Annotated in this window: 50 protein-coding genes (2 of these 50 running past the window's edge); 22 read left to right on the forward strand and 28 right to left on the reverse strand. The window is 45.7% G+C overall.

Annotated features, from left to right (window positions below; all coding sequences use genetic code 11):
- From ACWYVB_RS16285 to bolA, 5 genes are all read right to left on the reverse strand, one after another.
- A protein-coding gene (locus ACWYVB_RS16285) for an NADH:ubiquinone reductase (Na(+)-transporting) subunit D (RefSeq protein ID WP_005380269.1) crosses the window boundary here: on the reverse strand, positions 1-442 show its 5' portion. The gene continues 191 nt to the left of window position 1, outside the view; the window shows 442 of its 633 coding nt (coding positions 1-442); it begins with the start codon at positions 440-442; the stop codon falls past the left edge of the window.
- Complete coding sequence (locus ACWYVB_RS16290) at positions 442-1,212, reverse strand: Na(+)-translocating NADH-quinone reductase subunit C (protein ID WP_006742550.1); 771 nt, start codon at positions 1,210-1,212, stop codon at positions 442-444. Before ACWYVB_RS16290 ends, ACWYVB_RS16285 begins: the two co-directional genes overlap by 1 nt.
- Entirely contained in the window at positions 1,202-2,446 is a 1,245-nt protein-coding gene (locus ACWYVB_RS16295; protein WP_006742551.1) for an NADH:ubiquinone reductase (Na(+)-transporting) subunit B, read from the reverse strand. The genes ACWYVB_RS16290 and ACWYVB_RS16295 overlap by 11 nt, the downstream gene beginning before the upstream one ends.
- Positions 2,447-2,451: 5 nt before the next feature.
- Entirely contained in the window at positions 2,452-3,792 is a 1,341-nt protein-coding gene (locus ACWYVB_RS16300) for a Na(+)-translocating NADH-quinone reductase subunit A (RefSeq protein WP_041853022.1), read from the reverse strand.
- 473 nt (positions 3,793-4,265) lie between these two features.
- Positions 4,266-4,574, reverse strand: coding sequence for a transcriptional regulator BolA (gene bolA / locus ACWYVB_RS16305; protein ID WP_005380262.1), 309 nt, complete (start codon positions 4,572-4,574; stop codon positions 4,266-4,268).
- A gap of 243 nt (positions 4,575-4,817) precedes the next feature.
- Between bolA and ACWYVB_RS16310 the strand changes: the two genes are divergently transcribed.
- The 4 genes from ACWYVB_RS16310 (at position 4,818) to ACWYVB_RS16325 (ending at position 8,543) form a co-directional block, all read left to right on the forward strand.
- A complete protein-coding gene (locus tag ACWYVB_RS16310) occupies positions 4,818-5,972 on the forward strand; it encodes a methyltransferase (protein ID WP_395222214.1) in 1,155 nt (384 codons plus the stop codon).
- A gap of 32 nt (positions 5,973-6,004) precedes the next feature.
- Complete coding sequence (locus ACWYVB_RS16315) at positions 6,005-6,574, forward strand: YajG family lipoprotein (RefSeq protein ID WP_012841484.1); 570 nt, start codon at positions 6,005-6,007, stop codon at positions 6,572-6,574.
- Entirely contained in the window at positions 6,574-7,119 is a 546-nt protein-coding gene (locus ACWYVB_RS16320) for a peptidylprolyl isomerase (RefSeq protein WP_395222215.1), read from the forward strand. The genes ACWYVB_RS16315 and ACWYVB_RS16320 overlap by 1 nt, the downstream gene beginning before the upstream one ends.
- 71 nt (positions 7,120-7,190) lie before the next feature.
- Positions 7,191-8,543, forward strand: a complete 1,353-nt coding sequence (locus ACWYVB_RS16325) for an AmpG family muropeptide MFS transporter (protein WP_006742554.1) — start codon at positions 7,191-7,193, stop codon at positions 8,541-8,543.
- Positions 8,544-8,606: 63 nt separating this feature from the next.
- Here the strand turns inward: ACWYVB_RS16325 and ACWYVB_RS16330 are convergent, their stop codons facing one another.
- Genes ACWYVB_RS16330 through ACWYVB_RS16345 form a run of 4 tightly spaced genes read right to left on the reverse strand, consistent with a single transcriptional unit; the run spans position 8,607 to position 11,843 of the window.
- On the reverse strand, positions 8,607-9,266 hold the full coding sequence (locus ACWYVB_RS16330) for a ChrR family anti-sigma-E factor (protein WP_104970869.1): 660 nt from the start codon (positions 9,264-9,266) through the stop codon (positions 8,607-8,609).
- Positions 9,263-9,847 carry an RNA polymerase sigma factor gene (locus ACWYVB_RS16335; protein WP_005380255.1) on the reverse strand — a complete coding sequence of 195 codons (585 nt, stop codon included), beginning with the start codon at positions 9,845-9,847 and terminating at the stop codon, positions 9,263-9,265. The genes ACWYVB_RS16330 and ACWYVB_RS16335 overlap by 4 nt, the downstream gene beginning before the upstream one ends.
- Positions 9,848-9,891: 44 nt before the next feature.
- Positions 9,892-11,250 (reverse strand): DUF4397 domain-containing protein, encoded by a 1,359-nt coding sequence (locus ACWYVB_RS16340; RefSeq protein ID WP_395222216.1) that lies wholly within the window; start codon positions 11,248-11,250, stop codon positions 9,892-9,894.
- Positions 11,247-11,843 (reverse strand): LON peptidase substrate-binding domain-containing protein, encoded by a 597-nt coding sequence (locus ACWYVB_RS16345; protein WP_005380253.1) that lies wholly within the window; start codon positions 11,841-11,843, stop codon positions 11,247-11,249. The genes ACWYVB_RS16340 and ACWYVB_RS16345 overlap by 4 nt, the downstream gene beginning before the upstream one ends.
- 323 nt (positions 11,844-12,166) lie before the next feature.
- On the opposite strand from ACWYVB_RS16345, the gene ACWYVB_RS16350 reads away from it, so the two are divergent.
- The 4 genes from ACWYVB_RS16350 (at position 12,167) to csdA (ending at position 15,770) form a co-directional block, all read left to right on the forward strand.
- Positions 12,167-12,964 (forward strand): nucleoside-specific channel-forming Tsx family protein, encoded by a 798-nt coding sequence (locus ACWYVB_RS16350; RefSeq protein WP_005385292.1) that lies wholly within the window; start codon positions 12,167-12,169, stop codon positions 12,962-12,964.
- 108 nt (positions 12,965-13,072) lie between these two features.
- Complete coding sequence (gene panE, locus ACWYVB_RS16355) at positions 13,073-13,963, forward strand: 2-dehydropantoate 2-reductase (protein ID WP_237284015.1); 891 nt, start codon at positions 13,073-13,075, stop codon at positions 13,961-13,963.
- Positions 13,960-14,559 carry a DJ-1 family glyoxalase III gene (locus ACWYVB_RS16360; protein ID WP_006742560.1) on the forward strand — a complete coding sequence of 200 codons (600 nt, stop codon included), beginning with the start codon at positions 13,960-13,962 and terminating at the stop codon, positions 14,557-14,559. Before panE ends, ACWYVB_RS16360 begins: the two co-directional genes overlap by 4 nt.
- On the forward strand, positions 14,559-15,770 hold the full coding sequence (csdA, locus tag ACWYVB_RS16365; RefSeq protein WP_237312491.1) for a cysteine desulfurase CsdA: 1,212 nt from the start codon (positions 14,559-14,561) through the stop codon (positions 15,768-15,770). The genes ACWYVB_RS16360 and csdA overlap by 1 nt, the downstream gene beginning before the upstream one ends.
- Before the next feature lie 33 nt (positions 15,771-15,803).
- Here the strand turns inward: csdA and ACWYVB_RS16370 are convergent, their stop codons facing one another.
- From ACWYVB_RS16370 to ACWYVB_RS16390, 5 genes are all read right to left on the reverse strand, one after another.
- The gene (locus tag ACWYVB_RS16370; protein WP_395222217.1) at positions 15,804-16,724 is read right to left on the reverse strand and encodes a GGDEF domain-containing protein; all 921 of its coding nucleotides are present in this window, start codon (positions 16,722-16,724) and stop codon (positions 15,804-15,806) included.
- Positions 16,725-17,033: 309 nt separating this feature from the next.
- Positions 17,034-17,462, reverse strand: coding sequence for a cysteine desulfurase sulfur acceptor subunit CsdE (gene csdE / locus ACWYVB_RS16375; RefSeq protein WP_046874993.1), 429 nt, complete (start codon positions 17,460-17,462; stop codon positions 17,034-17,036).
- Positions 17,463-17,481: 19 nt separating this feature from the next.
- Positions 17,482-18,291, reverse strand: a complete 810-nt coding sequence (tcdA, locus tag ACWYVB_RS16380) for a tRNA cyclic N6-threonylcarbamoyladenosine(37) synthase TcdA (RefSeq protein ID WP_005380241.1) — start codon at positions 18,289-18,291, stop codon at positions 17,482-17,484.
- A 99-nt stretch (positions 18,292-18,390) separates the two neighbouring features.
- Positions 18,391-19,494, reverse strand: a complete 1,104-nt coding sequence (gene mltA / locus ACWYVB_RS16385; protein ID WP_012841480.1) for a murein transglycosylase A — start codon at positions 19,492-19,494, stop codon at positions 18,391-18,393.
- 273 nt (positions 19,495-19,767) lie between these two features.
- Positions 19,768-20,223 (reverse strand): DUF2850 domain-containing protein, encoded by a 456-nt coding sequence (locus tag ACWYVB_RS16390; protein WP_225461934.1) that lies wholly within the window; start codon positions 20,221-20,223, stop codon positions 19,768-19,770.
- Positions 20,224-20,385: 162 nt separating this feature from the next.
- On the opposite strand from ACWYVB_RS16390, the gene argA reads away from it, so the two are divergent.
- Positions 20,386-21,723, forward strand: a complete 1,338-nt coding sequence (gene argA / locus ACWYVB_RS16395; RefSeq protein WP_012841478.1) for an amino-acid N-acetyltransferase — start codon at positions 20,386-20,388, stop codon at positions 21,721-21,723.
- Between the two features lie 415 nt (positions 21,724-22,138).
- Positions 22,139-22,327, forward strand: a complete 189-nt coding sequence (locus ACWYVB_RS16400; RefSeq protein ID WP_074191720.1) for a hypothetical protein — start codon at positions 22,139-22,141, stop codon at positions 22,325-22,327.
- A gap of 48 nt (positions 22,328-22,375) precedes the next feature.
- Here ACWYVB_RS16400 and ACWYVB_RS16405 read toward each other — a convergent pair whose 3' ends face one another.
- From ACWYVB_RS16405 to recC, 5 genes are all read right to left on the reverse strand, one after another.
- Entirely contained in the window at positions 22,376-22,747 is a 372-nt protein-coding gene (locus ACWYVB_RS16405) for a hypothetical protein (protein WP_046874995.1), read from the reverse strand.
- A gap of 26 nt (positions 22,748-22,773) precedes the next feature.
- Positions 22,774-23,148, reverse strand: coding sequence for a hypothetical protein (locus ACWYVB_RS16410; RefSeq protein WP_182032723.1), 375 nt, complete (start codon positions 23,146-23,148; stop codon positions 22,774-22,776).
- Positions 23,149-23,304: 156 nt separating this feature from the next.
- Positions 23,305-25,452 carry an exodeoxyribonuclease V subunit alpha gene (recD, locus tag ACWYVB_RS16415; protein WP_395222219.1) on the reverse strand — a complete coding sequence of 716 codons (2,148 nt, stop codon included), beginning with the start codon at positions 25,450-25,452 and terminating at the stop codon, positions 23,305-23,307.
- The gene (recB, locus tag ACWYVB_RS16420) at positions 25,452-29,126 is read right to left on the reverse strand and encodes an exodeoxyribonuclease V subunit beta (protein ID WP_395222270.1); all 3,675 of its coding nucleotides are present in this window, start codon (positions 29,124-29,126) and stop codon (positions 25,452-25,454) included. The genes recD and recB overlap by 1 nt, the downstream gene beginning before the upstream one ends.
- A 327-nt stretch (positions 29,127-29,453) precedes the next feature.
- Entirely contained in the window at positions 29,454-32,945 is a 3,492-nt protein-coding gene (gene recC, locus ACWYVB_RS16425) for an exodeoxyribonuclease V subunit gamma (protein ID WP_395222220.1), read from the reverse strand.
- A 252-nt stretch (positions 32,946-33,197) separates the two neighbouring features.
- On the opposite strand from recC, the gene ACWYVB_RS16430 reads away from it, so the two are divergent.
- Positions 33,198-35,021, forward strand: a complete 1,824-nt coding sequence (locus ACWYVB_RS16430; RefSeq protein ID WP_395222221.1) for a DUF3413 domain-containing protein — start codon at positions 33,198-33,200, stop codon at positions 35,019-35,021.
- Between the two features lie 75 nt (positions 35,022-35,096).
- Here the strand turns inward: ACWYVB_RS16430 and ACWYVB_RS16435 are convergent, their stop codons facing one another.
- Positions 35,097-36,071, reverse strand: a complete 975-nt coding sequence (locus tag ACWYVB_RS16435; protein ID WP_065645487.1) for a TDT family transporter — start codon at positions 36,069-36,071, stop codon at positions 35,097-35,099.
- Positions 36,072-36,180: 109 nt separating this feature from the next.
- Here ACWYVB_RS16435 and ACWYVB_RS16440 point away from each other — a divergent pair, with 109 nt between their 5' ends.
- The 3 genes from ACWYVB_RS16440 (at position 36,181) to dapD (ending at position 38,893) form a co-directional block, all read left to right on the forward strand.
- The gene (locus ACWYVB_RS16440) at positions 36,181-37,107 is read left to right on the forward strand and encodes a LysR substrate-binding domain-containing protein (RefSeq protein ID WP_124008453.1); all 927 of its coding nucleotides are present in this window, start codon (positions 36,181-36,183) and stop codon (positions 37,105-37,107) included.
- Between the two features lie 128 nt (positions 37,108-37,235).
- Positions 37,236-37,532: a YebG family protein gene (locus tag ACWYVB_RS16445; protein WP_041852896.1), complete on the forward strand. Its 297-nt coding sequence runs from the start codon at positions 37,236-37,238 to the stop codon at positions 37,530-37,532.
- A 329-nt stretch (positions 37,533-37,861) separates the two neighbouring features.
- Positions 37,862-38,893 (forward strand): 2,3,4,5-tetrahydropyridine-2,6-dicarboxylate N-succinyltransferase, encoded by a 1,032-nt coding sequence (dapD, locus tag ACWYVB_RS16450; RefSeq protein ID WP_457529462.1) that lies wholly within the window; start codon positions 37,862-37,864, stop codon positions 38,891-38,893.
- 77 nt (positions 38,894-38,970) lie between these two features.
- On the opposite strand, the gene glpQ is transcribed toward dapD, so the two are convergent.
- Together glpQ and glpT are read right to left on the reverse strand one after the other, a co-directional pair.
- Entirely contained in the window at positions 38,971-40,026 is a 1,056-nt protein-coding gene (gene glpQ / locus ACWYVB_RS16455) for a glycerophosphodiester phosphodiesterase (RefSeq protein ID WP_150919325.1), read from the reverse strand.
- Between the two features lie 56 nt (positions 40,027-40,082).
- Positions 40,083-41,447: a glycerol-3-phosphate transporter gene (glpT, locus tag ACWYVB_RS16460; RefSeq protein ID WP_006742417.1), complete on the reverse strand. Its 1,365-nt coding sequence runs from the start codon at positions 41,445-41,447 to the stop codon at positions 40,083-40,085.
- Positions 41,448-42,344: 897 nt separating this feature from the next.
- Here glpT and ACWYVB_RS16465 point away from each other — a divergent pair.
- From ACWYVB_RS16465 to ACWYVB_RS16485, 5 genes are all read left to right on the forward strand, one after another.
- Complete coding sequence (locus tag ACWYVB_RS16465) at positions 42,345-43,199, forward strand: MIP/aquaporin family protein (protein WP_046875005.1); 855 nt, start codon at positions 42,345-42,347, stop codon at positions 43,197-43,199.
- Positions 43,200-43,258: 59 nt separating this feature from the next.
- Positions 43,259-44,776, forward strand: coding sequence for a glycerol kinase GlpK (gene glpK / locus ACWYVB_RS16470; protein WP_006742415.1), 1,518 nt, complete (start codon positions 43,259-43,261; stop codon positions 44,774-44,776).
- A 159-nt stretch (positions 44,777-44,935) separates the two neighbouring features.
- A complete protein-coding gene (locus ACWYVB_RS16475; protein WP_006742414.1) occupies positions 44,936-45,727 on the forward strand; it encodes a DeoR/GlpR family transcriptional regulator in 792 nt (263 codons plus the stop codon).
- 176 nt (positions 45,728-45,903) lie between these two features.
- Positions 45,904-47,463 (forward strand): glycerol-3-phosphate dehydrogenase, encoded by a 1,560-nt coding sequence (gene glpD, locus ACWYVB_RS16480; RefSeq protein WP_167426288.1) that lies wholly within the window; start codon positions 45,904-45,906, stop codon positions 47,461-47,463.
- A 283-nt stretch (positions 47,464-47,746) separates the two neighbouring features.
- A complete protein-coding gene (locus ACWYVB_RS16485; protein WP_012841472.1) occupies positions 47,747-48,700 on the forward strand; it encodes a CorA family divalent cation transporter in 954 nt (317 codons plus the stop codon).
- A 72-nt stretch (positions 48,701-48,772) separates the two neighbouring features.
- Here ACWYVB_RS16485 and ACWYVB_RS16490 read toward each other — a convergent pair whose 3' ends face one another.
- Positions 48,773-49,957, reverse strand: a complete 1,185-nt coding sequence (locus tag ACWYVB_RS16490; RefSeq protein WP_395222223.1) for an NnrS family protein — start codon at positions 49,955-49,957, stop codon at positions 48,773-48,775.
- 184 nt (positions 49,958-50,141) lie between these two features.
- Between ACWYVB_RS16490 and ACWYVB_RS16495 the strand changes: the two genes are divergently transcribed.
- Entirely contained in the window at positions 50,142-50,693 is a 552-nt protein-coding gene (locus ACWYVB_RS16495) for a gamma-glutamylcyclotransferase family protein (protein WP_145532632.1), read from the forward strand.
- Positions 50,694-50,762: 69 nt separating this feature from the next.
- Here the strand turns inward: ACWYVB_RS16495 and ACWYVB_RS16500 are convergent, their stop codons facing one another.
- Entirely contained in the window at positions 50,763-51,095 is a 333-nt protein-coding gene (locus tag ACWYVB_RS16500) for a tRNA-binding protein (RefSeq protein WP_005494151.1), read from the reverse strand.
- A gap of 177 nt (positions 51,096-51,272) precedes the next feature.
- Between ACWYVB_RS16500 and ACWYVB_RS16505 the strand changes: the two genes are divergently transcribed.
- Complete coding sequence (locus ACWYVB_RS16505; protein ID WP_395222224.1) at positions 51,273-52,271, forward strand: substrate-binding domain-containing protein; 999 nt, start codon at positions 51,273-51,275, stop codon at positions 52,269-52,271.
- Positions 52,272-52,360: 89 nt separating this feature from the next.
- Here the strand turns inward: ACWYVB_RS16505 and ACWYVB_RS16510 are convergent, their stop codons facing one another.
- Both ACWYVB_RS16510 and ACWYVB_RS16515 read right to left on the reverse strand, forming a co-directional pair.
- Positions 52,361-53,749: an MFS transporter gene (locus ACWYVB_RS16510; RefSeq protein WP_005456609.1), complete on the reverse strand. Its 1,389-nt coding sequence runs from the start codon at positions 53,747-53,749 to the stop codon at positions 52,361-52,363.
- Between the two features lie 70 nt (positions 53,750-53,819).
- The gene (locus ACWYVB_RS16515; protein ID WP_025637719.1) at positions 53,820-54,890 is read right to left on the reverse strand and encodes a cellulase family glycosylhydrolase; all 1,071 of its coding nucleotides are present in this window, start codon (positions 54,888-54,890) and stop codon (positions 53,820-53,822) included.
- Positions 54,891-55,102: 212 nt separating this feature from the next.
- Here ACWYVB_RS16515 and ACWYVB_RS16520 point away from each other — a divergent pair, with 212 nt between their 5' ends.
- Positions 55,103-56,128, forward strand: coding sequence for a LacI family DNA-binding transcriptional regulator (locus tag ACWYVB_RS16520; RefSeq protein ID WP_395222225.1), 1,026 nt, complete (start codon positions 55,103-55,105; stop codon positions 56,126-56,128).
- A gap of 76 nt (positions 56,129-56,204) precedes the next feature.
- On the opposite strand, the gene galM is transcribed toward ACWYVB_RS16520, so the two are convergent.
- Both galM and galK read right to left on the reverse strand, forming a co-directional pair.
- On the reverse strand, positions 56,205-57,269 hold the full coding sequence (gene galM, locus ACWYVB_RS16525) for a galactose-1-epimerase (RefSeq protein ID WP_301658271.1): 1,065 nt from the start codon (positions 57,267-57,269) through the stop codon (positions 56,205-56,207).
- Between the two features lie 9 nt (positions 57,270-57,278).
- A protein-coding gene (gene galK / locus ACWYVB_RS16530; protein ID WP_089203056.1) for a galactokinase crosses the window boundary here: on the reverse strand, positions 57,279-57,671 show its end. It continues 768 nt past the right edge of the window; only the last 393 of its 1,161 coding nucleotides appear in the window; its start codon lies beyond the right edge, outside the window; it ends in the stop codon at positions 57,279-57,281.

Raw genomic sequence — 57,671 nt, forward strand, 5'->3', positions numbered from 1 at the left:
CAGTGATAAGAACGAAGCCGTAACCTAGACCGTTACCAATACCGTCAATAAGAGATGGTACTGGCGCAGACTTCATTGCGAATGCTTCAGCACGACCCATTACGATACAGTTAGTGATAATCAGACCAACGAATACAGATAGCTGTTTAGAGATATCGTATAGGTAAGCTTTTAGCACCTGGTCTACCACGATTACTAGCGATGCGATAATTGCCATCTGAACGATGATACGCACACTGTTAGGAATGTGGTTACGGATCAATGAAACAGAGAAGTTAGACAACGCAGTTACAAATGTTACCGCTAGCGTCATTACAAAAGCTGTTTCTAGTTTAGTTGTTACTGCAAGAGCAGAACATACACCAAGAACTTGTAGCGCGATTGGGTTGTTATCCAATACTGGCGCTAGAATGCTCTTTTTAACGTTTTGTGCACTAGACATTAGTTAAGTTCTCCGTCACGAACTTTTGCTAGGAAAGGACCAAAGCCCTTGTCACCTAACCAGAAGTCAAATGTGTGTTGAACACCATTACTAGTGAGCGTTGCTCCTGATAGGCCATCAACACCGTGCTCAGAACCTTGCGGTGCGCCGCCTTTCACGACCTTAATCGCTGGCTGATGATCTTCATTGTACAATTTCTTGCCAATGAATTGATCGCGCCATGAAGGGTTCTCTACTTCACCACCAAGTCCAGGAGTTTCACCTTGCTCGTAGTAAGTAATAGCAGACACAGTGTTACCATCAGTTTCAACGGCTACAAAGGCATACATCATCGACCATAGTCCTTTACCGTGCATAGGCAAGATAACTTTTTGGACTTCATCTTGGTCTTTTACTAAGTACACCACTGCTGTATTCGCACGACGACGGATATCAGCGACGTCTTCTTCTGGTGTCAATGCGATTGAACGTTCTGCATCTTTTGATGCTTCACGCTGATCGTACGTAGATGCATTACCCTCAGTAAAGTTACCTGTTTCAAGGTCTACCAGACGAGGTTCGATGTACTCAGCAAATAGCTCTGGTACTTTCTTACCGTTCGCGTCAATGCCTGCAACTTCAACGATCTTTGATTGCTTATCTAGGACAGCGTTAGCTTTTTGCTTATCACGCAGACCTACTGCTGCTGTTGATACGATGATTGAACAAACAAGGCTCAACCCGATAACAACACCCAGCGTCTTTTTAATGCTGTCGTTATTACTTGCCATAGCGTGCTAGTCTCCGCTTGATGTTCTTCTCAATCACTACATGGTCGAACAGAGGTGCGAATAGGTTCGCGAATAGAATCGCCAGCATCATACCTTCTGGGTACGCCGGGTTAACTACACGGATCATCACACACATTGCACCAATCAGGATGCCGTACCACCATTTACCTTTGTTAGTAAATGACGCTGATACTGGGTCCGTTGCCATGAAGAACATACCGAATGCAAAACCACCTAGAACTAGGTGCCAGTGCCATGGCATGTTGAACATTGGGTTAGTGTCAGAACCGATCACGTTAAACAGAGTCGATACTGCAATCATACCGATCATTACGCCCGCAATGATGCGCCATGAAGCGATTCGCATGTAAACGATCATCGCTGCACCGATCATTAGAGCTAGAGTCGATACTTCACCAATAGAGCCAGGGATGTTACCGATGAAAGCGTCCATCCAAGTGATAGGAGAACCAGTTACTGTGTTAACTAGAGCACCGTTACCACCTTGAGCCCATTGGCTAAGAGCAGTTGCACCAGAGAAGCCGTCAGCTGCAGTCCATACTACGTCACCCGAGATTTGCGCTGGGTAAGCGAAGAATAGGAATGCACGACCTGCAAGTGCAGGGTTAAGGAAGTTACGACCTGTACCACCGAAGATCTCTTTCGCAACAACAACACCAAATGTGATACCTAGTGCCGCTTGCCATAGAGGTAGCGTTGGTGGAACGATAAGTGCGAACAAGATAGAAGTAACAAAGAAGCCTTCGTTTACTTCGTGCTTACGCACCATACAGAAAAGCACTTCCCAGAAACCACCAACAAGGAATACTGTTGCGTAGATAGGTAGGAAGTAGGTCGCACCTAGTAGCATCTTACTGCCAACCCCTGCATCAGCGGCAATCGTTCCGCCCAGCATTTCAGTTAGCCAGTAGTGCCAGTTACCAGAGATAACTGTCGCTAGTTGATCACCAGCGTACATGTGGTTAAGCGCTGCAATAGCTTGGCCACCTGCGTTGTACATACCCCAGAACATTGCTGGGAATACCGCAAACCAAACCATGATCATGATACGTTTTAGGTCAACGCTATCACGAACGTGCGAGCTTTTATTTGTTACGATACCTGGAGTGTAAAAAACTGTTGCTACAGCTTCGTACAGGGCAAACCATTTTTCGTGTTTACCACCAGGCTCAAAATGATGCTCGATGTCTTCAAGAAACTTTTTAAGAGCCATGAAAATTACCCTTCCTTCTCGATAGTATCTAGGCATTCACGAAGTAACGTACCGTACTCGTACTTACCTGGACATACAAAGGTACACAATGCTAGATCTTCTTCATCCAGTTCAAGCGCACCCAGTGCTTGAGCACTGTCTGTATCACCTGCACATAGATCACGAAGCAGCAGAGTAGGCTCCATATCTAGAGGCATTACGCGTTCGTAGTTGCCAATTGGAACCATTGAACGATCACTACCATTGGTCGTCGTTGTCATATTGAACAACTGACCTTTGAATACGTGACCAAGGAAAGAGCGAGTTACCGAGAACTTATTCTTACCAGGCATTGCCCAACCAAATAGTTCTTTCTCACGGCCTTCACGTAATACAGAAACCTGTTGATGGTAACGGCCAAGATATGCGTGTGGACCAGTTGCATGTGTACCTGTCAGTACAGAACCAGAAATCACACGAACTTCGCCAGGCATCAGCTCATTATCTGTTAGGTCATCCAAGCTTGCACCGATTACGGTACGAACTAGACGAGGGTTATTCACAACTGGACCAGCTAGAGACACAACACGATCTGTGTATAGCTCACCAGTTAGGAACAGCTTACCGAACGCGATAACGTCTTGGTAGTTGATGCTCCATGCCACATTTTCTGCATTCACTGGGTATAGGAAATGCATGTGGGTGCCAGCAAGACCTGCTGGGTGAGGGCCATCGAAGACGTGTTCTTCTACGTTAGACTGTGAAGAGCGTGGCAAACTAGTGCCAGATTTACATACGTAAACCTTGCCTTCTGTCAGGGCTGAAAGAATGTCTAGACCAGCAATGAATGCTTCTTGTTGCTCATTAATGATCAACTCAGGCTTAGCTGCTAGTGGATTAGTATCCATTGCAGTTACGAAAATAGCCTTAGTAGAAGACTCGATTGCAGGAACCTTGCTAAACGGACGAGTACGTAAAGCGGTCCATAGGCCAGAGTCAACCAACTGAGTCTTGATCACTTCACGATCTAGACCTGAAAGTTGAGCGGCTTCGAACTTATCAAATGTCACCTGCTCTTCACCTGCCACTTCAATCACTACAGATTGAAGGACACGTTTAGCGCCACGGTTAACTTCGATCACTTTACCGGCTGCTGGTGCAGTAAATTTCACGCCAGGGTTCTTTTTATCTTCAAAAAGAACTTGCGCTTTTTTCACTTCATCACCAACGCGGACATGCATGGTAGGACGCATGCCAACGTACTCTTCGCCAAGCAAGGCGACTTTTTTGATGGTCTTACCATCATTAATCACCTGGGATGGAGTTCCTGCGATAGGAAGATCCAAGCCCTTCTTTATTGTAATCATACGCACTTGCACTACTTTTATCGGGAAAAAGATTCTTTTGATTGCGTAACTTTTAGACACGACATCAGTGTCCGGTTTTGATGTTGTTTTAAACATCAAAATCGCAACATCCTATTAAAAACCTCGTCACAAGGAATACGCGAGATTTATCAGGTGCCGTAGTCTAGCATTTTTTAGGAACTTGATGCCATGACCAATCATTAGAATAGAGGGGTTATTTCGGTAGAATCAGGTCTAAAAGGTCAAAGAATAGTCATAACTTTGACCGAACGCACAAATGCCATATTCCATACATATCTTATGGAAAAGTCATATTCATCGCCTGAAATATCCTGCAATTTTCATTCATTTGTTGAAACACTGTTAACACATTTTTTAACCAGAATTTGTGCCACATCAATGCCCCTAAAGAATGTAAAACGAAAAAAGATGGCCTTAGCCACCTTTTCTCTGCACCTTTATATTTTGCGTCTTTAGTGACCGCCACCCATACACATAGGGCTATCAGGAGCGCCATCTTGTTCTCGCTTCCACTCTTCATCAGTGTATGTATGGATAGCTAGTGCATGAATGTGGTTATCTAGCTCATCTGCCAAAATTTGATGAACTTGGCGATGGCGTCCAATCAAACGCTGTCCCGCGAACGAATCACTCACAACAATCACTTTGAAGTGACTCTCCGAGCCTGGTGGCACATTATGCATGTAGCTCTCATTAATCACTTTGAGATAGCTTGGTTGCAGCTCACTGTGTAGTTTCTTCTCTATGATTTCTTGGATCATATTCGTTCCTCATTGATGCGAATTCCATAAGTATATACCTAAGTAAAGCAGACGTGTATCACTCAAACATCACTCTCATTATTGATGCATTTTACGTTCAACTGATTTCAAAGCGCTTGACGCTACGAACATGCCTAGAGAGCGACCACCACTGAACACGTAAAATTTGACAGCTTTTTGTATCTCGACACGTCATCATTTGCGACAATAACACTTAATTTCTAAATCAACTTACATTTAGCTATGAAAACCGAACTGAATATTCACGAGCGAAGCTTAACACTTCATCGTTTCCCAAAACGCAGCAATGAAACTCTACAAGCGTGGGATGCCGGTGATGAGTATCTTATTAATCATGTTGAAGAACTTGCTTTGCCAGACAATCAAAACATCCTCGTGATTAATGACAGCTTTGGTGCCCTCTCCTGCTGGTTTTCAGAAAAGCACCATGTGACGCTAATGAGTGATTCTTTCATTTCTCATAAAGGTGTGCAGCAGAACCTTGAGCAAAACCAGTGCAATAAGGTAGCGTTTGCAACCACGATGGATCCCGTACCTTCCAATACTGATCTCGTATTGCTGCAACTGCCAAAAAGTAACCGTCACCTCGTTTGGATACTCAGTCAGTTAAGAAAAGCACTGCCTGCATCCTGCCCCATCATTGCAGTTAATAAAGCGAAAGACATTCATACTTCAACGCTAAAACTGTTTGAAAAATACTTGGGTGAGACAAAAACATCTCTGGCATGGAAAAAGCACCGATTGGTATTTGCTCAAGCAACGGTTGAACCAACAATTGAAGTGAGCCCTTTCACTACTTGGCGCGTTGATGGCGAAGATATCGAACTCAAGAACATGCCAAATGTCTATTCAGGAGAAAGCTTAGATTTAGGAGCGCGTTTTATGCTGCAGCACCTACCTCAAGACCCATTGGTAGATAATGTTATCGATCTCGGTTGCGGTAATGGTGTTTTGTCTGTGAAGTTTGGTCAGCTGAATCCGAATGCTCGATTAACATGTGTTGATGAAAGCTTTATGGCGCTTGAGTCCGCGAAGCAGAACCTGCTAGATAACCTTGGTGAAGATAGAGACATACAGTGTGTTGCAAACAATTGTTTGGACGGTTTTAAACACAACAGCTGCTCTATGATTATGTGTAACCCACCCTTTCACCAACAGCAGGCCATCACCGATCATATTGCTTGGCAAATGTTCTGTGATGCAAAGCAAGTATTGAGTGAAGGTGGTAAGTTACTGGTGATTGGAAATCGTCATCTTGGTTATGACGCAAAACTAAAACGGCTGTTTGGCGATAAGAATGTGAAACTTATCGCTTCCAACAATAAGTTTGTGATTTTACAGGCCACAAAAAATCCTGCTAAATTAAGCGCAAAATAAGCTTTAGCAAAATAGTTAAAAGGAATAATAAAATGAGAAAATTGGTACTTGCGGCTTCGGTTGCGTTGCTTGCTGCGTGTTCAGCTCCTCAACAGCCTCAGCTGAATTTGATGCCAGAAAGCACACTGAGCACCAATCCAATTGTTCAAGGCAAGACTTACAGCTTGACCAGCAAAGATGTACGTGCAGCGCAGTACGTGGCGTTGGTGGATAACGGCCGTTCGAACATTCTTCCTCTTCATGCTAAACAGAATTTACGTATTGCGTTAGAAGAAGCATTAGAGAAGCAGTTTTCATCTCAAGGCTTCCATGCCGATCTAAACAGCAACAATGCAATTGAATTAAACGTTCAAGAAGCATTAGTTAACGTAAAACATTCGGTGATGGAAAATGAGATGGATGCGAAAGTCGTGCTTGAAATCACCGCAGAAACACCAGAAGGTAAACTGGTCAAAACTTACACAGGCACTGCGAAGCGTTCTGGCACATTGAGTGCGTCTGATGCCGACATTGAGCAAACACTGAATGATGTAGTGACATTAACACTTAAAGAAATTGCCAATGATCCTGAGCTTCGTCAGTACATGCAGGAGCGTTTCTAATGTTACGCAAGGCAATTCTTTCTCTCGCGCTACTCAGCTGCAGCGTTTGGGCTGGACCAAAAGTGGCGTTTGAAACAACGTTAGGTTCATTTACTGTCGAACTGAATGAAGAGAAAGCGCCGATTACGGTAGCGAACTTCCTGAAATATGTAGAAGACGGTAGCTATGAAGGCACTATTTTTCACCGCGTTATTCCAGGTTTTATGGCGCAAGGTGGTGGCTTTAACCAAGATATGCAAATGGTGAAGACTTACGCTCCAATCAAAAACGAGGGTAATAACGGTTTAAATAACGACCGTGCGACGATTGCAATGGCACGCACCAACGCGCCTGACTCGGCTACTCGTCAGTTTTTTATCAATTTAGTCGACAATGATTTTCTAAACTACGGCGCTCGTCCACCGGGTTATGCGGTATTTGGCGAGGTCACGGAAGGATTCGACATTATCCAAAAAATGGCAAAACATCCAACTACGACGACTCGCGGTATGCGTGATGTTCCCGAGACTCAAATCGTCATCACTAAAGCAACACTACTTAAATAGCCAAAACGATAAGCCCTTTGAACAATCGAAGGGCTTTCTCTTTCAACGGCTTCATTTTATTGGATTGATTTATGTCTTCATTACCTTCCATCACTTGGTTGGAAACGGTAAAAAGTTACCTCGATAAACGACTCATGTGGGTTTTCATGTTGGGCTGCTCTAGCGGCTTTCCGTGGGTACTTATCGGTTCAAATATGTCTGGCTGGCTAAAAGACGCTGGTTTGACCCTATCCGCAATAGGCTACTTTGGTAGTGTCTTTGCGGTTTATGCAATTAACTTTCTCTGGGCGCCACTCGTAGACCGGGTGAAGCTACCAGTGCTCTATCGACTACTTGGACAAAGGCGTAGCTGGATTTTCTTCTGTCAAAGTATTGTACTAGTCGCGACGGTATTTATTGCGGGCGTGAATCCAGCAGAGAACTTGGTGTTTGCGTCTCTACTCGCCTTGTGTATTGCAACCGCATCAGCCACACAAGACATTGCGATTGATGCTTTTCGTATTGATACTTTCCCAAAATCAGAAGAATCTAAGCTGCCACAAGCTTCTGCAATGGCAGTTATTGGCTGGTGGACAGGTTATTCATTACCAGGTTATTTAGCGTTTGTTAATGCTGATAGTGTCGGTTGGAATGGCGTGTATTACGGGATGGCGGTGATAGTCGGTATTCTAATGGTCTTTACGATTTTAGTCGGAGAGCCTAAGACTCAACGCGAACAACTTCAGTCTGCCGCTGAACAACGCCACAAAGAAGTGGTTGGTTCAAAAGTCGTGGCTTGGTTTACTGTGACTGTTGTAGAACCTTTCCTTGACTTCTTTAATCGCAATGGCGTCCGTGTCGCGATTACTCTGTTGCTGTTCGTTTTCCTATTCAAAATTGGCGAAGCGTTTTTAGGCAGGATGTCGATCGCGTTCTATAAAGATATTGGTTTTAGTAACGAACAAATTGGTTATTACTCCAAACTGATCGGATGGGGAGCCACTATCTTCTTTACCTTTGTCGGAAGCATGTTCAACGTCAGGTTTGGTATTGTACGTGGATTAATGATCGGTGGTATTGCTATGTCTGCCAGCAACTTGATGTTTGCTTGGATTGCATCGGTAGGCCCAAATGAGCACCTATACTTAGCAACCATAATTGTCGATAACTTTACGACTGCTTTCTCAACTGTCGCTTTTGTTTCATTTTTGACGATTCTAACCGGACAAGCATTCTCGGCAACTCAGTATGCGTTGCTTGCCTCTTTGGGCAACTTCGGACGAACGACTCTTGCTTCTTTCAGTGGAGAACTGGTGGACTACCTCAATGACTGGAGCACGTTCTTTGTGCTTACCGCTGTAATGGTCGTGCCAAGCTTGATTATGTTGTACTCGCTACGACATTACTTTGATGCTCTATTGGAAAAGGCACGTCACAAGCACTAAGAAGCGCATCAAAAAACCACCGAATTCGGTGGTTTTTGTTTTGCGAGATATAAGATAAGAGGTCTATGGGTATAGCCCTTTGCCAAACATATTAAATATACGTGCCACACCTTGAGTAAAGATCATCGGCTCAGTCAGTACGGTTAAACACAAGCAATCTTCTCCGGCCTTAGTGTAAGGGCTGTGCTTCACTGACGCGTCTCTAATCATCAAATCTCCCTCTTCATATTGGCCATCCTCATCACTAAACCCACCATGTAGGATCAATGTAGATTCTAAGCCTTTGTGCGTATGTTGAGGGATTTGCACATCTTCTCCGATGTACATTAAGCTAACACGAGCATCTTCCCCTAGATCAATCTGAGCACTGAAAACCTTGCCTCCGTAACTTCTCCATGACCCTACAAGGTCAGAGAAACGCGCTAAGGTTTTGGGAAGTTCAAAGCTCTTTCCTGCAACATTCACTGCGGCAGGATCTCGGATAACGATGTTATCTGTCGCTGGCTCCGCATTGATAATATCATTGAACATATCGTCGAATTCAGGGACATATTCAGAGGGGATGTCGCTCACGATATTCGCTTGGCTGGCTTCGACATGGTTCACATAAGCTCGGCACTTGGTGCATGTTTCTAAATGGGTTGCGACCACAAGACCAGAAACTGCATCAATGCTTCCCGAAGCGTATGCTTCTAACAAGCTGTTATCTGGGTGTTTGTTCATAGTTGCTCCGTATGCATTGAATGCCTTAGCTTTTCTACTGCAAGCCTCAGCCTGGATTTTACGGTACCGAGGGGTATATCAAATAATTCAGCGACCTGCTGATGAGGTAGCTCTTCAAGATACACCGCTTGTAAAACGTCTCTCTGATTTTTCGGTAAAATATCTAAAAATTTAACCACCTGTTCTTTCAACATGTCTTGCTCTGGTGAATAGTGATCAACAAGATCTGGTGGATAATATTCTGACGGCCAAATGTCATCAGAATGAATGTGTAACTCCTTACCTTTCTGCTTTCTCAACAGATCAAAGCATAGGTTTCGGATTATGGTGTATATCCAAGTCGATAACGCGCTCTTTTCCCCATCATAGAGGTGCGCTTTCTGCCAAACTGTCGCCATGGTCTCTTGCACCATCTCCATAGCAACTTGCTCATTACCAACATGTTTGTAAGCGAATTGCTTCAGCTTGGGTGCGTAAAAACGGAATACAAAAGCGAACGCGTCTTTATCTCGAGCTTTCACTTTGTCCATGTAATCGTTCCAATCACTGCGCCCCAGTTTTTTTGGGCTATCACTCATCATAATCGGCCTTAATTTTAGGGAGGAGTCATCTCCTCCCACTCGTCCTAATCGGTAACGTCATCAACCAACAAGTTGAAGCCACCGTTGTTCCCATCATCAATGGCAACCACTTGATACACAACACCATTCATCACATTGACTGGTGCTGAATCAATAGCAACCGTACTTGGATCGCCTGCCACTGTCACGGTTACATAATAGGTACCTTCAGCGACATATAATCCCTGAACGCTATCTTTGTACGCAAAATTAGCAATAGTTGGATCACTTCCATCTATTCCAGCACTTGTAGTGAGATAAATATCCACCATTTCCGCTACGGGATTCGCCGCCGCATGTGTCACATTCAGCGTCGCGCTAGTTGCCACTGCACGTCTCATGTCTTCAACAACTAGAGGTTCGATATCAATCGCTGGGCTAACAACACCGACTGCGTAAACACTGTAATCCATTCCGCCCGCAACCATTAATCCGCCAACATCGATAATAGGATTGGTTGTTGTGCCATCCACGTAAACGTCAATATCGTAAGCGCCAGCATCGAGATCCAAATAACCACGAATCTCTTTGAACGCTAAGTCGGCAAGAGGACCGAAGGCCGCCCCGTTAACGTTGACATCGACGATTGGCGCTCCATCGACAAGATGTCCAACTCTTACTTCAGCTTGGCTGCCCATATCCTCGATTATAGAAGATCCTGAACCATCCAATACCAACAACTTAACTGGTGACGTGCTATTTGAATCTCCGGTACTGATAGCGGCAATCGTCAAGTTTGAATTAGCAGCAAGAGATATTGTGCCCGAGTCAAAAGCAACGCTATCCCCAACAGCAAGTCGAACTTGGTACTCACCAGCGGGGATGTTCAATACGTCTGTAGATGCTTTATATGCAAGATTCATAAGCGGTGTCGCGCTAGCAAGATCAGCCCCGGGATCAGTGACGTAGAGATCAACGGCAGGAACGCCAGACGCTGCATGGACAACTTGAACATCTAAACTATTGGCATCAGCCATTGAATCGGCGCTGCGAGTCACAACTAAAGGTTCTACTGGGTTTGGCGAACCATCGGCATCACCAACAACGAACACGTTGTAATTGAGGTCTGAATCGAGATCTAATTCTGTTTTAGGTATTACAGTCGCGGTTTCATCGCCTGGAAGTTGAACATCAACTTGAATTGAGTTCATGCCCTCACGTAACTTCATGTAACCAGAACCCATACCATAATCAACACCTGTCAATGATGATTTATCGTTTATCCACACATTTGCAAGCGGCGCATCCGAAGACGCATGTACTGCTTGCAAATTGGAATACTCGATGGTGTCGCTGTCGGAGCCACACGCCGCCAGTCCTAATGCCGCCACCATAGTTAGCGCAGCTCTGCTAAATCCTTTCATATCCTTGCCTCTTTGTTAGTCGGGGCTTCTATGGCTTCTGTCAGAAATTGCAACGCAGGAATGCAGTTCTCTGCGCCAACGAGCTGTTCGAACAGATTGCAGTCTAAAGGAAGTAATTCAAGCCAGCGCTGGGTCACCCAAGCTGAGTCATCGTAAAAACGATGCTGGTAGAGGTTTCCAAGTTGAGGAAACTCTTCATAAACATGGGATAACTGCTGGCTTAAATAGAAGAAATCTGGTGAGTTGTCTGGATGTTGCCAATTGTCTAACCATTCGACCTCTGCATGGCGTAAGCCGTCCGCATCTGCACGAACTCGTTTGACAACAAAGCGTTTCTCACCAGCGACTGTAATACCAAGAAGACCATCACTAAGTGTTTCAAAATCAACGATCCTGACCAAAGTTCCGATAGATGAAACATTTCCCACGTCTTTAGGGTCACCTTCACTACCTACTAGGCAAACTCCAAAACCCACATTTTGTAGGCTGCATTCCTTTACCATTCGCTTATATCGTGGCTCAAAAATGCGCAGATTCATTTTACCTTCAGGGAGTACAACTGAAGTGAGTGGGAATAACATGACTTCTTTCATTCAAACGTCCTCTTTGATTCACCGATACATACGAATCCCTTATCACTCCGATCACTAACGATTTATGTTGGTTAATCGACTGGCTTAAAAAGTCATAAAATCGCTCACGCAAACGATCTAAATCACACATTTATTGCAATCAAATGCAACAAACAAAAAGTTCCGTAAATAAAGATAATTTCGTGATGCAACTCACCAAAAACGTTCAATTTTGCACCCTTTATCACTTTCATTTGGGATTTTTATCGCTATTATTCCCGCCAATTGGAAAGCGCAGCACAGATTGCGTGTTCTGAATCATTACAAACATAGAGAGTCCCCTTATGCGTAAATCACTTTTAGCTCTTAGCCTTCTAGCGGCTACTTCAGCTCCAGTTATGGCGGCAGATTACTCTGACGGCGATATCCACAAAAACGATTACAAGTGGATGCAATTTAACCTAATGGGTGCATTTGACGAACTTCCAGGTGAGTCTTCACACGACTACCTAGAAATGGAATTCGGCGGCCGCTCTGGTATCTTCGACCTTTACGGCTACGTTGATGTATTCAACCTAACTTCTGATCCAGGTAGCGACAAAGCTGGCGCAGAGAAGATCTTTATGAAATTCGCTCCACGTATGTCTCTAGATGCGGTAACTGGTAAAGACCTATCTTTCGGTCCTGTTCAAGAACTATACGTTGCAACTCTAATCGAGTGGGGTGGTAACTCTGGTGTTAACTCTCAAAAAATCGGTCTAGGTTCTGACGTAATGGTTCCTTGGTTTGGTAAAGTTGGTGTTAACCTATACGGCACTTACGACGGCAACAAAAAGGATTGGAACGGTTTCCAAATCTCGACTAACTGGTTCAAACCATTCTACTTCTTCGAGAACGGTTCATTCATTTCTTACCAAGGCTACATCGATTACCAATTCGGTATGGATGATGATGCAGGTAACAAATTTGGTTCAACCGCGTCAAACGGTGGTGCAATGTTCAACGGTATCTACTGGCACTCAGACCGCTTCGCAGTGGGTTACGGTCTAAAAGGCTACAAAGACGTGTACGGTATCAAAGATACTGATGGGTTTAAGTCAACTGGCTTTGGCCACTACCTAGCTGTAACTTACAAGTTCTAATTGAACCACTAAGTTTGCTCAAAAATGGCGCCTTTTGGCGCCATTTTTATTTGCTTTCCTTTTTTCCCTCATTATCCTTGCAGCAAACCTTTTTAATGAGAGCGTTTGGTGAATATCCTTATCCTCGGTCCAGGTGCGGTTGGCTCACTCTGGGCAACAAAATTTAAGCTTGCCGGGCACAATGTTTCATTGTGGGGAAGAAGCTCTGAAAGCCAACAATCACTTCAGTTGGATGATACACCCGCAATCGTATTCAGTAATCAAGATATTTCCTCCGTAAATCAAGCGGATCTCATTTTGATCACGGTAAAAGTTTGGCAAGTGGAAGACGCCATTCAGCCTTTACTGCCTCATATCAACGCTGACACGATTATCATGCTGATGCACAATGGTATGGGTACCGCCTCTGGCGTGGAGAAGGCTCTGCCAAACAATCCGATAGTGCTCGCCACAACGACGCACGGCGCATACAAACCAGATAACCAACACGTACTGCATACCGGTCACGGAACAACGCAAGTGGGTGGTTATAATGACAAAGGAATGCAGTGCGCTTTTCTGCAAGATGTTATGCATCATGCCCTTCCAGAGGCCATTTGGAATCCACACATCCAATCTGCGTTATGGACTAAGTTAGCAATTAACTGCGCGATTAACCCACTGACTGCGATTCACCAGTGTAAGAATGGTGAGCTTGCGCAGCCCGAGTTTAAGATACAACTCGAAAGCATCACTCAAGAATTGGTTGAAGTAATGAGTAAAGAAGGTATTGCTATCGAGTATCGCTCTCTTTTCGATACGGTAATGCAAGTGGTGAACGCCACAGCTGAGAACTATTCTTCAATGAGACAAGACGTATTCCATCAGCGTCGAACGGAAATTGATTTTATAACCGGATACTTGTTAAAGGCTGCCGAGAAACATCGCATCAATACGCCTGAGAATTTAAAACTTTACCAACGCATCAAACAAATAGAACAAAGCTGGACAGAACAATGAGTAAGAAAATCTTAGTGCCAATCGCTCCGGGCACCGAAGAAATGGAAGCCGTCACCGTTATCGACATGATGGTTCGCGCGGGTTATGACGTTACGGTAGCGAGTGCTGCTTTTGATGGCTCATTGACGATGAAAGCTTCTCGCGGAGTCACATTAACAGCCGATTGTAAGCTGGTCGATATCGCTGATGATGAGTTTGACGCCATAGCGCTTTCTGGTGGTGTTGGTGGTGCAGAAATTTTTCGTGATAGCACGGTGATGATAGAAATCCTTAAGCAGCACATCTATGAGGGAAAATTGGTCGCTGCTATCTGCGCAGCACCGGCGTTGGTATTGCAACACCATGATCTTTTCCCACAATCACTGATGACCTGTCACCCGAGCTTTCAGTCACATATCCCGGAAGAGAAGTGGCGCAGCAAACGCGTGACCTTTGATATCAACCACAACCTGATCACCAGTCAAGGTCCGGGTACAGCTTTAGAGTTCGCGATGGAAGTAATCATTCAACTCTCAGGTAAAAAACACGCATGGTCAGTTGCTGAACCAATGATCCCTCTGCCTACTCTGCACTACCACAAGCTTGGTGAAGAATAATGTTTGACGTAAATGCTGTACGTGAGCAATTTCCTGCTCTAAACCAATCCGTCAACGATACGCCCTTAGTGTATCTAGATAGCGCAGCGACAACGCAAAAACCGCAATGTGTGATTGATGTCATCAGTCATTACTACAGTGCGCAAAATGCCAATGTTCACCGTGGCAGTCATAGTTTAACGGCTAATGCCACCAGCCAATTTGAAGCGGCACGAGAACGAGTGGCAAACTTTATTGGTGCAAACAGCTCTAAAGAGATCATTTGGACACGGGGCGCAACCGAAGCACTGAACTTAATTGCTCAGACTTACGCCCGCAGCACGTTACAACCGGGTGATGAGATCTTGATTAGCGAGATGGAGCACCACGCTAACATCGTGCCTTGGCAAATCGTGGCAGAGCAAACGGGCGCCAAAGTCATAAAAGTTCCATTGACATCAGATTGCCAGTTCGACATCAGCGCATTTAAGGCGCTTCTGTCTGACCGCTGTAAAATTGTTGCTTGCGCACAAATCACTAACGTAACGGGCACACGCCAACCTATCGAACAAATCACTGAACTAGCGCACAGCGTTGGCGCGGTTGTTGTAATTGATGGCGCGCAAGGCATCGTACATGAGCAACTAGATTTATCGGCATCAGATATCGATTTTTACGTATTCTCAGGTCACAAACTTTATGCGCCAGCAGGTATTGGCGTTTTATACGGCAAGCTTGAACTTTTGGAAGCCATGCCACCATGGCACGGCGGTGGTAAAATGGTTGAACGCGTTTCGTTCGAGAAAACGACGTTTTCTGCACTTCCTGGTAAATTTGAAGCGGGCACACCAAACGTTGCAGGCGCGATTGCTCTAGCGAAAGCCATTGAGTGGTACCAAGGTTTTGACCATCACGAAGTAGAGGATCATCTCCATGCGCTTCAGGATAAGGCCTACCAAGCACTAAGCGCGTTGGATGACATCCATATTCTAGGCTATCAACCGAATGCCTCTATACTGACGTTCGTCATGGACGGCGTTCATCACCAAGACATGGCGACGCTGCTCGATCAACAAGGCATTGCGGTACGAGCAGGACACCACTGCGCTCACCCATTGATGGATGCGCTAAACGTTAAAGGCACGGTACGCGTTTCTTTTGGTATTTATAACACGGCTGAAGATGTGGATAGACTCATCGCCGCCGTAGAAAAAGCCGTCGACATGCTATAACCCCAACGGTTTGATTTGGAGTAACCAACAAGGTTACTCCATCTGCCTATCCAGAGTCGCCACGCAATTTCTGCCATTTCTTTTCGCAGCATAAAGCGCTTTATCTGCATGCGCATACAAACGTTTGGTGGTTTCATTTCTGCCTATTTCCACCACGCCTACACTCACCGTGACCGGAATTTCAACCTTTTCAAATTCGAACTGACAATTTTGAATGTGGGAACGAACTTCCTCTCCTACCTCTTTCGCCGCCGATAGAGAGGTTTCTGGCAAAATAATCGCAAACTCCTCCCCTCCGACTCTTGCAAAAATTTCGTCTTTGACGAGTAAGTGAGAAACCAAATCAGCTAACGTCTCTAAGACATAATCTCCCGCATCATGACCACGTTTATCATTGATGACTTTAAAAAAATCCAAATCAAATAATAACAACGCGGAGTGATAATCCGGAGCTTGGGATTTAATAACTTCTTCTGTGAGCTTTTCGAAAAAGACACGTCGATTGTAGATGTTGGTAAGAGCATCAATTTGGCTTTGATGGCGAAGAAGGGTTTCAACTCGGTGGCGATTGGAGATGTTGCGTGTAAGAATAAGGACAACGCGACGACCTCGGTATTTTATAGCGAGTGGGCAGATCTTGCCTTCGTAGTATAGGTCGCCTCTTGGCCCACTGTTAACATCTATTCCCTGAATGCTGTCGGCGCACATCTTGTACTCGATCGTCACAATACTGTCTTGTTTCAGTGACCGATTTATCTGTTCGATAAACCAGTCAGCTTTATCTTTCTCACGTACGCTGTGCAGCGTCTCACCTATCAAATTACTTCCATCGTGATAGGCTTTTTTATCTGTTCCTCCAAAAACATCAATATAGATACCATCTTCACTCAGAATAAAAGTGGGGTCTGGCATTCCGGATAACACGTCTTGCGCATGTTCCAAGGTGAATTGCATATAGGGAGGTTCCTAGCATTTGTATCTAAGTAACCCAATCGCTTCCAAGTGTATTTCCACATTGGGGAATAGGAGCGAATGGGGCATATGTCTATTATCTAATATAGACAAATTTTAAATACAATTGAGTTTATAAAAACCAAGTGGACAATATAATGAACCAGGATCAATAGAATGGTTAATTAGCGCTAAAATAGTCGACCATTTGCATATTTTTTACCCATATGCAAAAGATGTCTCAACTCAGATACAAAAAACGCCAAACAGCTAGGCTATTCGGCGTTTTTTAAGAATTGGGAAAATGACTCATTACACGGCGGTTTGCTTAATCTGCTCTACAATAGCTTTCAAGCCATTACCACGTGACGGGCTTAAATGTGCAATAAGCCCCAGTTGATCAAAATAAGCATCGATGTCAAATGCTTGAATTTGATCGGCTGTTTTTCCGTCATAAGCCGCCATCACCAAGGCAATCAATCCACGGACGATACGCGCATCGGAGTCCGCACAAAAATGCCAAACGCCATCTTGCTCTTGGCTCACTAACCACACCAAGCTTTCACAACCCGAAACGGTAACTTGTTCTGATTTCAGCTCTTCTGGCATTTGTGGCAGCTTTTTACCCCACTGAATAACCTGACGGTAACGATCTTCCCAGCCTTTAAATTGCTGCATAGTCGCTACAATGTCTTCGCTGGTGATATCTGTACCAAATGGAGATACGGGAAAATCTGTCATGATGCGCTCTTCTTCTAGTTTACTTCTTATATTTTGAAATCAACTTCTCAACGATTCGCGATACCGCGACAAAGCCAAACGTTGCAGTTACGACAGTCGCCGCACCAAAACCGCTAGCACAATCCATACGTTTTGGGCCTTCCGCTGTCGACTTCACACCACACACTGAACCGTCTGCTTGAGGGTACTTCAGCTGCTCGGTTGAAAACACGCAATCAATACCAAACTTACGAGCCGGATTCTTAGGGAAGTTATGATGACGACGCAAGGTGTCTTTGATTTTCTTCGCTAGAGGATCTTGGATCGTTTTCGTTAAATCAGCGACCATGATCTGCGTTGGGTCAACCTGACCACCAGCACCACCCGTGGTGATCACTTTGATCTTGTTGCTGCGGCAATACGCCAACAAAGACGCTTTCGCTTTTACGCTGTCAATCGCATCTAGCACGTAATCAAACTCTTTGCTTAAGTACTCATGTTGATTGTCTGGCGTGATGAAATCATCAATCAGGTTGACTTTACACTCTGGGTTGATCAATTTGACACGCTCGGCCATCACTTCAATTTTGCTTTGGCCAACGGTGCCCGTCATCGCATGAATTTGGCGGTTAATGTTCGTGACACAAACATCGTCCATATCAATCAGAGTTAGCTCACCGATCCCAGTACGAGCCAGCGCTTCCACCGCCCATGAACCTACGCCACCAATACCAATCACACAAACGTGTGCAGCGCGAAGAATGTCCACTTCGCTGTTGCCATAAAGACGACGAGTGCCGCCAAAGCGTTGATTGTAGCTGTCAGATGCTGGGGTATCGAGTTCACGCATATTGAAGTCCAGATGATCGATAGAAAAACAAAGAGTGCGATTTATACGCACTCTTTGATGAAATGTCTAGATAAGAGAGTGTTCCTCTCTCTTGGACGACTATTGTAGCTTTTCTGGCGGTAAAGCCCAAGGCGCTTGAGTTGGTGAGTTTTCTAACCCAAGTTTCCACACTCGACCAAAATGCTTGTAGTGCCCTGCTTCCGTTCCTGCTCTCGCACCAATGCCATGATACAGATCCAAATGGTTCTGTTTTACCGCACCACCAGTGTCTAAAACGATCAGCATTCGCAGTTGATGCGCACCACTCCACGTACCATCAGCATTCAACAGTGGCACTTCCGCCAAGATTGGCGTACCCATTGGTAAGATAGAACGGTCACCCGCGACAGCGGCCATTGGCAACAACGGAATACCAGCCGAGCCTGTTACTGGCGCTTCTGCTTTTGGCGCAAAGAAAACGTAAGAAGGATTTTGCTCCAACAACTCGCGTACTGTTGCATCGTCGTTGTCCATCACCCACTCTTTGATTGCTTTGAGGGACATTTTTTCACGCGGGACTTCACCACGTTCAATCAAAATGCGGCCAATGCTGACGTAAGCTTTGTTGTTTTTACCCGCGTACGCAAAGTACTCCAACGTATCATCATCTTCAAAATGCACATAGCCACTGCCCTGCACTTCCATCATAAATGGGTCGATACGATTAGGCGCGTAACCTAGCACCAAACCTTGTCCATCTAGTGCTCCATTATAGATCTCCGCGCGAGTCGGACAATCTGATGAGCAGTTTGGCTTGCCATAAACTGGGTACTTAAAAATGTCGTTTGGTGTATGACGCAGTTCCATCACGGGAGAAAAGTATCCGGTAAACAGCACATTACCTTTTTTATCACCACCACCCAATTGCGCGGCTTGAATGCCAAACGCACTCAACGCACTGGTATCTCCGCTCTGTTGCGCCCACTCACTTAATCGTTGATATAGCGGTTGGTACATCTTCGCCATGGATGGTGACTTTATCACCACTTGCTCTGCTTGCTTGTTAAATTCAGTAAAATCGCGTGGTTTGTTAGACTCAACCACATCCACTTGATTGAGGATCTGAGGAAACTCACCATCAAGATATTGCTGAGCACGATCATTTTGTTGAGCACAGCCAAAGAGTAGGCTCAAAGAGATAATAGGAAGGAGTTTTTTTAACACGTGTCTTTTCCGTAAAAGAGAATAGCAAAAGGATGGCAAACAAATGCATACGGTGCAATTGAAAAGCAACGACAAAATGTTTCAACGCTAAGCCAATCCGTTTACTCGTTGTGAATTCATTCAGTTAATGCAACATGATAGCAGCGGAAGAATTACGGAATTGTCCGGATTATGTTTGAAAGTAAGATTTACTGATTGAGAGATGAAATTGTGATCATCCATGTGACTCACAGACGCAAGAGATCTCTGCTTAACAGACAATGATAAAAACGACTATCTTACCGCAATCCTTGCACGCCCCTCTAGACGGAATACAGGTAGATAATGCGCATTGGCATCCAGCTTCATTTCTGCATGCTGCTTACCCACAAAATTGAAGTGCCGCTCATTTGAACCCACTCGATACGAAAACGAATCCCCATCGAATTCAAAACTGGTCGCCACTGTAGAACCATTTACGGTAACACCGCGCTCACTCAACACAAATTCTTCACGAGCATAAGGCGCAACATCTTGCTCAACCCAGCGACCATAAATTGTCGATTTAGGAATGGGCGGATTAATGGTTCGAGTAATCAAATCACTATACAGCATGCACACAACAACGGTTCCAACTATGGCAACGAGCATGAGAGAGCGTTCTAGCCACTTACGAAGCATTGATTTAGATGACGTTTTTGACAGATTTGAAGCAGTGATCGCAGCATTCTTATTAACAGCAGAAGACATGAGGTTCACGTATTGAGAAAAGACGCGCTCATTGTAACTCTCCCCTTCAACGGGACCAAGAACCTACCTCAATATGTTTGTGCTTTATTCCAAAATTTCACCTTGCCACCAAGTGAATAAAAAGGCATTATTTTGACATAATTAAACAAAGGAATGGCTGTAGTGAAAATTCGTAGTACTGCTCTCGTAAAAGGATTCCGTCAATCAACACCTTATGTCAATGCTCACCGCGGAAAAACCATGGTGATCATGCTGGGCGGAGAAGCCGTCGCACACAAAAATTTTGGCAATATTATTAATGATATCGCACTCATGCACAGCCTCGGAATCAAAGTCGTGGTGGTGTATGGTGCACGTCCTCAAATTAATCAGCTGCTAGAAAAACAAGACCTCACTACGCCTTACCACAAAAATATCCGCATTACGGATGAATCGGCTTTATCTGTTGTTATGCAAGCTGCCGGACAACTTCAACTTGCGATTACTGCGCGCCTATCAATGAGCCTCAACAACACTCCGATGGCAGGCACCCAGCTCAATGTCGTTAGCGGAAACTACATCATTGCTCAGCCACTCGGCGTTGATGACGGGGTGGATTATTGCCATAGTGGACGTATTCGCCGCATTGACACCGATGCTATCAACCGCACTCTTGATCAAGGCTCTATTGTGCTACTTGGCCCCATTGCGAGCTCTGTAACTGGCGAGTGCTTCAATTTATTATCGGAAGAAGTCGCCACCCAACTAGCGATCAAGCTGGGTGCGGATAAGCTGATTGGTTTCTGTTCAGAACAAGGTGTCATTGATGACAACGGCAATGCTGTCGCCGAGTTGTTGCCAATAGAGGCGGAACATGTCATCAAGACGCTCTCTGAAAATACGTCTCCTGACCTAGATTACAACACTGGGACACTGCGCTTTCTTAAAGGCTCTATTGCCGCTTGTCGTGCCGGAGTGCCTCGTAGCCACTTGATCAGCTATAAAGTGGATGGAGCCTTAATTCAGGAGTTGTTCTCTTTCGACGGTATCGGAACCCAAGTTGTTATGGCGAGCGCTGAACAAGTGAGACAAGCTAATATTGACGATATTGGCGGTATCTTAGACCTCATTCGTCCTTTAGAAGAACAAGGTGTACTCGTTAGGCGCTCTCGAGAGCAGCTAGAGCAAGAGATTGGAAAGTTTACCATTATCGAAAAGGACGGTCTGATTATTGGCTGTGCAGCCCTTTATCCATACCCAGAAGAGCGCAAAGCAGAGATGGCTTGCGTAGCGATTCACCCTGACTATCGTGATGGGAACCGAGGTTTGTTACTGCTCAACTACATGAAACATCGTTCTAAATCCGAAACCATTGATCAAATCTTTGTCCTCACGACACACAGTCTGCATTGGTTCAGAGAGCAAGGTTTTTACGAAGTCAGTGTCGACTATTTGCCCGGAGCCAAACAAGGGCTATATAACTTCCAGCGTAAGTCAAAAATCTTAGCGCTAGATTTGTAGCTTAACCTTAAATCAGGAAGAGAAATTTAAGGTTCCGCTATACCAACACCTCAAGGTGCGGGATTCAGTTCATTAACGCTCAACCCTGCACATCGAGCTTGTTTAGGAACGAGTTTGTTTAGGAGTAAGGCCACACATAAACCCTACTCCGGACTGGCGGGTCATCATGTAAACCCAACTTAGAAATGCGCAAACCATTGCTTAATTTTCGTTCCAATTTTATCTTTTAAATATACATTTGGTTGGCTATACTCTGCTCGCTAGTGATTGGTTTTTAACCAATACGAATGGATCTAGGTGATGTAATGTAGCCTTCACCCTAAAATACTGGGCAATTGAAAAACTAGTTAGCTCCGTATTGCACACCAAGGACAGTTGTTAATCTGACTTTAAATAAGCCGAGACGAGCACTGTTATGAGAACAATCATTTGTAATTCGCTTCAAAGCTTCTGGGATATGGCTGACAATCAGTTTTTAGAAGGCCTAGACGTCCACTGTGTTTTCCCCGTAAATGACGCTGTCCGAGATTTTATTCTTGCTTATCAACAGCAATACAAAATACGCAGCGTGTCTTTTACCAATGCGTTTGCAAAACATGCATAAAAGAAGACCGAGCCATAAGCTCGGTCTTCTTTTACGTACGTAATCAATTCAAAACAAAATCATAGCCAACAAAGATGCAAAAATAGTGACTACGATAAAGATTAAAATAGTCCAGTACACTACCCCAATACTTATGAACCACTTTGGGCAAACTCTACGAATATCTGTTAGCTTTCTTTTTTTGGCCAACTTAGGAAATGCAACTGCGGCAACAAGGGCTAATCCATGTATTAAGGCCCCAAAGTGACATCCAGAAACTAAAGCAAGCTCAATATCTGTATAATGCTCACTAGTGTACGCATAGCGCTTTACTTTTTGCGGCGTGATAACAATAAGCAAAATACCTACTATCAGGTACCAAAAAACTAACAAAGCACCTGCAACAAAAAATGTAATAAAAGAAACTTCTAATAACTGCAAACTTCACCGACCTTCTATTCCAGCTCTCAAGTAATAGACATCCAAACCACCATTGAGCCTAAAGTGATCATAGCTAGAAGCAATAAAACGCTTATATAAATACGGCAAATTCCGATGAATAGACCGGAGCAAACTTGATGAATATCAGCAAAGCCCCTTCTCCTCGCTAAAGTTGGTAAAGCGACCGCCGCAACTAAGCCTACACCATGTACTAAAGCACCAAAGTGAAAACCCGAGACTAAGGCTAACTCTACTTCTGAATAATGTTTCGGATTAAAAGCAAACCGCTTCACCTTTGGCGGTATAAAAAATATAAAAATTGCTCCGATAATAACGAACCATAAAAACGCGCCTCCTCCGGCGATAAAGAAGGTTAGAAAAGACGAGTCGAGCAAACTCATATTCAGTTGCCTTTGATATGCGAATGAGAAAGGAGAAATATACCTTTAAGGAAGAATATTACTCAATAGCAATCCATTTTTCATGAAAACGAAATGGCGGATATAAGACCCGCCACAAAGAATCATCTTCGAAAATGTCACAATCACAAGTAAAAATTAATTCGTAAGCCGCTGTACTAATCCACTCGCGCGAGCCGTTTTCACCTTAATGCCTCGCTTCAGAACATTGAGTTCGGCGTAAAGAGCTAAACGCTTTTTCGCGCGGGTAATGCCTGTGTAAATCAACTCACGGGTTAATATCGGGCTAAAGTCTGGTGGCAAAATCATCAGGGTGTAATCAAATTCACTGCCTTGCGATTTGTGGATGGTCATGGCGTAAGCCGTTTCATGTTCAGGCACTCGGCTTGGCAAGACCGATTTCACACTGCCGTCAGGTAACTCGAAAAAGACTTTCAAACGCGGTTCTTCTTCACTGTCATCTCGCATGCAAATACCAATATCACCGTTATACAAACCTAGACCATGATCATTACGCGTAACCATGACAGGTCTACCGTGATACCAAATTTCATCCTGAACCTGAATGAACTTGCGCGCCGCGAGCGCTTTCTCGATGCGCTGGTTTAGCCCAGCAACACCAAAGTCACCTTCACGAATCGCGCAAAGCAGTCGGCATTGGTTGAAGGTATCTAATACCGCTTTGGCTTTACGCGTTAGCGACTCTGGCTCTCCGGTTTCAGGATCGGTTTCCTGTTGTCCAATGCGTTTGAGGTAACGACCGTATTCCTGCACCAACGTCTGCATCATTTGGTTGTAGTGCTGACTACTTAGCGCGAAATGTTCGATATCAGAAAAGTCACGCGACCAGACGTTATCTACGCTCGCAGCAGAACCGGAGTTAACCGCTTTTGCCAACTGACCAATGCCTGAGCGAGCGTCAAATCGGTAACTCTTTTGCAGCATACATAAACTATCGGCAATGCTAGATGCACTGTTACCCGTATGGGCTAAAGTATCGAAACCCGTCAGTTTTGCAATGGCTGACGCCTGCTCTTTTCCATAACCCAATGCATGGAACGAACAGATATCACCCAACACGGCCCCTGCTTCAACTGAAGCAAGTTGATCTTTATCACCTAGCAAAATCAGCCGCGCATGTTTCGGTAAGGCATCAACCACTTTGTACATCATTGGTAAATCGACCATCGACGCTTCGTCGATAACTAAAATATCCAAATGCAGTGGATTTTGCTTGTTGTGACGAAATTCTGCGCTATTTGGAATCGCGCCCAGTAACCGATGCAAGGTGCTCGATTCAGTCGGAATTTTGGCTTTTAGCTCCGGAGAAACTGGCAGCTCTTGCACCGCTTTACCAATGGACTCGGTTAATCGCGCCGCCGCTTTCCCCGTCGGGGCCACCAGCTTGATGGTTAGGTTTTTCTCGTGCGTCGCCTGTTCAATCAAAGCGGCAAGCAATTTGGTTACTGTCGTCGTTTTACCCGTGCCTGGACCACCAGAAATCACAGCAAATCGACGGGTTAACGCAACTGCCGCCGCGACTTTTTGCCAGTTCACGCAAGCCGAGAGTGGTACGAGTTCATCCAGTATTTGCAAATCTTGAACCTTGCGCGCATTGCTAAGCACGGAATCAATGGCGTGCCAATCCAACGATTCGCTTGCAACTACGTCAAGGTGGTCACACACCAATTGCTGACGCAACACTTGGTTGCTGCTTCCCGCTTCTACTGCTTTGCCTAACGCGTTAAACAGAAAATGGTATTGGCGTGCAAACAGATGGTTGAGCAAGTCCGATAATCGCGCTAACTCTTGCGACTGCAAGTTCACTACAGCGCCCAACTGATTGAGCTTTTCCGCCAGTGTCACTTCATAATGCCAATAGCGGTGCAGATACAGACGCTCACCATCGAACATCAGCGGCAAGGCTTCTCCTTGCGCGCCAACCACGCTGGAATTTTGTAATACTTCAATCCAGTCTATGCCTTGCAACTGTGTGTTGAGCGCCAATGCCGACTCACCAAACAGCCCTAACTTACTGGCTAAATCCGTAGATTGCCCTTGTGCATCGAACAGAGACAGACAGATATGTCCTTTGCCAAGCTCACTACTGACAACACCCGCGATAAACGCCAATGCTTGGTTGTCAGGCTGTTCATCATTAGTTTGAGAATCAATAAAGCAGGCGAATTGGTAGTCGAGCTGACGAAGCGCGCCTTTGTGCGCCAAGCGTTCCAACACTACCAATAGGCTATCTTGGTCAGAATGAAGATTGTGATTTGTCGTCATTAAAGTAGCTCCATCTGCCCGGCTTGAGTTGAGCGCGTTTCAAGTGCTTGACCATCAATCAAACGATCCATCTCTTGTAAGAACTCTAAGGTTGGTTTCGCGGCAAAAATGCCGTGGTCACTCTGCCCATCCATGCCGCGCAAGAACAAGTAATACACGCCACCGAAGTGCTGCTCATATTGATAATTCGCCAATCGGCTGCGTAGGAAACGATGCAGTGCTAACGCATAAATCTGATACTGCAAATCGTAGCGGTGATCCGCCATGGCCGATTTCAGAGCCTCACCATGGTAGCTCGCTACATCGTCGCCAAGATGATTCGATTTCCAGTCAAGCACGTAGTATTTACCTTGATGTTCAAACACCAAGTCGATAAAACCTTTGAGCATGCCTTGCACGGTTTGGAAACCTAAATCCCCCGCTTTCGCCGACAACGGATCGTGACGTTGAATGACTCGGTTTAACGCCGGTGCAGACAACACTTCAATCGGCAACAAAAATTCCATCTCCACCAAACGTTGCGACGGTGCTTTTTGATTCAGCAGCAAAGACTTACCATCCAACGGCGTTGCGAGTACGGTATCAATCAATTGTTGTAAAATGGGCAACCACTCTTCATCGAGCTGTTCGCTTTCCATCAAACCAAGGATGATTTGTGTATTCTCTTCAGTAGTGGCTGGCTGAGTAAATTCAATTTCCTCAAACAAGCTGTGCAGGAACGTACCCGGACGCGCACCGCGAGGGAAGGTAAAAATCGAACGCTCTGGCTCCACCAAATCCGCTTCGTCTTGTTCTTCAGATGAGTCGATATCAAAACCCGTAATCTCAATCGTGGCATCATGCTCGGCGTGATGAGAGCCTTGCTTGACCAAGCCAGAATAACTGGTGATGCGCCAGTTTCTGTCGATAGGGTTTTGCAGCTCTTTCGCGCTAAGATCGTGTATTTCTTCTTGTGGCGCTACGTACTTCTCTTCGAGTTGCGGCGGCGGATCGGCCACAACGACACAATCAAGCTCGTCTTGTTGCTTTGTTAAACCTTGGTGCAAATCGTTAATGCCACCTTCTTGACCATTCTGAATCAAATAGCCAATCGCACTGCGGTGTACGCCAGTTGGCTCTTTGGTCGAACGACCATTGCGCAAAGGCGAGGCTCCAATAAAACACGCATACACAGCACGTGTTAATGCCACGTATATCAAGCGTAAGTCTTCCGCCAAACGCTCTTTATCCGCTTGCTTCATGGACGCGTCGTTGCCAGTGATATCCAGTACCGTGCGGTCATTGGCTGCATCGTAATATTTGGCTTCGCTGGCTTCTCGATAGCTGAACACAAACGGCAGAAATACGAGGTCATACTCCAAGCCTTTTGATTTGTGAATAGTTACGATCTGCACTAAGTTACGTTCCGATTCTAAACGTTGGATTTGGTCATCACTGCCACCCAAACCGTTTTCCGCATCACTGATAGACTGAGCGAGCCAACGCAGCAGACCGTGGTCGCTATCCAGTTCATTACTGGCTTGTTGAAGCAGTTCACCGATGTGCATTAAATCGGTAAGCACTCGCTCACCATTTTCACCCTGTGAACTCGCGCCTTCTTCTAGTAATCGCTCAGCAATATGGCGTTTACTGATCACCGCGCGCAACATCGGCAGCACACCACGTTGAACCCAAAGTTTGCGATATTCTTTGAATTCGTTTACGGCGTTTTCCCACACAATTTCATCGTTATTAAGTGCATCCAAACTTGCTGCGTCGAGGGCAAACAGCTCAGAAGCAAGACTTGCACGCAGCGCACGGTCATTTTCTGGAGTCAGCACCGCTTGCAGCAGACGCTGTAAATCCTGCGCCACTGAACTGGTAAACACACTGTCTCGGTTAGACAGGTACACGCTGGCAATGCCTTGATCAGCCAGCGCTTGTTTGATCATTCGACCTTCGCTACCTGTTCGAACCAACACCGCAATATCGCCCGCTTGAACCGCTTTCTGTTTTTCGCCATTCACCAGAGACGCTTGCCCCTGTAGAGCCTGCGTCAAAATGGTTTGGATTTGGCTTGCGGTCGCCTCCGCCATTCGAGTCAAATACTCGCCTTTGGGTAGCGGTTTATCGTCCGCTTCTTGCAACCAATAAGTCAGCGCGGGTTGCTTTTGGCCACCCATAGTCCAAATGCGTTTTTCGGCATTGGGACTGTACTTTACGGGTAAGAACGGGATGTCCGAGTCATAGATAAATGGACTATCAGGCAAGGCAAACACTTGGTTTACCGCCTGCACCATATCGGCACTAGAACGCCAGTTGGTTCCTAACGTGTAGTGGGCACTTACTTGGTTACGCGCTTTGATGTAAGTGAAAATGTCTGCTCCACGAAAGCCATAAATCGCCTGCTTGGGGTCACCGATCATAAACAAACCACATTCCGGGTTGTTCAGATAAATACGGCTGAAAATACTGTATTGAAGCGGGTCAGTATCTTGGAACTCGTCAATCATTGCGACAGGGTACAAAGTACGAATACGCGCCGCTAAAAGCTCGCTTTCGTCCGTATCGATAGAAGCAGAAAGTTGCGTCAGCAAATCATCGAAAGAGAGCCACTGTTTTTGATTTTTCGCATTGGCCAGCATCACACGACAATGCTCAATCGCATGCGCAAGCAGTGGCGCTTTTAAGCTGATTGGATTGGCAAGAAATGTTTCAATGGCTTCAAATACCGCATGCTGCGGCGCACTGCCTTTCGGTGTTTTTTCCAACAAGACGTTTTGCGCGAATTTCTCCAGCTTGTCTGGATAATCGTAACCTGTGGTTTCCGTTGCCGCCCAAGCATTCACCGCCTCCAACCACGTCGGCAGAGACTTTTTGGTGTAGCTGCGTTTGTTAATATCTGAATCTGAAATCAGCGTGAAGAAGTCATCTTGGCTTTCTCGCCACTGTGCTTTTAATTCATCAATTTTTTTCAGATTTTCAGTATGAAGATCAGCCAAACTGCCTTTCATTGCAGGAACAGAAAGGCTTAACGGCGCACCGGTTAAGTAATTGCTGATGTCAGACAACAACGCAGATGGAGAGCCCCATAGCTGGCGAATTTCTCCAGCCAAGGTAAATGGCAACGGGTAAAAGTTGCGGCGCCAGTAATCGGCTACAACTTGCGCTTTTAGGTGGCTTTCATCGGTCACAAACTCATTATTAAATCGGCTGCCAGATTCAAACGCATTTTGCGTTAGCATACGTTGGCAAAAACCGTGAATGGTGTAGACCGCCGCCTCGTCCATCTGACGCTCTGCCTGCAATAAAATTTCTGCGGCTTGCTTGTGATCGTCAAACTCATTAAGCAAAGGTTGGATCACCGGATCGGAACTCTGTCCACGCGCAAACGCGATTCGCGCATCATGGATTCTTGCCCTGATACGATCGCGTAATTCCGCAGTTGCCGCTTCGGTAAAGGTTACGACCAGAATTTGGTCGACCGTAAGCGGTACGCGATGTCGAGTTTCCGCGCTGCCGTGACCAAGCAAAAGACGCAGATATAAACCTGCAATAGTGAAGGTTTTACCTGTACCTGCTGATGCCTCGATTAACCTCGCACCATGCAGAGGAAACGTCATCGGTTCTAGTGGCGTTGGTTGAGGTTGCTCTGTGCGGTCTAACGTATGTAGAGGACACTCTGCACCTGACATTTGCTCCATAACGCTGAATCTCTCCGGATTATTTACTAGGACGTATCACCTAATAAATGTGATCTATAGTTAAAAATTCTATTAATATGTTTAACAAGTTGGATAATTTAGAGCTTTGTGAGATCTTTCTCACGGTTATCCATAAGACGTACCGTTAGTATGCGCCCCACGAGATAAGCCAAACCTTTTTGGCGGCACAACTCAAATGAATTAAACAAAAGTATCATGGTCCCTCTGACCTTGTGGCCGTACAGCGAACGCCCTACAAAAAATAATGATTTTCTGGCGGCCACCCTACTCTTCCTTCTCTTTATCCAACTGTCTTTATTACGCTTTTACGTCATCAGCGTCTTGAACCGCTAAGCGCGCACCTTGCAAAACTAATGCTGTCAGCAAACGAACTTCTGAGGCCAACTCATCATTCCAAGCAGGCCAAATTCGAGAGATGTACGCATTATTGCCTTCGCCCTGGCTCATGAAGCCATCATTGAATGCGTCAGCCATTTTCTTCAAAGATTTCTCTTCGTCATCGACCCACTGACCGCGGCTAAAGCCTGCTTCAACACAAGCCAACGCCGTTTTCGGGAAATAAGGCAAAGGCTTAGTCATGCCTTCGAAGAATAAGCGAACTAATTCAGTCAGTAGCTGTTTGGCGTACTGCGCATCGGCAATTTCTGGGTAGATCAAATGCAGCGCGCCTTCTTTACGATCGTAGCCAATCAGATGAGTTTTCTTGGCATAACCCGACGCCGACATGGCAAGGTGGTCGATCCACGCAGCAAGGTAATCCTGCGAGCGAATCTTACCGCTTCTATAGCGAATCAAACCGGATTGGTAGCATTGAGTTAGCCAACCTGTTAGGCGAACGTTTTTCTCTTCGCCTTCATTTCGCTCAAACAAGGAATCAAACGTCAGGTCGATTTCCAAATCGTCTTGAGGCGCACCAGATAAAAACGCCAGTTTATCCACCAGCTCTTCCGCCTGAACTCGGTTGGTTTCAAATTCGATATCACCAAACGCTCCCACCGGAAGTTTGCCTTGAGCGCGCTGTTGACTCATAAAGTGTTTAAGCACTTCTGCTTTTTTCTCTGGCTGTATCAATGTCGTTTCAAGCAAGGTTTCTAGCAGCTCATCACGCATTTGATAGCTTTCCAAACCACCTAAAACAAAGGGTTCGTCGTCTTCCATCACCGGCAGTGGCGGTTCAAAGATTACTTTTAAACGACGATTGAAAAAATACTGCACAGGTAAGCGCCAGAAACGTTGCAACTCGACTAAGTCGAGCTCAAGTGGGAACGTCGCTCCTAACAGATAGTTGTCTAATGCCCGATTAAAATCACGACGAACATAGCCTTGCGATTGACTGCTTTGAGTCAATGCCGCTGGAATCCACTCTTTCGCGTAGCTGGCGTGCATGCCTTGGAACGCACTTGGGCTAAACGGCACCATGGCGTGGGTATTCACCAACGCATTTAATAAGTTGTCGCCAGACTCATCAACGGGCAACGCTTCATCACCACTTAAACAATAGTTTTGGTGACAGTATTCCATCAGCTCAGAAACCAGAACCGAAGGCACTCGCTCGGTGTTGTCTTGGATTGAACGGCCAACATAACTGATGTAGAGCGTTTGCTGTGCAGACAACATCGCTTCGAGGAATAGGTAACGGTCATCATCTCGGCGCGAACGGTCGCCCGGTTTGGTTCTTCCCGTCATCAAGTCAAAGCCTTCCGGCGGCATGGAACGCGGGTACACGCCGTCATTCATCCCCAGCAGACAAACGGTTCTAAACGGAATAGAGCGCATCGGCATCAAGGTACAGAAGTTCACTTGACCAGCCAGGAAGCGCTGGCTGACTCGTGTGCCAGATAATTTGTTTTGAAGGTATTGGCTGATGATCGACGGCGATAACGCATCATCAAATGCGGCATCAGCCAATTGCTCTTTGAGTTGGCTGAGCGTATCGCGAATGGATTTGAGCGCCATTTCGCCTTCTAACTCAACTGAGAAGAAGTCATCCAGCAGTGAAACCAAAGTCTCTCGCCAACCATCAATAGTCTGAACATGAGAAAGTTTGCTGCGATAAGTGCTAATTTGTTGGATAAAGTGTGCCAACTTGCCCGCAAGCTCTGCGCCCATGCCTTGCACTTCGTTGTACGGAGATAAACTACCTTGCTCGGTTTCAAATAAACCTGCGGATTCTGGCATCGCGTAGCCAAGCAACATGCGTTGAATACCAAATTGCCATGTGTTTTGACGGGTTTCCGGCAGTTCAAATTCGCGCCCGGTATTGGCATCCAATCCCCAGCGAATCCCCGACTCCTCAACCCATTGTTTGGCTTGTAAGAAATCATCTTCGCTGAGTTCAAAACGCTTTAATATCGATGGCGTTTCCAGAAGCTCGAGTAGTTCTGATGCCAAACAGCGCGTATTGGGTAAGTTCACCAACTGCATAAATGCGGCCAGAATTGGGCTCTCTTGATCGGCGGTTCGGTCAGAAATCGAATATGGAATAAAACGCTCACCCGGAGCGTTACCAAAGACCGCCTGAATCGCAGGGCTGTAAGCGTTGATGTCCGCGACCATCACGATAATATCGCGCGGTTTTAACGTTGGGTCAGCATCGAACATCGCCAATAGTTGATCATGCAGCACTTCCACTTCACGCATCGGGCTGTGACAAGCGTGTAGGCTCAGTGATTTATCACCCAAGCTAACCACTTGTTTGTGATGACTGTTTTCAATCTGTTGGTCATCTTGATGTTCTTCAAGATTGAGAATATCCGCTTGCAATTGATGGAGCAGACTGTCGCGCTCAACATCAACAAACGCCTCAATTTCATGAGATTCCAGTTGAGACAACAGATACATATTGTCACGCCCGAGTTTACCCATGGACGCCAACAGACTGTTTCCAACCACATCGGTGTGCAGCTCATCGATCACATTATCTTCTAGTGATCCTTTCAGTTGCTCAGTTTCACCTTGCACTTCCGAGTGATCGTCCTGCCACACAACGTGCTGACGATGTTTCGCCGCCAAACGAGCCAGATATTTGCGATCTCGAACTTCACCCCAGTAATAACGACACGGGTTGGTGAACATCAGATGCACGTCGATGTGTTCACCAATTGCTTTTAGCGCATCCATATAGCGAGGCGGCAACGAAGAAATACCAAAAACAAACAAACGCTTGGGTAAATGGTCAAAATTGCCGTTAAAACTCGCTAACGTATCGATAAAGTGCTCATAAAGGTTGGCACGGTGATAAGGAGACTGTCCTAATGACACAGTGTGATCGTACAACGCTTGCCACAGGATCGGCTGCCACGGATGCTCATCTTCCAGCTCTGGCACACTCTGCCCAGCTTCCCAACTTGCGATCCATTCCGGACGATACACCAAGTAACCATCGAAAATATCGGCAATTTTCTCAGCCAGCTGATACAGCTTAGAGTGGTCACTGTCATCTTTGAGGTACTGCGCTAACGGCGAAAACACCTCTTGGTTGAGAAGCCCCGGAAGCAGATGCATCAACTTCCACGTCATCGCTTCTTTGTTAAACGCACTGCGTTTTGGCACGTCTGGCAACACCTGCGTAAACATATCCCAAATGAAGGTAGCAGGAAGCGGAAAATCAATGTTCGCGGCAACACCAAACTCTTTGGCCAATTCCATTTTTAGCCACTGGGACATGCCCGGACTTTGAACCAGAATTTGTTCTTTTTCGAACGGGTTTTCCAGCGGACTGATTCGAATCAGTTCGACAAGGAGTGATTTGAGAACGTCAACTTGGTTGGAATGATAAACAGTAAACAAATTGGGAATACCGAGCGCCGATTGAAACTGTTAGCTAGCTTAGCACAGCCCCATTTAAACCCGCAGTGATCTCGCGTTCGGAAAAAACAAAAGGTTATATATCACTCAAATAGAGTATGAATCTTCTTAATTTTCACATGTCAATCAAGTCTGACACTTCCATACAAAATGTGACATTCGTCGCAACTATTCCATAATAAAAAACACTGTTTTATACTCTCTCTACCCATAATTTATAAACAAACAAAAAGTATGTTTCGCAAACTGTCTTCCAACAGCGCTTGGCTGATTGCTTTTTTTGCTTGCTTTGCAGTGTATCTGTCGATCGCTTGTTATCCTTTTGTGTTGTCTAACAATCAGAATGAACCACTAACCTTTTTGCAAGGTTACTATTTGGTTTCGACTCAATATGGCTGGCTGGGCTTGATCGCTCTTCCATTTATGTTGTTGAGTTTATTGCTCTCTTTTCTACCGACTCGAGCATTCAAAGGCATCGTGATCGCTATCGCGATCTGTCTATTGATCATGTTTAAAGTCGATATCCTCGTTTTTCAGCAATACAAACTTCACATCAACGCCCTATTAATTCGTATGTTTTTCGAAGGTGGCGGTGATGTCTTCGATATTTCTTGGATGAGTTGGCTTATCTTCGTCAGTGAAGTTGCCGTTCTGGTGATCGGGCTCGCCTGTACCGTTTGGGTAAGTAATAAACTGGCACAAAGCCGAGCTAAGTTCGTTTTGATCAGCGTCTGGTTTACTGTATTGCTTAGCACGCAGATGATTCATGCGTACAAAAACGCGCTTTACGACGATGAAGTCAGTCAGTTTTCGAATAACTGGCCACTTTACTACCCGCTGACGGCTCGTAAATTTATTTACAAACACGACCTAGTGGATGAGAACATTGCATCGAAGAACCGCGTAGAGTTAACCAACATTGAACGTAGCTCACTCAACTACCCGCTTGCGCCCATTCAAGTGCAAAGCAAAGAGAAACAGCCCAATGTTTTGTTTATCTTGGTTGACGCGTGGCGCTACAGTGATGCGACGCCGGAAATCATGCCAAATGTCAGCAAGTTCGCCGAAAAGACAGTGAATTTCACACAACACATGAGCGGCGGCAACTCAACTCAAGCGGGTATTTTCAGCCTGTTTTACAGCTTGCCCGCAACCTACTGGGAAAGTTTTTACGCAAGCCAACGCTCTCCTGTTTTTATGGATACACTGCAAGCAGAAGGCTACCGCATGGGCATTTTTGGCTCGGCACCGCTCACCAGCCCGCCACTTTCTCGCACGGTATTCAAAAAAGTGTCGGACTTGACCTTGAAACAAACAGGGGAAACAGCAGTCGAGCGCGATCAGCAGATCACAGACAAGTTCATCGAGTTCCAAAAGCAGGACAGCGACAAACCGTACTTTGGTTTTCTGTTCTACGATGCCGCCCACGGTACAGTATTTCCCGAACCTGAATTTGCGAAATTCAAACCATACTGGGAACGCGTTGACCACATTTTGCTCAACAACGATTTTGACGCTTCGCTTTACCACAATCGATACAAGAACTCGTTGTACTACATCGATAGCTTGATTGGTGATGTGCTGAAAAACGTCGACTTAGACAACACCATTGTGGTGATTTCATCTGATCATGGTGAAGAGTTTAATGACCATAAGATGAACTATTGGGGCCACACGGGTAACTACAGTGACGTTCAAGTACATGTTCCTCTTTACGTGTACATGCCAAATCGTCAACCAGAGCAAATTGATTACCGCACGACCCATTTTGACGTCGTGCCAACCATGATGAATACGCTGTTTGACGTTCAAGGCACAACGAGTTCATACAGTGTTGGTCATAACTTGTTTGATAGCTCTGCCCCTCGCGATTGGTATATTGCTGGCAGCTACTACAACTATGCATTGGTCGGCAAAGAATTGATGCTTGTGGTCAATCCTGGCGGGCACTCTCAGCAACTGAATCGCCAGTTAAAAGTCGAGAAAGAACAGAAAGTTCCTGTCGATATCATTCGTCATTCTCTGGATGAGATGTCGCGATTTTACAAAAAAGGCTAGTGTCCAACATCGACGGCGATTGAAATAAAAAAGCCTCTTGGCTGTAAGACCAAGAGGCTTTTTCCTATCTGCTATTTAAGCGTGATGAGCGTGCATCAAGCGTGGCTGAATCAATAAGTTGTTGATGTATTGTAAAGCCACATAAGAGACAACAAATGTTGCCACAATCAACTCAAGACCAGCTAAGCCTCGCACTTGTTGAACATAGTGCGCAGCCAATCCTTGCAACTCCATCCAATTCGCCATTTTAAACAGCGCCGTCGCACCGATCACCATCGGGAAAGTGAACGCCGCATAGCCTGGGCTAAATGGCAGTCTAAGCAATTTAAAGAATGCGAGGTAAATGATGGCTGTCATCAATACCGCGATACCAAATAGCATAGCGATGATCACTGGTGATGGTGTCGCAGTGACCGTTAAGTACCCCGCCAATGATAGACTTGCTGGCGCTGCCATGATTGCCATTGTTGGTTTCGCTGCATCCGGAATTTCATGGGTAAACATGAAACGGTAAATCATCATCGGCAACATGATCGCGTACGCCACCATACCAAACATCAATGCACCTTGTGCCACTGGCGCTAACATCGGGTTGCCAGAGAAAGACACATCCGCAACGATGATACCCACAGGCGGTACAAACCAACTTGGAACCATGTGGTGTAATTCAAAATCTTTGGCGCGATGGTAAACAAAGCTCACCAAGAACACGATGTGCAGAACCACCGCAATCAACCAAAGCACATCACCACCCAATGGGTAAAAATGGCCGAGAGAGTTCGATACCACCATAGTGCCCATCGCAAATGTCGGAACCACGCTGCCCACAACCGGATGAGCAAGATCTTGTCTCAATAGATGATTATGTAGCAAAAACTTGGTTGCCAATATAGCCAATAATACGCTCGCGATACCCGCACTAATCCACTGTCCGTAGCCATGTAATTCGGCGAAGTTCTCCCAACTCCAGCCCAAGCTTGCAATACCAAGAGCCAAACCCGCCATCGGAGTTGGTGCTCCCATTACTTTTGCTTTTGTTCTTTGAATCATGATGACCTCAACCAGACTCACTCTTGATGGAGCGTATAATACGCTTGCACTTCGTTCCGATATATCTAATTATTTAAAACAAACGTTCAAAATTACTTAACGGTGGGGTATGGCAAGTCACATTTCTCTTAAACAACTGAAAGTGTTTACGACGATCACGCAGCACAAAACGCTCACAGCAGCTTCTGATAGTCTCTTTTTATCGAAAGCCGCAGTGAGCATGGCACTCTCAGAATTAGAAAAACAGATCGGCCATCATTTGTTTGATCGTGTTAATAACCGACTAATTTTGAACCAAGAAGGTCAAAAACTGCTGCCACTGGCGGATGAATTACTCAACCGAGCCAAGGACATCGAGAGCATTTTCGATGGTGATCAAGCGCTATCGGGCCAACTTCGCATTGGTGCCAGCGACACCATTGGCAACCAAGTCGCGCCCTATTTGCTTAGCGAATTTCGTCAGCAAACGAACCATCGTTCTCAAAGTCTGTTCATTTCTAACTCCGCACAAATCTGCGACATGCTGACCGATTACGAGTTAGACATAGCCCTCATTGAAGGCAAAACACTTCACCCTGAATTGCAGTCTACCCAGTTTAGCGAAGATGAAATGTGCGTGATTTGCGCGCCCGATTACCCAGCCGCGCACGAAGGGCCAGTAAATTTAACCGAGCTAGAAAACAGCGAATGGATATTGCGAGAGGCGGGGTCTGGTTCACGCGAATTTTTTATGCGCGTTGTCGCGCCGCGCTTGGAACATTGGCATGAAGCTTTTCAGCTCAATACCACCGAAGCATTGATCAACTCAGTATCTGCTGGGCTGGGCTTAGGTTGCTTGTCACGTTTGTCTGCAGAACCTGCTATTCGTGACGGTCGCGTAAAACTGCTCGACATGCCTTTAGATATGAAACGTCGCTTCTGGCTACTGGTTCACAAAGAGAAATACCAAAGCCCACTACTCAGAACGTTTATCGAATTTTGCCAAGACTGGGAACGACCAAATAACCTTTATCTAGAGGATACACCCTCCAAGTGAAACGGAGATAGTTTAAATGCTGGTCAGTTAGTTGTACGTGTCTCTCATTCTTAGGCTTGTCGCTAGACTTAACTGGTCAAAAACTGTATAAAAAGCCAGTATCAATACACCAAGTTAGGGGACCAACCATGGCTGTAATCGTCAAGTACGTGGTAGAACGCAATGGAGAAGAGAAAATGACTTTTACCTCTAAAGCGGAAGCTGACGCATACGATAAAATGCTAGACATGGCAGACGAACTATTCACGCTGCTAGGTAAAAGTGAACTTTTAGAAGACGAAGGTAAGCAAGAAGATCTTGCGATGTACCTCGCTCAAAACAAAGAAGAAGTGCTTTACGCACTGGGTGCAAAACGCAAACCGGCACCAAAGAAAGCAAAAAAGCTTGAATCTGTAGAAGAAGACAAGCAAGAAGACGCTGCATAAGCCTCTCATTTGTTAAAGAAACGCCGCATCATGTGGCGTTTTTTATATCTGAAGGCACACATCATCATGGAAAGATCGCCCTTTCTTTCGAGCACAGATACGACAAATCGCCTTCTTTCATTTCAACAAACACCTGCTAATTGACCACCTCACAACCACATTTCTCATCAGACAGACATATCTCCCAAAAGACAAAAGGTATCCATCTACAGACTTTATCTATTTCCCCTCTTTAAACTCCCTAGCACTCTCATTATGATGGCTGACAACTTAATTATTTCTTGTCAGTGAACAGACGAGACACAAGACTCAACACATGGAGATCAACTATGGCTTTCTTTTCTCTAGCCTTTGGTACAGCGACTAAAAACCGCGATGGCAAAATCATTGAAGCGTTTTTTCCAAACCCAGTTCTTAACCCAAGCGACACACTTGTTAACGCACTAGCAGCAGTAGCAGGTTACGAACAAGGCAACCAAGCTATCGAGATCTCTGCTGCACAAAGCGCAGAACTTGCGGCGGCTTTCGAAGCAAACGGCGATGCAGCAAACGCATCTTTCGCAACCAAAGCAGCAGAATCAGCACAGCCGCTTGTACTGGTTATTCTAGCTACGGATGAACAGCCACAATCTGTTGCTGAAGGCTTCCTAAAACTTCAACTTATCTCTAACCGTCTAGTTAAGCCACACGGCACAGTACTGGATGGCATCTTCGGTCTACTACACAACATCGCATGGACTAACGAAGGCCCAATCGACCTACCTGAGCTGGCTGAGCGTCAAATCGAAGCTCGCCTAGCTGGCCGTACGCTAAACGTAGATTGCGTAGACAAGTTCCCTAAAATGGTGGACTACGTGGTACCAACTGGTGTTCGTATCGCAGACACTTCTCGCGTACGTCTTGGCGCACACGTTGGCGAAGGCACAACTGTTATGCACGAAGGCTTCATCAACTTCAACGCGGGTACTACTGGCGTGAGCATGGTTGAAGGCCGTATCTCTGCGGGTGTGGTTGTTGGTAACGGTTCAGACATCGGTGGCGGTGCATCTATCATGGGTACACTATCTGGCGGCGGTAAAGTGGTGGTTTCCATCGGTGAAAACTCTCTACTAGGCGCAAACGCAGGTCTTGGGTTCCCAATGGGTGACCGTTGTACTATCGAATCAGGTCTGTACGTAACCGCTGGCTCTAAAGTGCGCATGCTAGATTCTGAAGGTCAAGAAGTCGAAGTGGTTAAGGCTCGCGATCTTGCTGGTGTTTCTGACCTACTGTTCCGTCGTAACTCTGTAACAGGTCAAATCGAGTGTCTTGCAAACAAGAGCGCAGTTGAACTGAACAGCGAATTGCATAAAAACAACTAATAAATAGTTAAGAAAAATCCCCCAGCAGGAAACTGTTGGGGGATTTTTTAGCTTACAGCAAAATGCGTGAGTGCTGATTACTGATTTAAAAAGCTGACTGCTTTATCTGGGAAATCAGTAAACAAACCATCCACTTTCACTTGGTTGTAGTACACATCCATCATGCCTTCAAAGCTGTCAGTGTACGCTGGAATGCGTCCTGGATCGGCACGGAACGTGTATGGATGCACTTGCAAGCCAGCGTCCTTTGCAGCCTTCATCAACGGCTTAATGATGATGTTGTCTTTGGTTGACTTATCATCCACCAGCATCGGCTTCCAAGGTCCAATACCTTCGGCGTAGCTCGCCACTTTCTTCATGCCGTCGGCTTCGAACATCCAATCATAGCTGTATGGCGTTGCTGTATCGCCTTTGTACACCATAGTTTCGTTCCAATCGGTGTAAGCCATGAGCTGAACGAGCTTTAAATCCATGTCCATTGCGGGCATCAACTCACTGTTAATGCGTTGCAGTTCGTTCGCATCAAAACACTGCAGGTAAACTTTGTCGTCTTGCGAGTCGTAACCGTACTGCTTCAAGACTTTAAGCACCGCTTTAGAAATGTCCTTACCTTCATGACGATGGAACCAAGGCGCTTTAATTTCTGGGTAAATACCGATGTCGTAACCCAACGTCTTGTTAAGTCCTTGGATCAGCTCAACCTCTTCAGCAAACGTCGGCACGGTAAAATCCGATTTCCACATTGGGAATCGTGTCGGATAACCAGCGACCTTATTACCTTTGTCATCGATATTAAAGCCTTCAGTTACTCGCAGCGATTTGATTTCCGCCAGTGTGAAATCAATCGCGTAGTAGCGACCGTCTTTGCGTGCGCGATCAGGAAAACGCTCCGCAACATCCGTTACACGATCGAGATAATGGTCATGCAACACGACCAACTGGTCGTCTTTCGTCATTACCACATCTTGCTCTATGTAGTCAGGTTTCATTGCGTAAGCAAGCGCTTTGGCTTCTAGCGTGTGCTCAGGCAAGTAACCCGATGCGCCACGGTGTGCAATTACAAGCGGTTTCGCAATCGCACCAGCAGATAGGCTAAGTGCTAAAAAAGTAAGACATACTGACTTTGTTTTCATTGTTATTTCCTTGATAAAGCGAAGAGGCAGTATTCCACTGCCTCTTTAAATAAATATTACGCTAGCGCTTCCTTTTCGCGCTCTTTTTGCTCGTGGTGCGCACGCTCACCTAAGAAGGCGTACATCAAACACACAATAGAAGTAATACAAGAACCAACTAAGATGATAAAGCCACCATCCCAGCCAAAGTGGTCTACCGTGTAACCCAGAATCGCGTTTGCAGCCACCGCACCACCTAAGTATCCAAATAAACCAGTAAGACCAGCAGCAGTACCGGCGGCTTTCTTCGGAGCGAGCTCAAGTGCGTACAAGCCAATCAGCATAACCGGACCATAGATTAGGAAGCCAATTGCAATCAGCGCCATCATGTCCACCATTGGGTTACCAGCAGGGTTAAACCAGTAAACCATCACTGCAACGGTCACTAACACCATAAATAAGATGCCAGCAGGTGCACGACGACCTTTGAACAATTTGTCTGAAATCCAACCACACAATAATGTGCCTGGAATGCCGGCCCATTCGTATAAGAAGTAAGCCCATGACGATTTATCTACCGAGAAATCCTTCGCTTCTTTTAGATAAACAGGTGCCCAGTCCAGTACGCCGTAGCGAATTAGGTAAACAAATGCGTTTGCAATTGCAATCGACCAAAGCAGCTTGTTGTTGAATACATACTTAAAGAAGATTTCCTTGGCTGTCATTTCTTGTTCGTGCGACTTGTCATAGTCATCAGGATAATCGTCTTTATACTCTTCGATCGGTGGCAAACCACAAGATTGAGGCGTATCGCGAACCGTCATCCAAACAAACACAGCAACCAACGTGGCGAAAAATGCAGGAACATAAAATGCAGTGCGCCAATCATCGTTAAATGCCCACAGGCCAAGAATAAATAGTGGACCAATCAAACCGCCACCCACGTTGTGTGCCACGTTCCAAACCGAAACGATCTCACCACGCTCTTTACGTGACCACCAGTGCACCATGGTTCGTCCACATGCGGGCCACCCCATGCCTTGGAACCAACCGTTCAAGAAAAGCAAAATGAACATCGCAGTGACGCTGCCAGTCGCCCATGGCATAAAGCCAAAGCAAAACATCACTAATGCAGACATCAGTAGGCCGCCACTAAGGAAATAGCGAGGGTTGGAACGGTCAGATACGCTGCCCATTAGAAATTTAGAGAGACCATATGCAATGGAAACAGCTGCCAGCGCGACACCTAAGTCACCGCGGCTAAAGCCTTGCTCGATAAGATAAGGCATCGCCAAACTGAAGTTTTTACGAACCAGATAGTAACCGGCGTAGCCAACAAATATACCGATAAAGAGTTGCCAACGGAGGCGAGAGTAGGTGCTATCGATACTGCCTGGGGACAGACGATCAATGTGCGCCTTAGGTTTGAATATTCCAAACATAGGAACCTCATTATTTTGTATGCGATGGTAAAAAACACAAAAGGAGCGAACGAAACAAATAAAATCTTCGTTCGAAAGTTCATGAATTGTATTGAGTTAGGATTTTATTTCTGTGACAAATGTTGCACATGAATTAAATATAAGTAAATACAGTAAATTAGAGCGAATTAATTAGACCATCGTTCAACTTTACTCATAATTAGTTAATATGAAACTGATGTTTCAACCTCTCATTTGAGCATTCCAATTCGAAACCAATGAAACAAAGGCTCGAATAAGAACACAAATTAACCGTAAAAAGGGTGTTTCACATCCATCCTTGTTACGCGAAACCACTAAATAACTAAAAAGATGAAAAATGTTCGCGCTTAGTATCAAACGAAATAACAAAGCTAATGTTATCTGAACTCAAACCTAGACAGTGATTCACGAACACAAGACATAAACCATATTTATTTTCCTCTCCATTTTCATAATTAACACTAATTTGGATAACAAGTTCCTCTCGAGATATAAACATAGCAACGCATTTTCTTATATCACCGCTAGTCCTTGATGTACTTGACCTCGCCTTACCTCTTTAGGGTTAATTACTACGCAAAATCTGAGTAATAAATCCCCAAGCACGTAGCAGCTTCACAAAACTCCTCTTACCAGTTGTGCATTCTTTTTCACATCGGTAATTTGAGCGCTTCCAAAACACACTTCGTAGCAAAGAAGTTCTTTTCGTTGTTTTCTTTTTCGATTAAAAGATGCGCCATTTAACAAAAACGAAGACTTTGATTAACAATTTTATGCTCAAACGCTCATTTTTAACGCGCGTTTGTTTTCGCAAACGTTTATATGTGCACAATAGTATCGTGCTAGACAGGCAAAAATGATCAAAGGACTTTTAACATGACAACGAACAAACACCCCTCTCTGCTCGGAGAATGTTTGGCCGAGTTTATCGGTACAGGACTACTTATCTTCTTCGGCGTAGGCTGTGTCGCAGCCTTAGTTCTAACAGGCGCATCATTTGGACAATGGGAAATCAGTATTGTATGGGGCCTAGGTGTCGCCATCGCTATTTACTGTACTGCCGGCGTTTCAGGCGCGCACATCAACCCAGCGGTAACCATCGCACTCGCTATGTTCCATGGTTTTGATAAGGCGAAAGTGGTGCCATACATCATCGCCCAAATGCTTGGCGCATTCTGCTCTGCTGCGTTGGTTTACAGCTTATACAGCAACCTTTTCACCGACTACGAAATCGCACATAACTTCGTCCGCAGTAGCCAAGATGCACTAGCAACCGCTGGTATCTTCTCAACCTATCCACATGCTTCCCTCTCTTTCTTTGGCGCTTTTGCTGTGGAATTCGTTATCACTGCCGTGCTGATGTTTGCGATTTTGGCTTTGGGCGATGAAAATAACGGCGCTGCACGAGGTGCAATGAACCCGCTGTTAATCGGTATTTTGATTGCTGTGATCGGTGGTTCTCTTGGTCCACTAACTGGCTTCGCGATGAATCCTGCGCGCGACTTTGGACCGAAACTGTTCGCTTACTTCGCAGGCTGGGATTACGCTCTGACAGGTGCTAAAGACATTCCTTACTTTATCGTGCCTTTACTTGCTCCGATTGCAGGTGCGTGTTTTGGTGGTTGGTTGTATCCAAAAGCGATTGCGGCTTACCTTCCACAACAAGGCCACGGCTGTACAATTCCAAACCAATGTGAGACGGAAGAAGAAACAGAAGAAGCTAGAGCTTAAAACTGACGCAACTCGAACATTTACTAAAATATAAATAACGAAACAAAAGGATTCTTACCATGACTGAGCAAAAATACATTGTTGCCCTAGACCAAGGTACGACAAGCTCTCGCGCAGTAATTCTTGATCATGACGCGAACATCGTAAGCGTCGCACAGCGCGAATTTACTCAGATTTATCCAGAGGCAGGTTGGGTAGAACATGACCCAATGGAAATCTGGGCAACACAAAGCTCTACGTTGGTAGAAGCTCTAGCTAAGTCTGGCATCCGTAGCGACCAATTGGCGGCTATCGGTATTACTAACCAGCGTGAAACTACTATCGTCTGGAATAAAGAAACAGGCAAACCCGTTTACAATGCGATCGTATGGCAATGTCGCCGTACTGCTGACATCTGTGAAGATTTAAAAGCGCGTGGTCTAGAGAACTACGTACGTGACAACACAGGTTTGGTGCTTGACCCTTACTTCTCAGGTACCAAAGTGAAATGGATTCTGGACAACGTTGAAGGCGCGCGCGAAGACGCAGAAGCAGGCAAGCTGTTGTTCGGTACCGTCGATACTTGGTTAGTTTGGAAGATGACTCAAGGCCGCGTTCACGTGACCGACTACACTAACGCATCGCGTACAATGCTATTTAACATCAACGATCTATGTTGGGATCAGAAAATGTTAGATGAGCTTGGTATCCCAGCATCTATGATGCCAGAAGTAAAACGTTCATCGGAAGTTTACGGTAAGACCAACATTGGTGGTAAAGGCGGTACTCGTATTCCTATTTCTGGTATTGCTGGTGACCAACAAGCTGCGCTTTACGGCCAAATGTGTGTTGAAGCGGGTCAGGCGAAAAACACTTACGGCACGGGTTGTTTCTTGCTAATGAATACGGGCCAAGAAAAAGTCACTTCGACGCACGGCCTACTGACAACTTTGGCTTGTGGTCCTAAAGGCGAGCCTGCTTATGCACTTGAAGGTGCCGTATTCATGGGTGGTGCTTCTATCCAATGGCTACGCGATGAATTAAAAATCCTAAACGGTGCAGAAGACTCTGAATACTTCGCAACCAAAGTGGATACCTCAAACGGCGTTTATGTCGTGCCTGCCTTTACTGGTTTAGGCGCACCATACTGGGATGCCTACGCACGTGGCACGATTGTCGGCCTTACTCGCGGCGTGAACTCAAACCACATTATCCGTGCGACTTTGGAAGGCATCGCTTACCAAACTCGTGACGTACTGGATGCGATGCAAGCCGACTCAGGTATTAAACTTGCGAATCTTCGCGTCGATGGCGGTGCGGTAGCGAACAACTTCCTAATGCAGTTCCAATCCGATGTATTGAATACAGAAGTACACCGCCCTCAAGTAACAGAGGTTACCGCTCTTGGTGCAGCCTACCTTGCAGGTCTTGCCGTGGGTTACTGGGACAGCATTGACGAGTTGCAGAATAAAGCGGTGCTTGATCGCACGTTTGAGCCGCACGATGATGAAGAAAAGCGCAATCGTCGTTACAAGGGTTGGAAACGCGCAGTGAAATGTGCGCAAACCTGGTCTGAGCTTCACGACGAAGAAGATTAATCTCACCTCCATACGAAAAAAGAGCGCCATTTGTGCGCTCTTTTTTGCGCTTTGCCCCTGATTCCTGAACTCGCTTACTTCTCACAACGCGCAAATTCGAGCACAATAGAGCTTCGAATTTGAAGCATTGGCCGTTACCAATGCACAAGGGAGTGGTAAGTGAAGCAAATACCTCGACACCAACAGATTGTTGAGTTGGTGAAAAAACAAGGCTATGTCAGCACGGATGAGTTGGTAGAAAGATTCAATGTCAGCCCACAAACCATCCGACGCGATCTCAATGAACTCGCCGACGACAACAAAATTCGTCGTTATCACGGTGGTGCAACCATCCCTCTCAGTTCTGAAAACACATCTTACAACACGCGTAAAGCGCTCAACTTCAATGAAAAAGATGTCATTGCAGACGAGGTGGTCAAGCACATTCCTGATGGCGCGACTCTATTTATTGATATCGGCACCACACCAGAAGCGGTTGCGCGAGCGCTCAATAAAAACCATAAACAGCTACGCGTGGTTACCAACAATATCAACGTGGCAACCATTCTCTTCCCCAACCCAGAGATCAAAGTCATCTTAGCTGGCGGTGAAGTTCGAAGTCGCGATGGCGGCATTGTTGGAGAAGCCACTCTCGACTTCGTTAAACAGTTCCGTCTCGACTTTGGCATTCTTGGCATCAGTGGTATCGACTTTGATGGCTCGCTATTAGACTTTGATTACCACGAAGTAAGAGTCAAACAAGCGATCATCGACAACAGCCGCAGTGTATTTCTTGCCGTCGACCACACCAAGTTCGGGCGCAATGCCATGGTGAAGCTAGGCAATATCGCTCAGCTCAATATGATCTTTACCAACAAGCAGCCACCAGAAGAAATCCTGTCGATTTTAAAAGAAGCTTCAATTCCACTTGAAGTCGTTGAAGCGAACGAGACAAACTTCGAAAACGAGTAGTTCCAGTCATTAATTTGCCTCTCAAATGACCTCTGTCTTAATTAGGCAGAGGTTTTTTTGTGCCTAAATCACACAAAACGCTCACAAACGAAAATAATAGATGATCACAAACGAAACCTAAGCTAGGATTAGATCATGTTCTAAAATGCTCGTTCGCTCACCAAGAGGTCAAATTTATGAGTATACAAAAAAATGCTTCCACTACTAGCTCATCCACTACCTTAGACTTGATCGTAATTGGTGGCGGCATTAACGGGGCTGGTATTGCGGCAGACGCAGCTGGCCGCGGTTTGAGTGTTGGCTTATACGAAGCAAGTGACTTCGCGTCCGCTACTTCTTCGGCAAGTTCTAAACTGATCCACGGCGGTTTACGCTACCTTGAACACTACGAGTTTCGTTTGGTTTCGGAAGCGCTCGCAGAACGTGAAGTTATTCTTCGCAAAGCGCCTCACGTTGCCCTACCAATGCGTTTCCGTTTGCCTCATCGCCCATTCCTACGCCCAGCTTGGATGATTCGCTGTGGTCTGTTCCTTTACGATAACTTGGGTAAACGTACGACTCTGCCAGGCAGCAAAACCGTCAACTTAGCGAAATCGGGCTTGCTAAAACCAGAAATGAAAACCGGTTTCGAATACTCTGACTGTTGGGTTGATGACGCGCGTTTAGTATTACTTAACGTTCTGGCTGCTCGTGAAAACCATGCAGAAGTACGTAACTACTGCCGCGTAGAAAAAGCACACCGTGAAGGTGGTATCTGGCATGTCACAATTCATGACGTGATGACAGACCAACGTTTCGAACGCAAAGCAAAAGCACTAGTAAACGCAGCTGGCCCTTGGGTAAAACAGTTCTTTGATGATGGATTAGAGCAAGCCTCTCCTCGTAACATTCGCTTAATCAAAGGCTCGCACATCGTTGTTCCTCGTATCCACAACGAACCGCAAGCCTACATTCTTCAAAACAAAGACAACCGCATCGTATTTATGATTCCTTACTTAGATAAGTTCTCAATCATTGGTACAACAGATGTGGAATACAAAGGTGACCCACGCGAAGTGGCGATCTCAGATGACGAAGTCGATTACCTCATCGACATCGTAAACCAACACTTTGTCCACCAGCTGACTCGCGAAGATGTGGTTTGGACATACAGCGGTGTTCGTCCTTTATGTGACGATGAATCTGACTCTCCGCAAGCGATCACACGAGACTACACGCTAGAACTCGATGCGGAATACGACCATGCACCTCTGCTTTCTGTCTTTGGTGGTAAGCTGACGACCTACCGTAAGCTGGGTGAAGCGGCAATGAAAAAGCTGGCTCCTTTCCTACCAGAGATGGGAAGCGACTGGACGGCAAATCAAACCCTACCTGGTGGTAACTTCAGCTGTAGTCGTGAACAATTAGCTAAACAAATTCATGCTAAATACGCTTGGGCGCCAGAAGCATTGATTCTTCGTTACGTAACACAATTTGGTACCCAAACGTGGAACTTAATGGAAGGCACAGCAAGCGAAGCTGACCTTGGACACGCGTTCTCATCGCAAGCCGGCGGTGTTTACCAACGTGAGATCGACTACTTAATGAACCATGAAATGGCAATGACCGATGAAGACATTTTGTGGCGTCGTACCAAACTTGGTCTGTACATGAACGATGAAGAAAAGCAGGCTTTATCGGACTATTTAAAAGAAAAGCTACAACAGAAAGTGGTTAATCTTTCTCAAGTTGGCTAACTGCTCCTCTCCACCCCACTAGAAAGCCTGCCTCGCTGCAGGCTTTTTTATTTTGCTGTTTTTACACCACACTTTGGCTTGCTTCACTTGATTACAAATAAGAGCAACTATTCATAGACATTTAGCGTTAAATGCAATCATACTCATTTGAATAATTATCCCTGAATAACTTCATGGCGCTGGGTTCAGAACGTTATCACTGATGCACTTCCCGGAAAAAATGCAGTGGAAGAACAGGCTCTTTCCGAGTTATTTGGGGAAAGGCTCAGACAAGGAAAAGAAAATGGGTTTTATGATTGAACATTGGGATTTTTCAACCCCAGAAGCAACTCAGCAATCCACAACGGCGGAGCAGATTCAAGCCAAACATTGGTACCATTGTGAACGGCTGCATCCCGATATTCGTGGCTGGCTAGAGCAAAACCAAGTACCACGTGCCACTGTTGATCACCTGTTAGCCGACGAAAGCCGACCGTCTTTCCACCCTTTGGATGACGAGAACTTCATGTTGATTTTACGAGGCGTCAATATGAATGGCGATGCTTCACCAGAAGACATGCTCAGTATTCGAATTCTCTATTTTCAAGGGGCACTGATTTCAACACGTAAGATCCCATCGCGTGCCATCATGGAAATTCGTCAAGCCTTGGCGGAACACAAAGGTCCGAAAAGCCTTGCTGGTTTACTTCATCAGATTATTGAAGGATTAAATAGCAAAATAGACGTTTACCTCGATACGATTGAAGAGACGTTAAACCAGTTTGATGTGAATGATGAATCGACGTACAAGCATATGGCGACTCAAAAAGCGCTTATCTCCATCAAACGTTTTATTCGCCCTCAGCAATATGCTATTCGAGATCTCGTTGAATCAGAGTCCGAGTTGGTGGCTTTAAGGCCCCATCAATATCGCTTCGCCCACAATAATATTACGCGCATAAATGAAACACTTGAGTTTTATCTTGGAGAAGTCGCTCTCTTTCAAGAAGAAATCAAACATCATCGTGACGAGAAAACTAATAAAAACAGTTATCTATTCACCCTAGTGGCGACTATTTTCTTGCCAACCAGCTTCCTAACAGGTTTGCTTGGCATCAACATTGGCGGTATGCCAGGCGTGGAATCCGCCATGGCGTTCACCTGGTTCTGTATCGCTTTAATTGTCATCTTTGCTCTAGAGTGGTGGCTATTCAAACGCTTGGGGTTCACGAATAAAACAGACGACGAAGACGAATAAGCGCTAATCCTATAAAGAACAAAAATCAAAAGAGGAGCGCGCGGTTCCTCTTTCTCTACTCACATTAGAGCCCTATCCAGGATGACCATCAACGCGAGGGGTAATAAGCATCACGCCAAAGCGCCAAACAAACAGGCCAAATGCGACAATCCACAATCCGCCACTGATATTAATCCACAGCATCATATTGGCAGGATCAAATATCACGGCAAAACTGCGAACCAAAGCTGCCGCGGTAATCGCCGCAAACGCAAGGCTCATGTTCGGACCTTTGTAGATCATGCGACCAGTATGTCCCATCGTCACGCGTGCGATCATCGCTAAAATCAAGCCGCCTAATGCACCTACCGCAAACAGGTGAATCAGGTTATGGCTGGCAAATGCATCTCCCCAAGTGCCTCGCAAAATTAAGCTTAGTGGCAAACACAAATACGCAGCATGCAGCGACCACACTAAAGGCTCGCTCAGGGTTAACCAAGGTTTCCAGCGAACAAAACGCACCAACTGAGCAACTCCTGCAAACAGCATCAACGGATTGCCTAATTCTGCAAACGTCACAGGGAAAAAGCTCAGCACAAATAGCATTACCAACGGCAAGTTCGCGAACCATTCTAACCAAGCCAGTGGTTGCGCTTTTTCGAAATTAAATCGACGCGCAGTAAAGAATGGAATCACACGTCCGCCCATGACCGACAATAACAGCGTAAACCACCACAACATCGCCTGCCATACAGCAGAAGAGCTAAACGGCGGCATGCCTTTTATTGTTGCGTAGCTTGCAAAGTTCGCAAAAATGGCCAAAAGAAACAGCGGCACAAAAAACAGATTACGCCAACCTTTGGCTCGATAAACACGAATGCCTACCTCATAGGCAACAAACAACAAAAATACCGCTTCAATGCTGCTGGTTAACCATAACGGCGCTGACGTCCAAAGCAATATTCGGGGCGCGAGCCATAAGCCAAATAAGACCAAAAGCGTGTAATGCTTGGTGCCATTAATGCCAGTCCAGTTTTGTACCGCGGTCAGTACAAAACCAACCACAATCGCCATCGAAAAGCCGAACAACATTTCATGAACGTGCCACCATAATGCCGGTACAGTTAATGCGTTTGGCTGTCCGCTCTGGAACATCCACACCCACAACGCGATCGCAACAATGGCGTAAATCGACCCAAACAGAAAAAACGGCCGAAAGCCTAATCGCAGCCATGCGGGGATTTTTTCTTCCACTTTTTTATCGGTGATATTCAGCATTATCTTGCCCTCAAGCGTCTCTCGATGCTGGTTAACTCAACTACAATATTGATGCTACCATAAACATGCATAAAAAATACATGTTAATAGTTAAGATTATACTTAAGAGGTAAAGTTGTGCTTCAGAGGCGGGTTAGGTATAAACGGTGAGAGACACAACCATCAGTTAAGGGATGCAACGAAGATGTACATATTTGGCTATGGCAGTTTGATTAATTCTGCGTCACGTAAGTTAACCGGACAAACGGGAGAAGCCATTCCCGTCATTGCTCATGGACTGGTGCGCTACTGGGGAAAAATTGATGACAGCTACACTCTGTCTCCTCTGGTTGTAAACCAAGGCGATGGGCAGGTCAACGGCGTTTTACTCGAAGTGAATGAAGAGGCTCTCGCAGAATTCGATCGCCGTGAGCGTGGTTATCATCGTATTCAAATTCAGCCAGATCAAATAGAAACGGACGCGAACTTTAACCAAGAACATAGCATCTGGGTTTACGTAAAAGACGAGCCATTACCACCGTGCGTAAAAAGCCCAATCATGCAAAGCTATGTCGATACCGTGCTAGCAGGTTGCTTAGAAGTATCTCATGCGTTTGCAGAGCATTTTGTGCGTCACACCATTGGCTGGCAACACGCAAAAGAAAATGACCGCCACCAACCTAAATATGGCAACCTTGCAGGCGTGCAAAAGCATCATTACGAGTTGATTGATAATCTGATTGCCCAAAATTCGTAGCTCAATCCCATCTGTAAAAACAGCTCTAAACTAAGAGCTGTTTTTACAATAGAGCGACCAGTGAACTGATTAAACAATTCTCACCCCGGTCGGCATCGCTCTTTCTGGCGTTAGTAACACACTTTCGGATTCATCATCCGTTTCTGCGCATAACAACATACATTCAGAGGTTTCACCGCGCATTTTGGCTTTGGCAAGATTACACAACACGACCACTTGTTTTCCCATCAACTCTTCCTCGGTGTAATAAGGCACTAAACTGGTTACGGTTTGCAGTGTTTTTTCACCAATATCAATCTGCACAATATACAGCTTGTCTGCATTTTGATGACGAGCTACTTCAATGATTTTTCCGGTACGAATTTCCAGTTTGGCAAAATCAGAGTAAGCGATAGTTTCCATAATTAAAACCTCAGTAAAGTTTTACTAAAAAGATAACGTTTACACTATCAGTAAGCTTAATAAATACAAGTGGTAAAGATCTCATTTCCGAAAGCAAATCCTCTATCAAATTGCACTTATTACACAATGGGTGTTTAATACTTTCAGTCAAAATTTTTTAGCCACTAAAGGTTCTATATGGCAACGATCAAGGATGTCGCGAAAGAAGCCGGTGTTTCGGTCGCAACGGTTTCTCGCGTGATCAACAAGTCCCCAAAAGCCAGTCAATCATCGGTAGAGTCGGTCACCAAAGCAATGAGCAAATTGGGTTACAGACCCAATGCCGCAGCTCGCGCACTGGTGAGTCAAAGCACAAATACCATGGGTGTGTTGGTGAGTGATGTGTCCGATCCTTTCTTCGGCACGCTGGTCAAATCCGTCGATAATGTCGCGCGCGAAAATGGCAAACATATCTTGATTGGCAACGGTTATCATAATCCAGAAGATGAGCGTCAAGCCCTAGAATTGCTGATCAACAGCCGTTGCGATGCAATAGTCATCCACTCGAAAGGCTTATCTGATGAGGAGCTAATTGGCTATGCCCAAGAAGTGAAAGGTATGGTGCTTATCAATCGTCATATCCCAGAGCTTGCTGAGCGCTGTATTTCCCTTGATAACCGCAAAGGAGCATTCCTCGCGACAGAATATTTAATTCGTCATGGGCATCGCAAAATCGCTTGTATTGCCTCATCCCACGATATCGAAGATACCGATGAGCGATTGCAAGGTTACCAAGCAGCATTGAAAGAACATGGTATTGAACTCTCCAAAAGCTACATCGAATACGGTGAACCCAACAGTGATGGTGGCGAAGTTGCGATGACCAACCTGTTAACCAAATCTTTGGAGATTACTGGAGTGGTGGCCTACAACGACTACATGGCCGCTGGCGCACTGGAAGCGTTAGATCAAAATGGCATTGACGTACCAAGTAAGGTTTCTATGGTCGGGTTCGATGATGGCTTAATCGCCCGCTTTGTTCACCCTAGCTTGACTACTATTCGCTACCCAATCGAGATGATGGCAGAACGCGCCGCCCGTTTGGCTTTGGCGCTATCTCGTGACGAAAAAGTTGAAGATGAAACCATTATTTTTAGCCCAACGTTAGTACGAAGAAATTCTGTTGAGCGTTGTTGATGGTGGATAATCTGTAATTTGAAAACGAAAAGCCCGCTCAGGTTATTGAGTGGGCTTTTCTTTGAGCACTTGTCGAGACGATATGGATTCTAGCTCAAGGCTTCGTGCGGTTTTACAGACTTAACGTCAACGCCTTCCGCAAACTCACCCCGCTGTAATTTTTCTCGTAAAATCGCATGTTGGTCTTCGGTAAATGTGTAGCGAGACATAATGAAGATGCGCACTAGAGCTCCCAATGCGGGTAGCAACGCAATACAGAAGAACATGCCATTGAGCGCGGTTTCCGTTTGCGCCGCATTTGGTACATAGCCAATCATCGTCAAGATTAACCCCGTTAAGCCGCCCGCTACCGCAACAGAAAGTTTGCCTGTAAAGGTTTGTCCCGAGAACGTGATCGCCGCGGTACGTTTGCCACTGTGGTAGTACGAATACTCTACTGTGTCTGCAATCATGGCCGAGATAAGAGGGTTGGTCATCATAAAGATGCCAGTAATCACCGCTAACCACGCCATCACGACCGTTGGATTATCATAGCCAGTAAAATAGAACCCAATGCGAGCGATGATCTCTAAAACACACAGCGCAATAAAGATGTCACGTTTTTTGAAACGCTTTGTCAGCACAGGCGTAGCCAAACACGCAATCGCACTTACCAAAGTGATGGTACCAATCAGAGAAACTAACCCTGCGTCTCCCATGTTGTATGTGAAGAAGAAAATGTACAGGCCATTCACTAGATTGAAAAACACATTCATGAAAAACGCTGCCAGAATAAAAAACAACGGCTTGTTTTTACGAACAGCTTGAAAGGTTTGTTTTAGCGTGACTTTTTCGCAGCTCTTCGTCGAGATGCGTTCTTTGGTGTTGTAAAAACCGTTCAGCATGAAGAACAAACCCGCAATCATCAACACAATCACAGCTGGTAAGTAACCCTGATCTGCGCGGCCATCAGCGAAGTAAGCGCTCAGTTTCGGGAACACAACCAAAGTCGCACCAATACCCGCATTCACCCCTAACATGGCACAAGTTGCCGCTTTTGCTCGCTCTTGTGGTTCATCCGTCATAACAGAAGACATAGACCAAAACGGCACGTCAGAAATAGTGTAAAGCGTACCCCAAAGAATGTAAGTGATACCGGCATACATCACTTTTGTCGATGTATCAGCATCGATGTTATAGAAAGCGGCCACCGTGACCAGAACAATCAGAACCGGCGTAAACAGCATGTAAGGGCGGAATTTACCAAAGCGAGAGTCCAACGTGTCCATGTATCCGGCAATGAGCGGATCGTTCACCGCATCCCACACACGAGCAATCAAAAAAATCGTACTCGCCGCAATTGGAGAAATGCCCAAAATATCGGTATAGAAATAAAGAATAAAAGAGCCGACTAGACCAAAGCTAAAGCACTGGCCTACCCCATAGCCGAAGTAAGACATCAGCTCCTTATTAGTGAGTTTGTTTTGTAGAGTAGTCATTGTTCACGTCTCAATTGATTTTATTGTAAATAAGAAACCGACCCATTTCTCAGAGTCGGCTCACAGGCAATTAATCCACTTCTGCGAGTGTTTTGATCAATTGCACTTCGCTTGCGTCATACGGCTGTCCTTGCTCATCAAGCAGATCGTGGAACCATTGACTCGCATAGTTTGCATCGCTACGTTTTATCTCTGGCCAAGGCAGATGCGTTTGTGTTTTTCCTTTCACTAATCCCCACTGGTAGCAGCCAATGTTTTTCTGTTTAAAGACCGGAAGCTGTTCGTGCATGTACGATTGCGCATGACGAGCAAGCCACTCAGTACACATCATTGGTCGGTTGTAGCTTTCTACAATTTCAACGGCTTTATGGAACAGATCGAGTGGTAAGTAAGCGTGGAAAGTAATGATGTCCGATAGCTCCATCGCTTTGCGATCGGTTGGGTGTTCATAAATCGGCAGGCTTCGGTCAAGAATGCTTGGCGCATGCCAAGCGCCAACGGTGAGAGGCTGAGTTGGGTTTTCTTCACGTGCCCACTCAAACGCTTGTTCCATCAGCTCATGACTAAAGATTTCCATTTCTTCGTCGTAAGCGATCTCACCCGTGATGGTGAAAATCATGCGGTTGGTTGGCTCGTTATAGAGATCCCAAATAACGATTCGAGGGTCATTTTTGTAGGTAGAGATGATGTCGCGAATATACGCTTCGACCTCACCCCACATAGATTTGTCCATCACCACATTGCGACCAGGACTTGCTGCTGCTTGGCTGTTGTGCAAATCCGGTACTGGCGCTTTTTGTTCACCAAGATAAGGATGGTCGCCCGAAAAACCGCAGTCATCCATCGGCGTGAGCATCACTTTGATTTGATTGCGTTCGCAAATATCCAGAAAGCGCTCAATTCGCGCATGTAAACCATCGCGATCCGCTTGCCAAACTATAAATGGTAAGTTGGTACGTAAAGTGTTGTAACCCACATCATGCGCCCAAGCTAACTCTTGTTCCATCACCTCAGGAGCAAAAGATTCCGCTTGCCACATCTCATTCCAGTTAACCGCTGTGCGCGGTAAATAGTTAAAGCCACGTAGCCAGCCATGCTCTTTTTGCCATTGCCACGCTTTCTCTTCCGACCATCTTTTCATCTTACTCACCTTAAAACTAAATTATTAACTAATAATATTAGCTAATATATTAATTAATAATTTAATGACTAGGTGCTCAAAGAATAAACGTGGTGAAAATCACAGCTTTTAAGTTGCTCTGACTTACTTTTGTGATCTTCACCTTTAAAGGATGATCCGAACTTAATCTTTAGCTAATATCTTTAGCTAACGAAATTAAGTAAAAGAGCAGAATGGCTAAAAAAATCACCATGAGTGACATTGCGGCGGCGGCTGGCGTCTCTCAGTCGACCGTATCGCTGGTATTGAATGGCTCAACTTCCGTAAAAATCGCGGAAGCGACCAAACGTAAAGTGCTCGAAACCGCAGAATCACTTGGCTACAAAAACAAAAAGGTTGCCCATGCTTTGGGACGCCCTAAAAAGATCGCATTGGTGATCAACGGCTTAACCAGTTATGACCCATTTATCGATGCCATCAATGCAGCGAGAGAAGAAGCGTGGTCGAACGACTACATATTGGTGACCTTCAATTACAGCCATGATGAAGTGTTGGCAAGCAAGATTGAGTCGGAGATAAACGGCGGTGATTACGCAGGTTTGGTTTACGCATCCAGTATGACGCGAGAGTTGGAGCAGCAACGCGTCACAACTTCCTTACCGACTGTGCTGCTGAACTGCACCAACGAAGAACACACCGAAACGCCAAGTATTTTGCCGGCCGATATGATTGGAGCTTACAAAGCAGTTTCCCACCTCACAGCGCAAGGTTATCGTCGCATTGCCATGCTGTCTGGTGAAAGTTGGATGCTAGCCAGTAAGCAACGTGCCGATGGTTATCGTCAGGCTCTCATTAATGCAGACATCATTCCTAACTCAGAGTATTTAGTCGATGCAAACTGGTCGCTAAAAGAAGCGCACCAGCAAACACTGGCACTACTGAATATGGAGCAGCCGCCAGAAGCGATTTTCTGTGGCAGCGACTATATGGCAATGGGGTGCTACCAAGCGATAGCGGAGTTGGGGTTGAAGATTCCTCAGGATGTTGCCGTTGTCGGTTACGATAATCAGCAAATCGCCTCTGAAAGCTTCCCAGCATTAACGTCGGTTGAACTGCCCTACTCAGACATGGGTAAACTCGCAATCGAATCGTTGATGGCACTGATTGAAGGGCAACCGTTGCTTTCTAACAAACGCAAAGTAGAGGGTGAGCTCATCGTTCGAACCTCTTCGACAAAAACAAAAAAGGTGGGCATATAGCCCACCATAACACCCAAAGTCGTTGGAGTTGCATCGCTGCCGCTGCAAGTTCAAAGGGTAGAAGTGCTATCTAAATCTAAAATTCAAACTGATAAGTAGTTTGATGCTGATAGCAATCCCCAGAGCTCAACACCCCATTGTTGAGTCCCCATTCTGGTTTGTTTGGCCCGTCTGGAAAGTACTGCGTTTCCAATGCTAGGCCGTCATAGCGTTCGTAAGTTTTACTTGCACCTGGCGTACCGGCTAAGAAATTACCTGAATAAAACTGGATGGCAGGCTTGGTGGTTTTCACCTTCATCACCACATCTTCTTTTGGTGCAATTAAAACCGCAGCGACAGACACGCCATCGGTCACTTCAGGCATGAAGACAAAGGCGTGATCGTAGCCACCAGCAGTTTTCTGATCTTGCTCGGCAAGAAATTCTTGGCCAATCGATTTTGGCTCGGTAAAGTCGAAACTGGTACCCGAAACTGGCTTTTGTTCACCGGTAGGAATTAACTCCGCATCTGTTGGCAAGTAATACCCAGCGTTAAGCTGTAAAGTATGATCTAAACTTTTTGCGCGGCTCGCCTCACCAGCCAAGTTAAAGTAGGCGTGATTGGTTAAATTCACTGGAGATGTTTTGTCGGTCTTAGCATCATAGGCGATAGCTAATTCATTCTCGTCAGTGAGCGTGTACGTCACCTTCACATCGAGATTTCCCGGATAGCCTTGGTCACCGTCCGGGGAGCGAAGTGAAAAAGTGACCTGTTGATCATTTTGCTCTTCAACCTTCCAGCGGCGTTTATCAAACCCTTCTAGGCCACCGTGCAGTGAGTTTTCACCGTTATTGATACCAAGTTGATACTTCTCTCCGTCTATCTCAAACTGCCCCTTCGCAATTCGGTTAGCAAAGCGGCCAACAATGGAACCGAAGTAAGCGTCTTGCTTCATGTGTTCAGCCATATTTGGTGAGCGCAACAACACTTCACGGTTTTCACCATTTACCGGTAATGTGCAACTCAACCATGTCGCACCGATATCCATAAACGACGCCGTCATACCATTCGCGTTGGTCAAATGAATCAGATTCGCAGTTTGGTCATCAAACGACGGCGTTTGCGCCATCGCTTGTTCTAGTTGTTGAAAATAGGCTTTCATCATCATTCCTTACAGCACTTCAACCAAACCCGCACCATTTTTGGCTTGGCAAACATAAATCGACTCTTTTAAGCCCGTAGCTGCTTGGTACTTCACTTCAACTGCCGCTTTCACGTCATCAACCAGTGCTGGCGGTACAAGTGCCACGATGCAACCACCAAAGCCACCGCCAGTCATGCGCACGCCGCCTTGATCGCCGATCACCTCTTTGACTATCTCCACCAGCGTATCGATTTCTTTTACCGTGATTTCGAAATCATCGCGCATCGAGGCATGAGACTCGGCCATCAGCTCACCCATGCGCTTCATGTCGTGTGCTCGTAGCGCTTGTGCCGCTTCCACCGTACGATCGTTTTCTGTGATGACGTGACGGGCACGCTTGGCCACCATTTCATCCAGCTC

It is taken from the genome of Vibrio sp. JZG10 (assembly GCF_054064075.1).

Excerpts from the sequence above, each read along its gene's own strand:
- ACWYVB_RS16290 (WP_006742550.1), bottom strand. The coding sequence starts at position 1,212 with ATGGCAAGTAATAACGACAGCATTAAAAAGACGCTGGGTGTTGTTATC.
- ACWYVB_RS16295 (WP_006742551.1), bottom strand. The coding sequence starts at position 2,446 with ATGGCTCTTAAAAAGTTTCTTGAAGACATCGAGCATCATTTTGAGCCT.
- ACWYVB_RS16300 (WP_041853022.1), bottom strand. The coding sequence starts at position 3,792 with ATGATTACAATAAAGAAGGGCTTGGATCTTCCTATCGCAGGAACTCCA.
- bolA (WP_005380262.1), bottom strand. The coding sequence starts at position 4,574 with ATGATCCAAGAAATCATAGAGAAGAAACTACACAGTGAGCTGCAACCA.
- ACWYVB_RS16310 (WP_395222214.1), top strand. The coding sequence starts at position 4,818 with ATGAAAACCGAACTGAATATTCACGAGCGAAGCTTAACACTTCATCGT.
- ACWYVB_RS16315 (WP_012841484.1), top strand. The coding sequence starts at position 6,005 with ATGAGAAAATTGGTACTTGCGGCTTCGGTTGCGTTGCTTGCTGCGTGT.
- ACWYVB_RS16320 (WP_395222215.1), top strand. The coding sequence starts at position 6,574 with ATGTTACGCAAGGCAATTCTTTCTCTCGCGCTACTCAGCTGCAGCGTT.
- ACWYVB_RS16325 (WP_006742554.1), top strand. The coding sequence starts at position 7,191 with ATGTCTTCATTACCTTCCATCACTTGGTTGGAAACGGTAAAAAGTTAC.
- ACWYVB_RS16330 (WP_104970869.1), bottom strand. The coding sequence starts at position 9,266 with ATGAACAAACACCCAGATAACAGCTTGTTAGAAGCATACGCTTCGGGA.
- ACWYVB_RS16335 (WP_005380255.1), bottom strand. The coding sequence starts at position 9,847 with ATGATGAGTGATAGCCCAAAAAAACTGGGGCGCAGTGATTGGAACGAT.
- ACWYVB_RS16340 (WP_395222216.1), bottom strand. The coding sequence starts at position 11,250 with ATGAAAGGATTTAGCAGAGCTGCGCTAACTATGGTGGCGGCATTAGGA.
- ACWYVB_RS16345 (WP_005380253.1), bottom strand. The coding sequence starts at position 11,843 with ATGAAAGAAGTCATGTTATTCCCACTCACTTCAGTTGTACTCCCTGAA.
- ACWYVB_RS16350 (WP_005385292.1), top strand. The coding sequence starts at position 12,167 with ATGCGTAAATCACTTTTAGCTCTTAGCCTTCTAGCGGCTACTTCAGCT.
- ACWYVB_RS16360 (WP_006742560.1), top strand. The coding sequence starts at position 13,960 with ATGAGTAAGAAAATCTTAGTGCCAATCGCTCCGGGCACCGAAGAAATG.
- csdA (WP_237312491.1), top strand. The coding sequence starts at position 14,559 with ATGTTTGACGTAAATGCTGTACGTGAGCAATTTCCTGCTCTAAACCAA.
- ACWYVB_RS16370 (WP_395222217.1), bottom strand. The coding sequence starts at position 16,724 with ATGCAATTCACCTTGGAACATGCGCAAGACGTGTTATCCGGAATGCCA.
- csdE (WP_046874993.1), bottom strand. The coding sequence starts at position 17,462 with ATGACAGATTTTCCCGTATCTCCATTTGGTACAGATATCACCAGCGAA.
- tcdA (WP_005380241.1), bottom strand. The coding sequence starts at position 18,291 with ATGCGTGAACTCGATACCCCAGCATCTGACAGCTACAATCAACGCTTT.
- ACWYVB_RS16390 (WP_225461934.1), bottom strand. The coding sequence starts at position 20,223 with ATGTCTTCTGCTGTTAATAAGAATGCTGCGATCACTGCTTCAAATCTG.
- ACWYVB_RS16400 (WP_074191720.1), top strand. The coding sequence starts at position 22,139 with ATGAGAACAATCATTTGTAATTCGCTTCAAAGCTTCTGGGATATGGCT.
- ACWYVB_RS16410 (WP_182032723.1), bottom strand. The coding sequence starts at position 23,148 with ATGAGTTTGCTCGACTCGTCTTTTCTAACCTTCTTTATCGCCGGAGGA.
- recD (WP_395222219.1), bottom strand. The coding sequence starts at position 25,452 with ATGACGACAAATCACAATCTTCATTCTGACCAAGATAGCCTATTGGTA.
- recB (WP_395222270.1), bottom strand. The coding sequence starts at position 29,126 with ATGTCAGGTGCAGAGTGTCCTCTACATACGTTAGACCGCACAGAGCAA.
- ACWYVB_RS16430 (WP_395222221.1), top strand. The coding sequence starts at position 33,198 with ATGTTTCGCAAACTGTCTTCCAACAGCGCTTGGCTGATTGCTTTTTTT.
- ACWYVB_RS16435 (WP_065645487.1), bottom strand. The coding sequence starts at position 36,071 with ATGATTCAAAGAACAAAAGCAAAAGTAATGGGAGCACCAACTCCGATG.
- ACWYVB_RS16440 (WP_124008453.1), top strand. The coding sequence starts at position 36,181 with ATGGCAAGTCACATTTCTCTTAAACAACTGAAAGTGTTTACGACGATC.
- ACWYVB_RS16445 (WP_041852896.1), top strand. The coding sequence starts at position 37,236 with ATGGCTGTAATCGTCAAGTACGTGGTAGAACGCAATGGAGAAGAGAAA.
- dapD (WP_457529462.1), top strand. The coding sequence starts at position 37,862 with ATGGCTTTCTTTTCTCTAGCCTTTGGTACAGCGACTAAAAACCGCGAT.
- glpQ (WP_150919325.1), bottom strand. The coding sequence starts at position 40,026 with ATGAAAACAAAGTCAGTATGTCTTACTTTTTTAGCACTTAGCCTATCT.
- glpT (WP_006742417.1), bottom strand. The coding sequence starts at position 41,447 with ATGTTTGGAATATTCAAACCTAAGGCGCACATTGATCGTCTGTCCCCA.
- ACWYVB_RS16465 (WP_046875005.1), top strand. The coding sequence starts at position 42,345 with ATGACAACGAACAAACACCCCTCTCTGCTCGGAGAATGTTTGGCCGAG.
- glpK (WP_006742415.1), top strand. The coding sequence starts at position 43,259 with ATGACTGAGCAAAAATACATTGTTGCCCTAGACCAAGGTACGACAAGC.
- glpD (WP_167426288.1), top strand. The coding sequence starts at position 45,904 with ATGAGTATACAAAAAAATGCTTCCACTACTAGCTCATCCACTACCTTA.
- ACWYVB_RS16485 (WP_012841472.1), top strand. The coding sequence starts at position 47,747 with ATGGGTTTTATGATTGAACATTGGGATTTTTCAACCCCAGAAGCAACT.
- ACWYVB_RS16490 (WP_395222223.1), bottom strand. The coding sequence starts at position 49,957 with ATGCTGAATATCACCGATAAAAAAGTGGAAGAAAAAATCCCCGCATGG.
- ACWYVB_RS16495 (WP_145532632.1), top strand. The coding sequence starts at position 50,142 with ATGTACATATTTGGCTATGGCAGTTTGATTAATTCTGCGTCACGTAAG.
- ACWYVB_RS16500 (WP_005494151.1), bottom strand. The coding sequence starts at position 51,095 with ATGGAAACTATCGCTTACTCTGATTTTGCCAAACTGGAAATTCGTACC.
- ACWYVB_RS16505 (WP_395222224.1), top strand. The coding sequence starts at position 51,273 with ATGGCAACGATCAAGGATGTCGCGAAAGAAGCCGGTGTTTCGGTCGCA.
- ACWYVB_RS16510 (WP_005456609.1), bottom strand. The coding sequence starts at position 53,749 with ATGACTACTCTACAAAACAAACTCACTAATAAGGAGCTGATGTCTTAC.
- ACWYVB_RS16515 (WP_025637719.1), bottom strand. The coding sequence starts at position 54,890 with ATGAAAAGATGGTCGGAAGAGAAAGCGTGGCAATGGCAAAAAGAGCAT.
- ACWYVB_RS16520 (WP_395222225.1), top strand. The coding sequence starts at position 55,103 with ATGGCTAAAAAAATCACCATGAGTGACATTGCGGCGGCGGCTGGCGTC.
- galM (WP_301658271.1), bottom strand. The coding sequence starts at position 57,269 with ATGAAAGCCTATTTTCAACAACTAGAACAAGCGATGGCGCAAACGCCG.